Raw genomic sequence first — 56,422 nt, forward strand, 5'->3', positions numbered from 1 at the left:
CTGACCGGCGGGGTGTACGTCAACCAGACGGCCGCCTTCTCCGACTTCCACGGCTCGGGCGGCAACCCGGCGGCCAACGCGACCCTGTGCGACGGCGCCGCCGGCACCACCTGCGCCGGTTCCCGGCCCTGCGTCAGGACTCATCCGTAGACGAGGTACTCCCCGCGGACCCGCCGGAAGGCGCGCAGCTCCTCCTGCCACGCGGCCACGACCTCGTCGGCCGTCGCGCCCGCGTCGATCATCGTGCGCACCCGCGCGGACCCGGTGAGCTTGTCGATCCAGTTGTCGGGGCGCCAGGCGAAGCCGCTCCACACCGTCCTGGCGGTCACGAGCAGCGCGATCCCGGTGCGTACGGGGTCGTAGGCGGCCCAGTCGTGCACATGGATCTGCACGCCCCCGACGGTCTTCCCCTGGAACTTGGAGAACGCGGGCGCGAAGTACGCCTCCCTGAAGTGCGCCCCGGGCAGGCGCAGTCGCTCCACCTCGGCCGCCCACCGCCCGTCGATGCCCTCGGCGCCGAGCAGTTCGAAGGGTCGGGTGGTGCCGCGCCCCTCCGAGAGGTCGGTGCCCTCGAACAGACAGGTTCCCGAGTAGACCAGCGCGGTGTCGGGTGTCGGCATGTTGGGGCTCGGCGGCACCCAGGGCAGGCCGGCGGCGTCGTAGAAGTCCGACCGCTGCCAGCCCGTCATCAGGACGGTCTCCAGCGGGACCGGCGTGCTCAGGAACTCCCCGTTGAACAGCCGCGCCAGCTCCGCCACCGTCATACCGTGCGCCTGGGCGACCGGCTGCCGTCCCACGAAGCTCGCGAACTCCCGGTGCAGCACCGGTCCCTGGGCGTCCCGCCCGGTCACGGGATTGGGCCGGTCCAGGACCAGGAACCGCTTGCCCGCGCGCTGCGCCGCCTCCATGCAGTCGTACAGCGTCCAGATGTAGGTGTAGAAGCGGGCCCCGACATCCTGGATGTCGAAGACGACCGTGTCGACGCCGGACGCCGTGAAGACGTCCGCGAGCGCCTGTCCGCTCTTGCCGTAGGTGTCGTACACGGGCAGTCCGGTCGCCGGATCGTCGTAGCGGCCCTCCGAGCCGCCCGCCTGGGCGGTGCCGCGGAAACCGTGCTCGGGGCCGAAGACCGCGACCAGGTTCACCCGGCGGTCCGCGTGCATCACGTCGACGATGTGGCGCAGGTCCCGGGTCACACCGGTCGGATTGGTGACCACCCCGGCCCGTCGGCCGTCCAGCAACGCGTAGCCGTCCGCCGCCAGCCGTTCGAAACCGGTACGCAGGTGTCCGCCGCGCGCGTCGGCGGGCGCTGCGGACGCGGTGGGTGCCGAGAGCGACACGGCTGTCGCCGTGGTCGCGGTGAGCAGCCCCCGTCGGGACAGTGTCATGCGGTGACCTCCGTGATCGACGGAACTGTCATGCGCACGCGCCATCGGAAGAGGCCCTTCCCTCGTTACATACCGACTAGTTAGTCTGATGCTCGCAGCAGAGCCGAAGAGCCGGGCCGACTGCAGCAGGGCCGACTGCAGCAGAGCCCAGTCGCGTCGCGTCGAAGGAGACCGATGGTGGAAGCCGTGCAGGATGCGGGAGTGGTCGTCACCGGGGCGGGCGGCGGGATCGGGGCCGCCCTGGCCCGCCGCTTCGCTGCCGAGGGGGCGCGGGTCGTCGTCAACGATCTGGACGCCGGACGGGCGAAGGCCGTGGCCGACGAGATCGGCGGCATCGCGGTCCCGGGCGACGCCTCCGCGATCGTGGCCGAGGCGCGGGACGCCCTCGGCGGCACCGTCGACGTCTACTGCGCCAACGCGGGCGTCGGCTCCGGCGGCACCGAGGCCGCCGACGAGGAGGTGTGGGCGCAGGCCTGGGACGTCAACGTCATGGCGCACGTCCGCGCCGCCCGGGCCCTGCTGCCCGCCTGGCTGGAGCGCGGCGAGGGCCGGTTCGTCTCCACCGTCTCGGCCGCCGGACTGCTCACCATGATCGGCGCCGCCCCGTACAGCGTCACCAAGCACGGCGCCTACGCCTTCGCCGAGTGGCTCTCGCTGACCTACCGGCACCGTGGCCTCAAGGTCCACGCGATCTGCCCCCAGGGTGTGCGCACCGACATGCTGACCGCCTCCGGCAGCGCCGGCGAACTGGTGCTCGCCCCGACCGCGATCGACCCGGCGGACGTCGCCGACGCGCTCATCGAGGGCATCGCCAAGGACCGGTTCCTGATCCTGCCGCACCCCGAGGTCGCCGCGTACTACCAGGCGCGCGCCACCGAACCGGACCGCTGGCTGACGCAGATGAACCACCTCCAGCAGAAGTGGGAGTCCGCCCGGTGAGCACCTCCCGTTACGCCGCCAAGCCCTGGCTCGCCCTGCTCGACGACATCCAGCGCGCCCCCGTCCGCCCCGCCGACTCCCTGGTGCACGCCCTGCGCACGGTCCCCGGGGACCGTACCGCCCTCGCCTACTTCGACGGGCGCATCAGCTACGCGGAACTGAACGACCTCAGCGACTCGGTCGCCGGGCACCTCGCCGCCCGCGGCCTGGAGCCCGGGGACCGGGTCGCGATCATGCTCCAGAACTCCCCGCACTTCGTGATCGCCCTGCTGGGAGCCTGGAAGGCGGGCGCGACCGTCGTGCCCGTCAACCCGATGTACAAGTCGGGCGAGGTCACCCACGTCCTGAAGGACGCCGAGGTGAGCGCCCTGGTGTGCGCCGACCGCGCGTGGGAGGCGTATCTGCGTGACACGGCCGTGGGCTCGCCGGTCCGCATCGTCCTCACCGCCTGCGAGCTGGACCTCCAGACCCGGGGCGACGCGCGCGTGCTCACCTTCGAGCGGGCGGAGCCGGCCGCCGACGCGGACGACCTCGTGGCCGTCGCCCGGCAGGGCCACCCGGCGCCCGAGGGCCGCGACCCGGCCCCCACCGGCATCGCGCTGATCAGCTACACCTCCGGCACCAGCGGAACCCCCAAGGGCGCCACCAACACGCACGGCAACGTCATGTACAACGCCGAGCGGCAGCGGACCGGACTGGGACTGCCCGAGGTGCCGGTCTACTTCGCGCTGGCGCCCCTGTTCCACATCACCGGCATGGTGTGCGAACTGGCGGCCTGCCTCACCAGCGGGGGCACGCTCGTCCTCGCCTACCGGTTCGACCCGGGCGTCGTCCTCGACGCGTTCACCGAGCACCGGCCCCACTACACCGTGGGCCCGTCGACGGCCTTCATGGCGCTGGCCGCCCACCCGTCCGCCACCCCGGACCACTTCTCCTCCTTCACGGTCATCTCCTCCGGCGGAGCCCCGCTGCCGCCCGCCCTGGTGGAGACGTTCCGGGCCGGTTTCGGGCCGTACATCCGCAACGGCTACGGCCTCACCGAGTGCACCGCGCCCTGCGCCTCCGTGCCACCGGGCCGGGAGGCCCCCGTGGACCCCGTCTCCGGGACGCTGGCCGTCGGCGCACCGGGCCCCGACACGGTCGTCCGCATCGTCGACGACCAGGGGCGGGAGGTGCCGTTCGGCGAGCAGGGCGAGATCGTCGTCCGGGGGCCGCAGGTCGTGCCCGGCTACTGGGGGCGGCCCGACGCCACCGCCGAGACCTTCCCGGACGGGGAACTGCGCACCGGGGACATCGGCTTCATGGACGAGCGGGGCTGGCTGTACGTCGTCGACCGCAAGAAGGACATGATCAACGCGTCCGGCTTCAAGGTGTGGCCGCGCGAGGTCGAGGACGTCCTCTACACCCATCCGGCGGTGCGCGAGGCCGCCGTCGTCGGGGTGCAGGACGGCTACCGGGGGGAGACCGTGAAGGCGTACATCAGCCTCCGTCCGGGCGCCGAGACGGACCCGGACGCGCTCGCCGCGTACTGCCGGGAAAGACTGGCCGCCTACAAGTACCCGCGCCAGGTGGAGATCCTGCCGGACCTGCCGAAAACGACGAGTGGCAAGATCCTCCGTCGGGAACTGCGTTCCCGATCACAGACGATCCGGTAGACACCCGGTAGACATCGAGGAAAGGCAGGTGGCGGCAGTGCCCAGAACGACGGACGGGGACGGTATGCCCGTCCCGCAACGGCTGCTGGCCGCCGCCACCCGGCTCTTCGCCGACCAGGGGTACGACCGCACGTCCGTGCAGGAGATCGTCGAGGCGGCCGGCGTCACCAAGGGGGCGCTGTACCACTACTTCGGCTCCAAGGACGATCTGCTGCACGAGGTGTACGCGCGCGTGCTGCGCGTCCAGCAGGAGCGCCTCGACGCCTTCGCGAACGCCGACGCGCCGGTCGAGAAGCGGCTGCGGGACGCCGCCGCGGACGTCGTCGTCACCACGATCGAGAACCTCGACGACGCGATGATCTTCTTCCGGTCCATGCACCACCTGAGCCCGGAGAAGAACAAGCAGGTACGCGCCGAGCGGCGCCGCTACCACGAGCGGTTCCGCGCGCTGATCGAGGAGGGCCAGAAGGAGGGTGTGTTCTCCACCGCCACGCCCGCCGACCTCGTGGTCGACTACCACTTCGGCTCGGTGCACCACCTGTCGACCTGGTACCGCCCCGGCGGACCGCTCAGCCCCCAGCAGGTCGCCGACCACCTCGCGGACCTGCTGCTGCGGGCGCTGCGGCCCTGAGTCTGCGTGCGTGCGCGAGGGGCGGCCCTCTCCACGGCCGCCCCTCACGCGTGTCTCACACGTACTTCTTCAGCTCCCGGCGCGCCAGGGACCGCTGGTGCACCTCGTCCGGGCCGTCCGCGAGCCGCAGGGTGCGGGCCGCCGCCCACAGTTCCGCCAGCGGGAAGTCCTGGCTCACCCCGCCCGCGCCGTGCAACTGGACCGCCTTGTCGATGATGTCGACGACCGTGCGCGGGGTGGCGATCTTGATGGCCTGGATCTCGGTGTGGGCGCCCCGGTTGCCGACCGTGTCCATCATCCACGCGGTCTTCAGCACCAGCAGCCGCAGCTGCTCCACGGCCACGCGCGCGTCGGCGATCCAGTTGTGCACGACACCCTGCTGGGCCAGCGCCTTGCCGAACGCGGTACGGGAGACGGCCCGCCGGCACATCAGCTCGATCGCCCGCTCGGCCATGCCGATCAGCCGCATGCAGTGGTGGATACGGCCCGGACCGAGCCGCGCCTGCGCGATGGCGAAGCCGCCGCCCTCCTCGCCGATCAGGTGGGACACCGGCACGCGCGCGTGGTCGAAGACGACCTCGGCGTGGCCGCCGTGGGAGTGGTCCTCGTAGCCGTAGACCTGCATCGCGCGCTTGACGTGCACACCGGGGGTGTCGCGCGGGACCAGCACCATCGACTGCTGACGGCGGATGTCGGGTCCGTCCGGGTCCGTCTTGCCCATCACGATGAAGATCCTGCAGTCCGGGTTCATCGCCCCGGAGATGTACCACTTGCGGCCGGTGACGACGTACTGGTCGCCGTCCCGTTCGATGTGCGTGGTGATGTTGGTGGCGTCCGAGGAGGCCACCTCCGGCTCCGTCATCGCGAACGCCGACCGGATCTCCCCGGCGAGCAACGGCTCCAGCCACTGCTTCTTCTGCCGCTCGTCGCCGAACTGGGCGAGCACCTCCATGTTGCCCGTGTCGGGCGCCGCGCAGTTCAGCGCGGTGGGTGCGAGGTGCGGGGAACGGCCGGTGATCTCGGCGAGCGGGGCGTACTGGAGGTTGGTGAGCCCGGCGCCGTACTCGGCGTCCGGCAGGAACAGGTTCCACAGACCCTGCCGACGGGCCTCGGCCTTGAGCTCCTCGACGATCGCGGGGGTGTCCCAGGGCGAGGCGAGCTGTGCGCGCTGTTCCTCGGCGAGGGCCTCCGCCGGGTAGACGTGCTCGTCCATGAAGGTGAGCAGTTTGGCGCGCAGTTCCTCGGTGCGCGCGTCGAACGCGAAGTCCATGGCGGATCAGCCTTCCTGGAGGGTGGTCAGGCCGTGCTCGATGAAGACGGGCACCAGCTCGCCGATGCGGTCGAAGCCCCGTCCGACCGTCTGGCCGAGGGTGTAGCGGTAGTGGATGCCTTCGAGGATCACGGCGAGCTTGAACCAGGCGAAGGCCGTGTACCAGGAGACGGCGGTGAGGTCGCGCCCCGAGCGGGCGGCGTACCGCTCGATCAGCTCGGCCGGGTCCGGGTGTCCCGGGGCCGTGGCGGTCGTGGAGATGGGGGAGTCCGGCAGCCGCAGGGGCACGCTGTACATCACCAGCAGGCCGACGTCGGTGAGCGGGTCGCCGAGCGTGGACATCTCCCAGTCGAGGATGGCGGTGATCCGGTCGTCGTCGCCGAGCAGCACGTTGTCCAGGCGGTAGTCGCCGTGGATCACGGTGGGTGCGGGCGAGGCGGGCAGCGCGCGGCCGAGCGCCGCGTGCAGTTCGTCGATGCCGGGCAGCTCGCGGTTGCGGGAGGCGTCGAGCTGCTTGCCCCAGCGGCGCAGCTGCCGGTCCAGGAAGCCGTCGGGGCGGCCGAAGCCGGCGAGTCCCACCTCGCCGGGGTCCACCGCGTGCAGTTCCACCAGGGTGTCCACCAGGCCGAGGATCGCGTCCCGGGTCCGCTGGGGGCCGAGCGGGGCCAGTTGCTCCGCGGTGCGGTAGGGCGTGCCCTCGACGAAGTCCATCACATAGAACGGCGCGCCCAGGACCGAGTCGTCCTCGCACAGCAGCACCGGGCGCGGCACCGGGACCGCCGTCGGGTGCAGCGCGCTGATCACCCGGTGCTCGCGCTTCATGTCGTGCGCGGTGGCCAGGACATGTCCGAGCGGGGGGCGGCGGACGACCCACCGGGCGTTACCGTCCGTGACGGCGTACGTGAGGTTCGACCGCCCGCCCTCGATCAGCCGGCCGGTCAGGGGGCCGCTCACCAGGCCGGGCCGCTCGGCGTCGAGCAGGCCGCGCAACCGGTCGAGATCGAGACCTGGCGGGTGGTCTGGGCTCATGATGGCTCCTACGCGCGCGAGAACGGGACCTGCATCATGATGCCGACCGGTCGGTATGCCGTCCAGTATGCGGCGTGAACGTGATCGGCGCCACGCACGCGTCGTGGCGCCGACGGGCCGGGAGACGGCCCCCGGCGGCGATGCGCCGCCGCGCTCTCCAGCGTGGCGGGCCACCGTCTGTCCGCCGTTCACGACGGCCATGTCATGGAAGGCGGACAGACGGTCCAGGGGCCCTCAGGTCGGTGTCAGCCTGCCAGTCGGCAACGGGCTCGCGGTGGCCGGGGTGCCCCGTTCCGCCACGGAATTCCGCCCGCGGGCGTTCTTCGCGCGCGCTCAGAACACCAGTGCGGCCGCGCACAGCGCGAGGGCGGCCGTGCAGAGGGTCGCGGCGGTGGCGAGCCGGGGTGGGAGGCGGGGCGGGTCGCCGGCTTCCGCGGTGGACAGGGCATGGATGCGCCGATGGGCGACGACCAGGAAGCCGAGCCAGAGCAGCCCGCACAGGGTGACCACGGCCAAGCCGGCCGCCGTCCGGTCGTGCAGCGCCGTCTTCGCGGCCAGAACGGCGGCCACCGTGCACGACAGGGTGGTGCGGCGCCAGGCGAGGCGGGTGCGTTCCGGCTGGAGTCCCGGGTCGCGCTCCGGGGCCGGGACGCTCATCCTGCCCAGCCGAAGAGGACGATCACGACCATCGCGACCGCCACCACCGCGATGGCGATGCTCAGCAGTGCCGGGAACCGGGACGGGGGAAGGTCCTCGCCGCGCCGCATCGCCCGTTCGCAGCGCACCCAGTGGTTGACGGCACGCAGCGCGCTTAGGACTCCGGCGGCGAGCAGCCCCAGGGCGAGCCCGGCCCGCCAGGCCCAGCGCAGGCCCGGCAGGAACTGGTCCACGGCGAAGCCCCCGCCGATCAGCGCCAGCGCGGTGCGCAGCCAGGCCAGGAAGGTGCGCTCGTTGGCCAGTGAGAAGCGGTAGTCGGGTGTACGGCCTTCCTGCCGGATCTCCTGGGGCGCGAACCACAGCCGGACGTTCCGCACGAATTCGCTCACGTGCAGGACCCTACCGGTCCGCCCCCGGAGGATTCGGAGCGGCGGTGACGGGCACGGCCCGGGCCGCCCGCCGACGCGGGCGGGCGGGTCAGGCCATCGACCGGCGGTGCTCCTTGAGCCGGGCGTAGGCGGCCAGGCCGTCCGGGACCCACTCCCAGCCGGACAGCCGGCGCTCCACCTCCTCCTCCGGCAGGAAGGCGTGCCAGGCGACCTCCTCGGCCTGGGGGCTGACGGGCAGATCGCAGCGGACCTGGTAGACCGCGGACCACCAGGACCGTCCGGCGCCGTCGTCGTACAGGAACCTGAACAGCGGCTCGGGCCGGGGCAGCCCGCTGACGCCGAGTTCCTCCTCCGCCTCCCGCAGGGCGGCGTCGTCGTAGCTCTCGCCGGCGCCGACCACTCCGCCGACGAACATGTCGTACAGGGAGGGGAACACCAGCTTGGTGGGGGTGCGGCGATGGACGAAGACCCGCCCCTCGCCGTCCCGTGCCTGGATGAACACGCACCGGTGGCGCAGCCCGCGCGCGTACGCCTCACCGCGCGGCGACTGCCCGATGACCCTGTCGTTCTCGTCCACGATGTCGAGGAGTTCGTCAGCGGCACTCATGGGCCCATCCAAACAGCCGGAACCGCCGGCCGCCCGGCCGGGCCCGGCACCCGGCGCCGTCCCACCCCGGGCGCGCGGCCGAAGCACCGCCGGGGCCTCACCCCGGCTGAAGGTCTCTCTCCCGTTCCGGCTCCGCCGTCCCCCGGGGCATCGCCGGGTGCAGGCCGAGCAGCACGATGCCGAAGACGATCCCCGCGAGCCCCGCCGCCTCCCAGGCCAGCGCGCCGGTGTCGGTGTGCAGCCGGTCGCCGAGAAAGCCCACCCCGCACACGATCCCGGCCAGCGGCTGGGCGGCGGTCAACGCCGGCAGGGACATCCGCAGCGGAGCCGTCTCGAACGCGCTCTGCACCAGGATCAGCCCCGTCACCCCGAGCACCAGCACACCGTAGGGCTGCCAGCCCGTGATGAACTCCGTCCAGCCGCCCGCCGTGAGCCGCTGTCCGCTGACCCGGGTCAGCGCGTCCTGCACGCCGTACAGCAGTCCCGCCGCCAGGCCGAGCAGCACCGGCCCGATGATCAGCCGCGACTTCTTCGCATACGTCGTCAGCAGCAGCGCCAGGCCCACCATGACACCGATGATCAGCCAGTGCCGCAGGGGATCCGTGACCGCGACGCCCGCGCCGGGGCGGCCCGCCACGATGAACGCCGTGACACCACCGGCGAGCAGCCCGAGCCCCGCCCATCCCTGGCGGCCCAGCGGCTGCCTGGTCTGCCGGCGGGACTCGGCCAGCGCGAACAGCAGGTTCGTGGCGACGAGCGGCTCGACCAGGGAGATCTCGCCGTGCGCCAGCGCGACGGCGCTGAGGGCCATGCCGACCACCATCAGGCCGATACCGCCGAGCCAGCGGGGCATCTTCATCAGGTCCAGCAGCAGCCGGGGGGAGAGGAAGTCGCTCAACGGCGCCCGCTGTGCGGCGTTCTGCTGCAGCACGAACCCGGTGCCGAGGCAGAAGGCCGCGCTCACGGCGAGGGCGAGAACCAGTACCGACACGCTGTACCTCGATGATTCAGCGGGGCCACGGGATGCGTATCACGCCGACTGTAACGCCCCGGGCGGGGGCCCGCCCCTGCTTGGCCGCATCCGGGCAGGGCCCGCCCGTGGGTGACGGCCCGCGCGGAAGCGTGCGGACGGCGCCGCGTACCCGGAAACGGGCGGTTGACGCCGTCACTCCTCCTGCCGAAGGATCTGACCCGTCGGTAACCCCAAACCGACTGGTCGTCACGGCGAGAGGAACGGGCCCATGGCCTACGACGCTGATGTCATCGTGATCGGGGCGGGCCTCGCCGGGCTCACCGCGACCGCGGAACTGGTGGACGCGGGGCGGAAGGTGATCCTGCTGGACCAGGAGCCCGAGCAGTCGATGGGCGGCCAGGCGTTCTGGTCCTTCGGCGGCCTCTTCCTCGTCGACTCGCCGGAGCAGCGCCGGCTGCGGATCAAGGACAGCCACGCCCTGGCCCTGCAGGACTGGATGGGCACTGCCGCCTTCGACCGCCCCGAGGACCACTGGCCGCGCAAGTGGGCGCACGCGTACGTCGACTTCGCGGCCGGTGAGAAGCGGGCCTGGCTGCACCGGCAGGGCGTCCGTTTCTTCCCCGTGGTCGGCTGGGCCGAGCGCGGCGGGTACGACGCCACCGGCCACGGCAACTCCGTCCCCCGCTTCCACATCACCTGGGGGACCGGCCCCGGGGTGATCGCACCGTTCGTACGGCGGGTGCGGGCCGGCGTCGCGCGCGGACTCGTCCAGCTGAGGTTCCGTCACCGGGTCACCGGCCTCTCGCGCAGCGCGGGCGCGGTCGACACCGTCACCGGGGAGGTCCTGGAACCCTCGGACGCGGCGCGGGGCAAGGCCAGCAGCCGCACGGTCACCGGGGCCTTCGAGTTCCGGGCGCAGGCGGTGGTCATCACCTCGGGCGGCATCGGCGGCAACCACGACCTGGTCCGCGCCAACTGGCCGAAGCGGCTCGGGGGCCCGCCGGAGCGGATGGTCTCCGGCGTGCCCGCGCACGTCGACGGAAAGATGCTCGGCGTCGCCGAGGGGGCGGGCGCCCGCCTGATCAACCGCGACCGCATGTGGCACTACACCGAGGGCCTGAACAACTGGAACCCCGTCTGGGAGAACCACGGCATCCGCATCCTGCCGGGCCCGTCCTCCCTCTGGCTCGACGCCCGCGGCCGGCGCCTGCCCGTCCCGCTCTTCCCCGGCTTCGACACCCTCGGCACCCTCGAACACATCATGCGGACCGGGTACGACCACACGTGGTTCGTGCTCGACCAGAAGATCATCGGTAAGGAGTTCGCGCTGTCCGGCTCCGAGCAGAACCCCGACCTGACCGGCAAGTCGGTCCGGGACGTGCTCGGACGGGCCCGCGCGGATGTGCCCGGGCCGGTCAGGGCGTTCATGGAGCACGGTGCCGACTTCGTCGTGGAGAAGGACCTGGGGGCGCTGGTGCGCGGCATGAACGCGCTCACCGAGGAGCCGCTCATCGACGAGGCCGAACTGCGCCACGAGATCGTCGCGCGCGACCGGGAGATCCTGAACCCCTTCACCAAGGACCTCCAGGTGACGGCGATCCGCGGGGCGCGCCGCTTCCTCGGCGACCGGCTGATCCGCACGGCCGCCCCGCACCGCATCCTCGACCCCGCGGCGGGCCCGCTGATCGCGGTGCGGCTGAACATCCTCACCCGCAAGACGCTCGGCGGTCTGGAGACCGATCTCTCCTCCCGGGTGCTGACGGAGGGCGGCGACCCGCTCGCGGGGGTGTACGCGGCCGGGGAGGCGGCGGGCTTCGGCGGGGGCGGGGTGCACGGTTACCGCTCCCTCGAGGGCACCTTCCTCGGCGGCTGCCTGTTCTCGGGGCGCACGGCCGGACGCGCGGCGGCCAGGGCGATCGGGTAGGGGGCGTTTTCCGAGAACGGGGTGAGAAGAGATGACGGAATCGTGACGTGCACCCGTCCCCCCTGGCCCCGAGGGGGTGCGGGGTGCTCGAATCAGTGTGTGAACCCTGAACGACCCGAAGAGCGGGACACACCGGAGCCCGCGGACCGGGAGCCACCCGAGCCCCCCGCGACCGGCACCCCGATCGGCCGCCGGGTCCTCCTCGCGACCCTGGGACTCGGCGCGCTCGGTGTCGTCGCCGCGCCCACGCTCCAGCGCGGCCTGGAAGGCTTCCTCGGCAGTGTCTCCGGCAAGGACCCGACGGGCCTGACCGGCCTGCTGCCCAACGGGGGCGGCTTCCGCTACTACTCCGTGACGGCGTCCGTGCCCGACCGGAACGAGACCGACTACCGCCTCACCGTCGACGGCCTGGTCGACCGCCCGAAGACCTACACGCTCGCCGACCTGCGGGCCCTGCCCCAGACCCGACTGGTGCACGACGTCCAGTGCGTCACGGGCTGGCGGGTGCCGAAGACACCGTTCGAAGGAGTGCGGCTCGCCACCCTCCTCGAGGCCGCGGGCGTCCGCTCCGTGGCCGGCGCCGTCCGCTTCACCTGCTTCGACGGGGCCTACACCGAGAGCCTCACCCTCGACCAAGCACGCCGCGACGACGTCCTGGTCGCCCTGCGGATGCAGGACAAGCCGGTCACTCACGACCATGGCGGCCCGGTGCGGCTGTATGTGGCGCCCATGTACTTCTACAAGTCCGCCAAATGGCTCTCCGGCATCACCCTCACCCAGGACGTGCGTCCCGGGTACTGGGAGGACCGGGGGTACGACGTCGACGCCTGGGTCGGCCGGTCGAACGGACGGGACGATGCCCCCACGAGTTGACGCCGCACATCCCCCTGTCTCCGCCCCGGCCCGGGTACGGCGTTTCACCCGCGCGGCGCGCTGGGTGCACCGGATGACGGCCGCGCTGATGGGCGTCTGCGTGGTCACCGCGGCCTGTCTGTACCTCCCCGCGTTCGCGGAGCTGGTGGGCCGCCGCGAACTGGTGGTCCGTGTCCACGAGTGGGCCGGGCTGATGCTTCCGGTCCCCGTCCTGGCGGGCCTGGTCTCCCGTGCCTTCCGCGCGGACCTCGGTCACCTCAACCGCTGGGGGCCGCACGACCGGGTCTGGCTGCGCGCGGCCCTGCGCCGGGACCGGCGCCGCGCGTCCCGCCCCGCGGGCAAGTTCAACGCGGGCCAGAAGACGTACGCGGCCTGGATCGCGGGCGCCACACTGGTGATGCTCGGCACGGGACTGCTGATGTGGTTCACCCACCTCGCCCCGCTGGTGTGGCGCACCTCGGCGACGTTCGTCCACGACTGGCTCGCCCTGACGATCGGTGTGGTCCTCGCCGGCCACATCGGCATGGCACTCGGGGACCCGGAGGCACGCAGGGGCCTGCGGACGGGGCTGGTCAGCCGGGCGTGGGCGGAACGGGAGCATCCGCTGTGGCGGCGATAGCCGCCACCAGACGGGCCAGCCCGTCCTGACCGTGCCCGTCCACGACGGCCCGCTCGGCGGCCCGCCGGGCCGCCGTCAGCGCCCCGACGTTCAGGCCGTGCGCCGCCGAGGCCTCCACCAGCCGGGTGAGCGTCGTCGCCGCCGAGGCGATCGTGGAGCGCTCTCCGGGGAAGCGGCCGGTGCGCAGTTGCTCGGCCCACCGCGGCAGCATCTCGGTCAGCAGACCGCTGATGCCGACGGCGAGCGGCGCCAGGTCCCCGGGCGCGATGCCCTCGGCGGAGGCGAGGGCGAAGGCGTGCGCGGCACCGTGCACGGAGAGGGCGAACAGATCGAGCAGCGCCAGCTCGTAGGCCGCGGCACGCCCCGGGTCGGCACCGAGGTACCTCCCGGTTCCGCCCAGGGCCGCCAGCGTCCTTGCCACCGCCTCGTACGCCTGTCCCGTCCCGCTGTAGAGGACCACCGCGGCCGGGGTGCCGATCGCCGGAGTCGGGGTGAGGATCGCGCCGTTCAGGTAGCGGATGCCATGGCCCTGGGCCCAGTCGGCGAGGGCGCGGGCCTGCGCGGGCTCCGCACTGGTGAGGTTGACCAGCGTGCGGCCCGCCCAGCCGGTGGCCGGCAGCACGGCCCGTACGGCGTCGTAGTCCATCTCCGAGATCGTGCCCTGCGTCGAGGACGACACGGTCGTCCTCGCGGGCAAGTGCCCCGAGCTCCTCGGCGGACTCGCGCAGGAGCGCGCCCGGATCACGGCGGCGATCGACGACCTGACCGCCGCCCGTGACATCCTGGGCTCCCTGGTGGGGCGCCCGCTGTAGCGGGCCGCCGGCTCCGTCGGTCCCGGGGCGTCAGATCACGAGGGACAGCAGGAGCACCAGTGCGCCGGCGATCACCGAGATGATCGTCTCCATGACGGACCAGGACTTGACGGTCTGTCCGACGCTCAGCCCGAAGTACTCCTTCACCAGCCAGAAGCCGGCGTCGTTGACATGGCTGAAGAACAGCGAGCCGGCGCCGATGGCCAGAACCAGCAGGGCGGTGTGGGTGGTCGACATGTCGGCCGCCAGCGGCGCGACCAGACCGGCCGCCGAGACGGTCGCCACGGTCGCGGAACCGGTCGCGAGCCGGATCGCCACCGCGATCAGCCAGGCCAGCAGCAGGGCGGGGATCGACCAGTTCTTGGATATGTCCAGGACCATCTGGCCCACGCCGCAGTCGATCAGCGTCTGCTTGAAGCCGCCGCCCGCGCCCACGATGAGCAGGATGCCGGCGATCGGGGCGAGCCCCGTGTCGACGGTCCGCGCGATCCGCTCCTTGCTGAAACCGGCCGGGCGGCCCAGCGTGAAGATGCCGACGATCACGGCGGCGAGCAGGGCGACCAGCGGGGAGCCGATCACGTCGAAGACGCGCTGCACCATCTTCGTCGGGTCGTCCACCACGATGTCGACCAGCGCCTTGGACAGCATCAGGACGACCGGGAGCAGCATGGTGGCCAGCGTGGCGCCGAAGCCGGGACGATTCTCGAGCTCCTCGGAGGCCCGGGGCGGGAGCATCCGCTCCGGGACCGGGGCGTCCACCCAGCGGGCCGCGACCTTCGAGAACAGCGGGCCCGCGATGATCACCGTCGGGACGGCGACCAGCACACCGAGCGCCAGCGTCACGCCGAGGTTGGCCTTGACGGCGTCGATCGCGACCAGCGGCCCCGGGTGCGGCGGGATCAGACCGTGCATCACGGACAGGCCCGCGAGTGCCGGGATGCCGATCCGCATCAGGGAGTAGTTGCCGCGCTTGGCGACCATCAGGACGACGGGGATCAGCAGCACGATGCCGACCTCGAAGAACAGCGGCAGACCGATCATCGCGGCGATCAGCACCATCGCCCACGGCATCGCGCGGCCCTTCGCCCGGGCGAGGATCGTGTCCACGATCTGGTCCGCGCCGCCGGAGTCGGCGAGCAGCTTGCCGAGGATCGCGCCCAGGGCGATCAGGACGCCCACACCGGCGACGGTCGAGCCGAGCCCGGTGGTGAAGCTGGTGATGGCCTTGTCGAGCGGTGCCCCGGCGAACGCGCCGAGCGCGAGCGAGCCGATGGTCAGCGCCAGGAAGGCGTGAAGCTTGAACTTGGTGATGAGCAGGACGATGACGGCGATGCCCGCCACCGCCGCGATGCCGAGTTGAGCGTGGTCCGCCGACGTGATGGGCGCGACGGTGTCCGCTGCCAGCATCTCGACACTGAGTCTGGTCACGGGGGTCCCTTGGGTGAGGAGAGGAGCTTTCGGTTTCTGGTGGGGGAGGGCCTGTGAGGCCGCGCCCTGGTGCGAGCGGCGTCCGGGGGCCGGGGGTTACCGCGAGGGCTGGGCGGAGGACCGTTCGAGGCCGCGCAGCGCGTCCATGGCGCGGGCGGTGATCTCCTCGGGACTGCCCGAGACGTCCACCGCCACTCCCGGCTCGTCCGGCTCCAGCGGCTGGAGCGTGGCGAACTGGGAGTCCAGCAGCGCGGTGGGCATGAAGTGCCCGTGCCGGTGCGCCATCCGGTCCTCGATGAGCTTCCGGTCGCCGGTGAGGTGCACGAAGACGACGCCGGGAGCGGCGGCCCGCAGCCGGTCGCGGTAGGCCCGCTTCAGCGCCGAGCTGCTGACCACCCCGCCGAGCCCCGCCCGCCCGTGCGCCCAGGCGCCGATGGCGTCCAGCCAGGGCCACCGGTCCTCGTCCGTGAGCGGAACACCGGCCGACATCTTGGCGATGTTGGCCGGGGGGTGGAAGTCGTCGCCCTCGGCGTACGGAACGCCGAGCCGGGCCGCAAGCAGGGGGCCGATCGTGGTCTTGCCCGTGCCCGCGACGCCCATGACCACGACCACGTGGGGGGTGCGCACTTGCTGCATCGTGCTCTCGCTGTCTTCGTCGACATCTGATGTCGAGGTCACTGAAACCGATTAGGTACGACTAATTCAAGAGTGTGTGACAAATAAATCTGACCTTTTCTTCCCGTGAGCCGCCCCGTACGCTGAGTACATGACCACTCCGGGCCGGGGGCTGCACGGCCGTGTACTGGACACCCTCGGCCCCGCGATCACCGCGGGCGAGTACCCGCCGGGCAGCGTGCTGCGTACCGACGAACTCGCCCAGCACTACGAGGTCTCCAGGTCCGTGATGCGCGAGGCGGTCCGGGTCCTGGAGTCGATGCACCTGGTGGAGTCCCGCCGAAGGGTGGGCGTGACGGTCCAGCCCAAGGCCGCGTGGAACGTCTACGATCCCCAGGTCATCCGGTGGCGCCTGGCCGGCGCCGACCGCCCGCACCAGCTGCGCTCGCTGACCGTGCTGCGGTCGGCGATCGAACCGGTGGCCGCGGGACTGGTCGCCCGCAACGCCACGTCCGAGCAGTGCGCCGAGCTGACCGAGTGCGCCCTGGGCATGGTCGCGAACTCACGCGGCCACCAGCTGGCGGGATACCTGTTCCACGATGTGGCCTTCCACCGGACGATCCTGACCGCGTCCGGCAACGAGATGTTCGCCCGCCTCGGCGATGTCGTCGCGGAGGTCCTCTCGGGCCGCACCCACCACGACGTGATGTTCGAGGACCCCGACCCGGCCGCGGTCACCCTGCATGTGCAGGTCGCGGAGGCGGTCCGGGAGGGCGACGCGGCCCGCGCGGAGCTGCTGACCCGCGAGATCACCGTCGGCGCCCTGCACGAGCTGGACATCCTCGCGCCCTAGGCGCCCGCCTCGATCGTCCGGTGCTCCGGGCCGCCGCCCGCTCAGCCGTCCGGCGCCTGCCTCAGTCGAGGACGTCCCCGTCGACGTACACCCAGGCCCCGTCCACCCGTTCGAACCGGCTGCGTTCGTGCAGGGTGCCGCCCCGGTAGGAGGCGCGGAAGGTCACCGTTCCCGTGGAGTGGAACGCGGACCCGCCCGTCGTCCGAAGGACCTCCAGTCCCGTCCAGCGCATCCCGCGGTCGAGGCCGAGCCGCTCGGGCCGGGTGCGCGGATGCCAGGTCCGCAGCAGATACCCCGGGTCCCCCTGGACGAACGCGCTGTACCGCGACCGCATGAGCGCCTCGGCGGTCGGCGCCGCCGCGGTACCCGCGTGGAAACGGCCGCAGCACTTCTCGTACGCCTCGGGCAGCCCGCACGGGCAGGAACGCGTGGTCATGACCGCCATTGTGCCCGGTCGGGCGCGGCGCCCCGCGGGGCGGGCGGACCGGCAGGGCGAGGCGGCCGGGCGGCCGGGGTTTCGGTTCCGCTTGCGTGCGCGCCCGCCCCATCGGAGTCACAGTGGAAGAAGGTCGTGTGCGCCCTGTGCGGCGCCGCACCGCACCGGTGTGAGGAGGTACGGAAGATGACGTCGACCCGAGCCGCCCGCAGCCGCCCTCCGACCGCCAAGGAGTGGAGCCTGCGCCTCTACCTCTCCGAACACGACCCCGCCACCACGGCCCGGGTCGTCCTGGACACCGGTGACAACCTGCTGGAGAGCTGTGCCGCGGCGCACCGCAACCCCTACGACCTGGCGGTGCCCGAGATCGGGGACGAACTCGCCGCCGGACGCGCGCTGATCGCGCTGGGCCGGAAACTGCTGCGTGCCGCCGCGGGAGACATCGAGGAAGCCGGAGCGCCGGAGGAAGCCCCACCGGCCCCGCTGTGGCTGCCCCGGGAGTGAGGAGGCCGAGCCGTGCTCTTCATGGATCGCCAGGAAGCGGGCCGGCAACTGGGCGCACGCCTTGCGTATCTCAGGGGCCGGAACGCGGTCGTACTGGGTCTGCCCAGAGGAGGGGTTCCCGTCGCCTTCGAGGTCGCACAGGCGATCGGCGCGCCGCTCGACGTCTGCCTGGTCCGCAAGCTCGGCGTGCCGTTCCAGCCCGAGCTGGGGATGGGGGCGATCGGCGAGGACGGCGTGCGCGTGATCAACGACGCGGTGGTGCGCGAGGCACGCGTCACCCGGGAGGAACTCGCCCAGGTCGAGGAACACGAACGGGAGGTCCTCGAACAGCGGGGCCGGCGCTACCGCGGCACGTACGAGCCCGTCTCCGTCGAGGGCCGGACCGTGGTCGTGGTCGACGACGGCGTGGCCACCGGGTCGACCGCCCGCGCGGCCTGCCGGATCGCCCGGGTCCGGGGCGCCGAGCGGATCGTGCTGGCGGTCCCCGTCGCTCCGAGCGACTGGACCGAACGGCTGGGCGGGGAGGCCGACGAACTGGTGTCCGTGGCGACGCCACGGGACTTCTACGCGATCGGCCAGTTCTACGCCGACTTCGCCCAGACCGACGACGAGGAGGTCGCCGACTGCCTGAGGCGGGCGGCCGGCCTCCCCGCGCCGACCGCCGGCGAAGAGGGGCCCCCGGGGACGGAGGTCGAGATCACCGCCGGTGCCGTGCGGCTCAAGGGGCGGCTGACCGTGCCCGAGGGAGCGCCCGGGATCGTCGTGTTCGCGCACGGCAGCGGCAGCAGCCGGCACAGCCCGCGCAACCAGTTCGTGGCCGCGGGCCTGAACCGGGCCGGACTCGGCACCCTGCTGTTCGACCTGCTCACCGAGGAGGAGGAGCAGGACCGGGCCAATGTGTTCGACACCGGCCTGCTGGCCGGACGGCTGACCGACGCCACCGGCTGGCTGCGCACCCGGCCCGGGTACGAGGCCCCGGCCGTCGGCTACTTCGGCGCCAGCACCGGCGCCGCCGCCGCCCTGTGGGCCGCCGCGGAGCCGGAGGCACGGATCGCCGCGGTGGTCTCCCGCGGCGGCCGCCCCGACCTCGCCGGGCCCCGCCTTGCGGCGGTGACCGCCCCCACGCTGCTCATCGTCGGCGGCGCCGACCCCATCGTGCTCGACCTCAACCGACAGGCACAGGTCCGGCTGCGCTGCGAGAACCACCTCTCCATCGTCCCCGGCGCCACCCACCTGTTCGAGGAGCCCGGCACCCTGGAGGTGGTGACCGACCTGGCCCGCGACTGGTTCACCGACCACATGGCTCCGGCCCACGTGTAGCGGCCTCGCCCGCCCGCCAAGGGGTCGCCCCGGGCGGCCCCTCGACCCCCGCCCGCGACCGCCTTAGCGTGGGAGGGTGGACGAGGGCGAGGGCGTGGTCACGCTGTTCCTCGGCGGTGATGTCATGCTCGGCCGGGGCGTCGACCAGATCCTCCCGCACCCCGGTGATCCGGCGCTGCGGGAGGCGTACGTCCACGACGCCCGGGACTACGTCGCCCTGGCCGAGGCGGTGAACGGGCCGATTCCCCGGCCGTCCGGCTTCCGCCGCCCCTGGGGCGAGGCCCTGCCGGTCCTGGACGAGGCCGCACCCGACGTCCGGGTGGTCAATCTGGAGACCTCCGTCACCCGCCACGACGACTTCGCGCCGGGCAAGGGCGTCCACTACCGCATGACTCCGGCCAATCTGCCCTGTCTGGCGGCGGCCCGCCCGGACGTCTGCGCCCTGGCCAACAACCATGTACTGGACTTCGGCCGCCGAGGCCTCGCCGAGACCCTCGACGCCCTGGCGGGCGCGGGACTGCGCACGGCGGGGGCGGGCCGTGACGCGGAAGCGGCCCGCCGGCCGGCGGCCGTGCCGCTGCGCGGCGGCGGACGGGTGCTGGTCTTCTCCTTCGGCATGCCCTCCAGCGGGATCCCCGAGCACTGGGCCGCCGCCGGGGAGCGGTCCGGCGTCGACCTCCTGCCCGGTCCCTCGATGACCTCCGCCGCGGCGTTCGCCGACCGGCTGCGCCGGCACAAACGCCCGGGAGACCTCGCCGTCGCGTCCGTCCACTGGGGAACCAACTGGGGTTACGAGGTCTCCCGCGCCCAGGTGCGGTTCGCGCACGCGCTCGTCGACGCGGGCGTGGACATCGTGCACGGGCACTCCTCGCACCACCCGCGCCCCCTGGAGGCGTACCGCGACCGGCTCGTCCTGTACGGCTGCGGTGACCTCGTGGACGACTACGAGGGCATCGGCGGCTACCAGCGCTACCGGGACGACCTGAGGCTGCTGTACCTGGTCTCGGTCGAGCCGGACACCGGCAGGCTGGCCGGTGTGCGGATGGTGCCCCTGCAGTCGCGCCGGATGCGGCTGGAGCACGCCACGGCCGAGGACGCCGCATGGCTGCGGGCAGCCCTCGACGGATGCAGCCGTGCTCTGGGCACCCGCGTCGCCCTCGACTCCGACGGCACGCTCACCTTCCGCTCCCCGCCCGCCGGGACGTGAGCCCGTGCGGCGAACGCGGCACGTCTCCTCCTGACCTGCCCTTGGCGAGGAACCGGCGCAGCCGGCGCAGCGGCCACGTGTTGATGACGTCGTCCGGGGTGAGCCAGCCGCGCTGCGCGGTGCCGATGCCGAAGCGCAGCTGGGCCAGGTGCGGGACGGAGTGGGCGTCGGTGTTCACGGCGAACTTCGCGCCGTGTTCCCGGGCGCGCAGGATGTCCTCGTCGCCCAGGTCGAGCCGGTCGGGCTGGGCGTTGACCTCCAGCGCGGTGCCGGTGCGGGCGCAGACCGCGAACACCTCGTCCCAGTCGGCGTCGACCCCCGGCCGTCTGCCGATCAGGCGGGTGGTCGGATGGCCGATCACATTGACGTACGGGTTCTCGCACGCCCGGACGAGCCGCCTCGTCATCGCCTTCCGGTCCAGGTCGAAGTGGGAGTGCAGGGAGGCCACGCAGAGGTCGAAGCCCGCGAGGAAGTCGTCGGGCCAGTCCACCTCCCCCTCGGGGCCGATGTTCAGCTCGGTGCCGTGCAGCAGCCGCATTCCGTGATGGACGCCGTCCAGCGCCCGCAGCCGCTCCCGCTGGGCGAGCATCTTCTCGTCCGTCATGCGCTGCATGTACAGGCGGGGCGCGTGGTCGGTGACCGCGTAGTACGCGTAGCCGCGCTCGGCGGCGGCCTCCACCATCGTCTCCAGTGACGCGAGGCCATCGGTGAGGTCGGTGTGGGTGTGCAGATCACCGCGTACGCTCCGCTCGGTCACCACCTCGGGCAGCTCGCCGCGCACCGCCGCCTCGATCTCCCCGCGGTCCTCACGCAGCGTCGGGGGGATCCACGGCAGGCCGAGCCGGGCGTAGACCTCCTCCTCCGTACGGGAGGCGACCGACTGGCCGCTGTCCACGTCGAAGAGACCGTATTCGGACAGTTTCAGCCCCTGCCGGACGGCGATGGTGCGGGTACGGATGTTGTGCGCCTTCGACCCGGTGAAGTACTGCAGCCCGGCCCCCCACGACTCCGGCGGCAGGACCCTCAGGTCGACCTGGACACCCTTGGTGGTGCGGATCGACGTCTTCTTCGCGCCCTGGGCGATCACCTCGGCGGTGGACGGCAGCGCGCACAGGGCGTCCATGAAGGGGGCGGACCGCTTCGCCGCGACCAGGACGTCGATGTCCCCGATGGTCTCCCTCATCCGGCGCAGGGACCCGGCGTAGGCGCAGCGCTTGCAGCCGGTCACGCCGGACAGCTCGGCGACGATCTCCTCGGCCGTGTCGACGGCCAGGTGCAGCGGGATGCGGCCGCCCGCCTGCTGGAGCAGGGCGATGCCGTGCAGGATGTTCTCCTGCGTCTTCGCGCCGAAGCCCTTCAGATCGCGCAGCGCGTCCGCGTCGATCGCGGCGGCCAGCTCGCTCACCGACGCGATGTGCAGGTCCTCGTAGAGCCGCATCGCCTTCTTCGGGCCCAGGGTGGGGATGGTGATGAGTTCCCGCACCCCGGCGGGGATCCTCGCCCGGCGTTCCTCGACCGCGGAGACGGTGCCGGTACGCAGATACTCGAGCACCTTCTCGGCGATCGACCTGCCCACGTTCGGTATGCCGCGCAGCCCGTCGGCGTCCAGCCGGGAGATGTCGTCGGGGTATCCGCCGATGGCACGCGCGGCCTTCTCGTAGGCGCGCGCCTTGAACGCGTCGCCCGCGGTGATCGCGATGAGGTCCGCGTACTCCTGGAGGAGCGCCTCGACCTCGTCGTTCGGCCGGGCCACATCTCAGAGTCTAGGAACGGTCGTGCCGCGCGGGCCAGCCAGGGTGCGACGGCCCCGCAAACACGAACGGCGCCGACCTGATCCAGGCCGACACCGTCCTTCATGTGTCCGAGGGGGGACTTGAACCCCCACGCCCGATAAAGGGCACTAGCACCTCAAGCTAGCGCGTCTGCCATTCCGCCACCCGGACAAGGTGTCTGTCGCGCAGAGCTTCCCCCGCGGCGACGAAGGAAACATTACCAGGCTTTCGGGGGCGTTCGATCACACCCCGTCCCGGCGTGAACGGTGCGTGACGGACCGGACAGGGCCTTGGGGCGCGGCGGGGGTCGGAGAGAGGATGAGGGGACCACCAGCAGTGCAGTGACAGCGGGAGGAAACAGCGTGACCGAGACGGGCACGGTCAGGAGCGTCACCGGCGAGGACGAGGTTGTGGACCTCTGCCGTGAGCTGATCCGGATCGACACCAGCAACTACGGCGACCACTCCGGCCCCGGCGAGCGCAGGGCCGCCGAATACGTCGCCGGGAAACTGGCCGAGGTGGGGCTCGAACCGCAGATCTTCGAGTCGCACCAGGGCCGCGCCTCCACGGTGGCCCGTATCGAGGGCGAGGACCCCTCGCGGCCCGCGCTGCTGATCCACGGCCACACCGACGTCGTACCGGCCAACGCGCAGGACTGGACGCACGATCCGTTCTCCGGCGAGATCGCCGACGGGTGTGTGTGGGGGCGCGGCGCGGTCGACATGAAGGACATGGACGCCATGACGCTGGCGGTCGTCCGGGACCGGCTGCGCAGCGGGCGCCGGCCACCGCGCGACATCGTCCTCGCCTTCCTCGCGGACGAGGAGGCCGGCGGCACGTACGGCGCCCGGTACCTCGTCGACCACCACCCCGGTCTCTTCGAGGGGGTGACCGAGGCGATCAGCGAGGTGGGCGGGTTCTCGTTCACCGTGAACGAGCAGCGGCGGCTGTATCTGATCCAGACGGCCGAGAAGGGCATGCACTGGATGAAGCTGACCGTGGCCGGCACGGCCGGGCACGGATCGATGATCCACCGGGACAACGCGATCACCGAGCTCTCCGAGGCGGTCGCGCGGCTCGGGCGGCACAGGTTCCCGGTGCGGGTCACCAAGACCACCCGGGCCTTCCTCGACGAGCTCGGCGACGCGCTCGGCACCGAACTCGACCCGGAGGACATGGAGTCGACCCTCGCCAAGCTCGGGGGCATCGCCAAGCTCATCGGCGCGACCCTGAGCAACACGGCCAATCCGACGCAGCTGAACGCCGGTTACAAGGTGAACGTCATCCCCGGCGAGGCCACGGCCCATGTCGACGGGCGCTTCCTGCCGGGCCACGAGGAGGAGTTCCTCGCCGACCTCGACCGGATCCTCGGTCCCCATGTGCGACGGGAGGACGTGCACTCCGACAAGGCCGTCGAGACGACCTTCGACGGGGCGCTCGTGGAGGCGATGCAGTCCGCGCTCCAGGCCGAGGACCCGGGGGCGAAGGCGATCCCGTACATGCTCTCCGGCGGGACGGACGCCAAGTCCTTCGACGAACTGGGCATCCGTGGCTTCGGCTTCGCGCCCCTGAAGCTGCCGCCGGAGCTGGACTTCGCGGGCATGTTCCACGGCGTCGACGAGCGGGTTCCGGTGGACGCCCTGAAGTTCGGCGTGCGAGTGCTGGACCGGTTCATCGACGCGTCCTGACCACGCCCGACTCCCTTGATTCCGTCCCGGTTTGCGTGCTGAAACGAGACTGCGGTAATCGCCAGCACGTTCGGGGGCAGACCGGGACGAGTGAATGCGACCATAAGCTCGTAGCTCCATTACTCCCTCCTCGTTACATGGGGTGCGGTCCGAGGCTTGGATCGCTTTTGCCAACAAGGAGGAAGAATGATCAAGAAGGTCGTCGCTGCTGCGGCCGCCACCGGTGGTCTGGTTCTCGCGAGCGCGGGTCTGGCTGCCGCCGACGCGGGTGCCCAGGGTGCCGCCGTGCACTCCCCGGGCATTGTGTCCGGCAATGTCATCCAGGTTCCGGTGCACGTCCCGGTGAACGTCTGCGGCAACACGATCTCGGTGATCGGGCTGCTGAACCCCGCCTTCGGCAACACCTGCGTCGGCAAGTGACGTTGTGCCTCACCCCGTGAGGGGCCTCACCCCGTGAGGGGCTGAGCCCGTCGGCCCCGGAGTGCGTGCCGTGCACTCCGGGGCCGACCGGTTCCTCCGCGTCCCCGCTCGTTGGGGCGGGCGTGCTTCAGAAGGTTCACGACAAGGTCGAAGGCAGGGAAATCAGCAATGCGACAGGTCACCCGCAAGGGCCTGATGACCGTGGCGGCGGCGACCGGCGTCCTCGCCGTCACCGGCGGCTACGCGCACGCCGACTCGGGTGCGCAGGGATCGGCCGCGGGCTCGCCCGGCGTGCTGTCCGGCAACACCGTGCAGGTGCCCGTGCACATCCCGGTGAACGTCTGCGGAAACACCGTGAACGTGATCGGGCTGCTCAACCCGGCGGCGGGCAACGCCTGCGCCCACACCGGCGGCGCGCACTCCGGCGGCGGCTCCCACGCGGGCGGTCACACCGGTGGCTCTCCCGGCGTCGGCTCCGGCAACACCGTCCAGGTGCCGGTGGACGTGCCCGTCAACGTCTGCGGCAACAGCGTGAACGTCGTCGGCATCGCCAACGGCGCGCTGGGCAACCACTGCGCCGACACCGGCGGCGGCCACCAGCCTCCTGGCGGTGGCACGACGCCTCCTGGCGGTGGTACGACGCCTCCCGGTGGCGGCACGACGCCTCCCGGTGGTGGCGGCACGCCGGGCCACCCCGGTCACCCGGGCCATCCCAGTCACCCCGCTCACCCGGGCACGCCCCAGCAGCCGGGCGGCGGTGGCTCCCAGCAGGTCCGCCACCCCGGTGGTTCGGTGTCCGTCACTCGGCCCGCGGGGAACGCACAGCTCGCCCACACCGGCAGTGACCTGCCCCTCGGCGCCCTGGCACCGGCGAGCGCGGGTGCCCTGCTCGGCGGCGCACTGCTCTACCGCAGGGCGCGCGCGAGGGCGTAAGACACCGGACACAGACGTGGGCGCAGGCCGGATGCGGGCGAGGTGCCGGCCTGACACAGGGGGGAGAGCGCGGACCGTCGTCACGCGTGCGCAAGGAGCGACCGGCTTTGCCTGCGGGCCCTATGATCAGCGAAGCGGTACACAGCGCGCTGAACCGCCGCATTCTCCCCCTCGCGGGCGTCTCTCAACGGATCAGGCCCTGCCGCCGCGGGGCCTGATCCGTTGTCCAGCCGTCGTCACCTCACCACGTGGCGCGCACCTGACGGATGATCCGGCGGCGCAACCGCACCTTGCGGCTGCCGTCCCGCAGCAGGCTCAGGCGATCCAGCTCCCAGTGTCCGTACTCGGCATGGTCCGTCAGCAGGCGTGTGGCGTCCTTGCGGGACACCCCGCGCGGTACGTACACCTCGACAAATTCGTATTCCGGCATCGCATCTATTGTGCGGGCTGGGGCCCGGTACGGATAGCGTCTGCACTATGTCTGATGCTGCGCAGCCCACCGCTGCCGAGGTACGCGCCGCCGCCGAGGCGGTCAAGACCGCGCTCGACCGCCACCTGGCCGCGGTCGAGCGCAGGACGGGTGAGGACGACCCGGCCGTCTACGAGGCGTTCAACGAGCTGGCCGCGGCGGCCGAGGAGTACGACGAACTCCTCTACGACCGCTACGACGAGGTCACACCTTTCGAGATCCCTGCTGCGGAAGACGCACTTCCGCCGTACTCGGGCCCTGAGGAACCGAACGCGCTGAGCGTGCTGATCCGCCGGGATTACGCGGTGGTGGAGCCGCAGCGGCTGTTGACGCAGGCGCGGCGCGTGGAGGACGCGGACGAGGACGGCCCGCTGGAGTCGTCGGCCGGCACCGTCCACGGCGCGCTCGGCGTGCTCTTCGGGGAGTTCGAACCGGACGAGATCGCCTCCCGGCACAAGGAGTTCGGCCTGGAGGAGGGCGACTCCACCCTGTGGGTGACGGCCGCCGACGAGCCGCCGGAGCCCGGCGAATGGCTGGAGGCGCCGTTCGAGCAGCTCGACCCGCAGCGGGTCGTCTGCCGGTTCGACGTCAGCGCGGTCTTCGACGACGAGTCGGACGAGGACGAGGTGGAGGAGGATCTCGGACTCGATCCGGAACTGCACGGCGAACTGGACGACGACGAGGACCTGGAGCCACTGGACGCCGAACGCTAGGCCGACGCGCGCGCCTGGCCTGGCTGGACGAGTCCGGGCGCGCTGGGTCGTGGACGGGTCCGGCCGGACTGGACCGGTCGCGGCGTGCGTCCGGCCGGGGCGGGGCCGGGAGCACGCCTGGCCGCGCGGAGTCGGGCGTGCTCGGCCGGGCTGGACCGGTCCCGGTGTGCGCCCGGTTGCGGACGGGTCCGGGCGCGCGTGCCGGGCCGGGTTCGGCGGATCCCGGTGCGCGTCCGGTCGTGGACGGGTCCAGCCGCGCGCTTCGGATACGGGAGGAAGCGGCGGTGCCGTGCCGCCCGAGGTCCTACGGCGCCGCCACCCGGCCCTCAGCCTTCGGTCGTCGGTACCTGAGGCCGGAGCAGTGCCGGCAGGCGGGTGGTCCGCGGCTTGGCCGGGATCTCGGCCACGGCCCGCGGCAGTGCCTGTTCCACTCCGTGCACCACGGACAGATGGCGGACCGCCCGGCCGAAGGCCGTGTAGACCCAGGGCCGGCTCAGGGACCCCGCGGCGTCTTCGGGCAGCACCACGACCACCGCGGGCCAGCGCTGTCCCACCGCCTGGTGCGCGGTCAGCGCCCAACCGTGCCGCACGGACTGCTCCACCCGCTCCCGGGGCACGACCACGGCGGCGCCCGCGCACTCCAGGTGCAGCCCCTCCGCATCCGCCGTCACCACACGGCCCGGAAGGGCACGGCCCGGGACGGGGGAGTAGACGATCCTGTCCCCGGGATCGAAGCCGCCGAAGCGGCCGGGGCCGGGGTTCAGCCGCTCCTTGAGCGCCGCGTTCAGCGCACGCGTACCCGCCGCGCCACCGTGCCCCGGCGTGATCACCTGCGTCTCGTCGGACGGGACGCCGATCGCACGCGGCACCGAGTCCGCGACCAGTTGCACGGTCCGGTGCACGGCCTCCCCGGCGTCCCGGACCGGCACGATCACCACCTCCTTGCCGGGCGCGTCGACCTGCGGAAGCTCGCCGACGCCGATCGAGGACACCAACGCGCCGAGTGGTCCGGGATCAGGGGTCCGCGAGGCGATCTGCGGGCAGACCCGGGCGGCGAGCAGATCGGCGAACACGCGTCCGGGACCGGCCGACCACAGCACCCCCGGGTCCCCGCTCAGCACCAGGCGCGCCCCGTCGGGCAGTGACTCGATGAGCAGCGCCGCCGTCTCGACGTCCAGCTGGGGGGCGTCCAGCACGATGAGCAGGTCGAGGTCCAGCGTGCCGTCCGCGTCGCGTCCGGGGCCCTCGGCACCGGACAGCAGGCCCGCCACCGTGGCGAGCGCCGCGTCCTCCTGCGCCCCGGGAGCGTCCGCCGCCGGGCCGAGCCGTGCGAGCAGCGCGGCGAACAGCTCCCGCCCGGCCGAGCCGTGCGTGGCGGCCCAGGAACGCGCACCGAGCCGACGCGTCTCGCGCAGCAGCGCGGCCGGCTCGGCCCGGGATGCCTCCCCGCCGGTGTGGAGCACCAGCCCGCGACCCGCGACCGCACGGATCAGCTCCGCCGCCGAGCCGTGCGCCGCGCGGGCCGCCCGCTCCCAGTCCTGAGCCGGACCGACCTCCTTCGGCGCCGAGTCGACCAGCCGGGCCAGGCCGTCGGCGAGGCTCTCCTCCGCGAGCGCGTACCGCTCCAGGCCGATCAGGACGCGGACCGGGCGGTCCTCGCCGTCCTCGCCGTCGCCCCGGCCCTGCCTCTCCAGGACGTCCTGGAAGACGAGGGCCTCACCCTCGGCGATCGTGCTCCGCACGGCTGCCTCCGGGTCCGGCACCGAGCGCTGCGTGAGCGCGGCCTGAAGGGCGGGGACCTCCAGTGCCGTGTGCCCGGCCAGGGCCGCCTGCTCCAGCAGCCAGACCGTCACCGCGCGCGCCCGGCGCTCGTCGTCCGGCCGGCACTCGGCGCCGAGCAGAGCCCGGGCGAACCCGTCCGCCTGCTCGGGCCGCACCCCGGGGACCCGCAGCAGCAGCCAGGGGTCCGCACGCAGCCGTGCCTCCACACCGTCGCCGAGGGCCGCGGCGGCCTGGGGCGCCAGGGCTTCGGGAGCGCCGCCCTCGGCGAGCACGGCGCCCACGGCCGCGACGGACTCCGCGGCGGGGCCCGCCGCGGCCACCGGGGGAGCAGCGGGCCGGGCACGCCGCACGGGTTCGAAGACGGGCCGGCGCGGGGCGGGCGCGGGCTCGCCGAAGGCGCTCGGCACCGGTTTCGCGCCGCTCTCCACGGCCCGCACGGCGGCGAGCAGATCGGCGGCCTTTCCGCTCAGCTTGCCGCCCGCCTCGACCGGCTCCTTCTTCTCCGACTTCCGCCGCTCGATCCGCTCCCGCTCCACCCGCTGAGCGGCCAACTCGGCCTGAGCCTCCGACACCTGAGCCGACGCGCCCTCGCCGTCACCCGAGTCGGTTGTCCCGCCGTCGCCGTCGCCGTCGCCGGTCGCGGAGGCCGGGTCGCTCCCGACATCCTGGCCGGTGGCCGATGCCTCGTCCCCCGAGCCGCCGTCGGTCGGGGACGCCTCGTCTTCCGAGCCGCTGTCGGTCGCGCCCTCTGTGTTTCCCGAGCCGCCGTCGGTCACGGACTCCGCGTCCCCCGGGCCGCCCGCGTCCGCGGCCTCCTCTTCGCGCGCCCCCCCTGCGGACACCGGGTCCGGCCCCTCGGCCGCCGCCGCGTCGCCCGGGGGCCGTCCCGTCCCGGTCGGACCCGTCCCGGTCCCGGCCTCGTCGGCCGGTTCCCCCGGGTGGGAGGCCGTCTCCGTGGTTTCCGGGTCCGTGCTCACAGCGTGCTCCAGTCGTGATCGGGATAGCGGTGCAACGGGGCCGACACATCGTCCAGCGCCCGGCAGATCTCGTCTGGAAGACTAAGCGCCTCCACTGACAACGACGCCGTGAGCTGCTGTGCGGTGCGCGCACCGACGATCGGCGCGACCACCCCCGGCCGGTCGCGGACCCAGGCCAGCGCCACCTGGAGCGGCGTCGTGGCGAGCCCGTCGGCGGCCGTCTGCACCGCGTCCACGATGCCGCGCGCCGTGTCGTCGAGGTAGGGCGCGACGAACGGGGCCAGCTGCTCCGACGCCCCGCGCGAGTCGGGCGGCGTCGCATTGCGGTACTTGCCGGTGAGCACCCCCCGGCCCAGGGGAGACGACGGCAGCAGCCCGACCCCCAGGTCCAGCGCGGCGGGCAGCACCTCGCGCTCCACGCCCCGCTGGAGCAGCGAGTACTCCATCTGGGTGCTCGCGAGCCGGGTCCGGACAGCCGGCTCCGCGAGCTGCCACGTCGCCGCTTTCGCCAGCTGCCAGCCGCAGAAGTTGGACACGCCCGCGTACCGCGCCCGGCCGCTGCTGACCGCCATGTCGAGTGCCTGAAGGGTCTCCTCCAGCGGGGTGCACGGGTCGAAGGCGTGGAGGTGCCACAGGTCGACATGGTCCGTGCCGAGGCGGGCGAGGGAGTCGTCCAGGGCGGCGAGCAGATGGCCGCGCGAGCCGTCGAAACGACGGTCCGGGTCGGGGACGCTCCCCGCCTTCGTCGAGATGACCAGGTCCCGGCGCGGCACAAGGCCTTCCATCAGCCGTCCGAGCAGATACTCGGCCTCCCCGTCCCCGTACACGTCCGCCGTGTCGACGAGGGTTCCGCCCGCCTCCCAGAACACCTTCAACTGCTCCGCGGCGTCGCGCTCGTCCGTGTCACGTCCCCACGTCAGGGTGCCGAGTCCGATGCGGGACACACGAAGGCCGGTACGTCCGAGATGCCTCTGCTCCATGAACGCGACACTACTGTCCGGAACCGGCCGCGTGGGTTGCCTGTGGACAACCGGTTTCCCCGGTGTCCACAGCGATTTTCCCTCTCCCGCCCCGGGCACGGCCGGCGCCGTCCGGCCGACTGCGAGCCCCTCCCCCCACCCTGGCCGTTCGGGCAGCCGCGCCACACCCGGGCAGCTCTCCCCTCCCGGCCCGCCCCGCGCTAAGGTCTGCGCACAAGGGACGTTACTGATGGGTAAGGGGAATCGGCCATGCAGCTCGGGATCAACCTCGGCTACTGGGGCGCCGGAATGGACGCGGACAACCTCGCCGTGGCCCAGGAGGCCGACCGGCTCGGCTATGCGGTGTGCTGGGCCGCCGAGGCGTACGGCTCCGACGCGGCCACCGTGCTCAGCTGGGTCGCCGCCCAGACCGAGCGCATCGACGTCGGCTCCGCGATCTTCCAGATCCCGGCCCGTCAGCCCGCGATGACCGCGATGACGGCCGCCACCCTCGACTCGCTCTCCGGCGGCCGCTTCCGCCTCGGCCTCGGCGTGTCCGGCCCGCAGGTCTCCGAGGGCTGGTACGGCGTCAAGTTCGACAAGCCGCTGTCCCGCACCCGGGAGTACGTGGAGATCGTACGCAAGGCGATGACGCGGGAGCGGCTGTCGTACGAGGGCGAGCACTGGACCCTCCCGCTGCCCGGCGGCCCCGGCAAGCCGATCAAGCTGACCGTGCACCCCCAGCGCGAGCACATCCCGCTCTACATCGCCGCGATCGGCCCCAAGAACCTGGAGCAGACCGGTGAGATCGCCGACGGGGCCCTGCTGATCTTCCCCTCGGCCGACCACCTCGAGGAGACCGCGATCCGGTATCTGCGCGCCGGGCGCGAGAAGGCCGGCAAGACCCTCGACGGCTTCGACGTGTGCCCCACGCTCCCGATCGCGCTCGGCGACGACAAGGACGTGGCCGCGCTCGCCGACACCTTCCGCCCCTACACCGCCCTGTACGTGGGCGGCATGGGCAGCCGTAAGCAGAACTTCTACAACCAGCTCGCCCGGCGCATGGGCTTCGAGGAGGCGGCCGCCGAGATCCAGGACAAGTACCTGTCCGGCGACAAGCAGGGCGCCGCGGCCGCCGTCCCGCACGAGCTGATCGACCGCACCACCCTGCTGGGTTCCGTGGACCGCATCGCCGACCGGATGAAGGCCTACGCCGCGGCCGGTGTCACCACCCTCACGCTGGCCCCCGCGGGCTTCACGCTGGAGGAGCGTCTCGCCTCGCTCCGGGCGGGCTCCGACGCCCTGGAGCGGGCCGGACTCGCGTAACCGGAGGTCTCCACGGCCGTGGTGGGGGCTCGGGGGTCTTCCCCGCCACGGCCGTCACCGGGAACAACGCTTCGGCGGGCCCCCGGTTACGCGGGGCCGGTGCCCGCGCGTCCATCGTTCGGCGGAGTTCTCCGGCACCCGTGTTGCCGCCGGACCGGCGTCCCACTTGACTCGTTCTTCGCGGACCCCTGCAGAGAGGCGTCAGTGATGCTTTCGGTCAAGAGCCTGTTTCAGGAGATCTTCGACAACGACGAGTCGTTCCGGCTCTTCTGCTCCATCGCCGCCAGCGGTGAGTCGCAGGGCGGCTGGGAGAACGGGCGCATCGCGGCCCTCGTGCCGGCCGGCGAGCGCCGGCTCGCGCCCAAGATCAGCAGGCATGGCGCCGACGAGGACAAACACGGGCGTATCTTCCGCGCGCTGATGAAGAAGCGCGGACTTAAACCCGTCCGCGTACCCCCCGAGACCGACTACACGATGCTCCTGGAGCGGCACGGCATCGGGCTCGCCCACGAGAGGCTGAGGGGCGACCGGCCGCTGACCGTGCAGGACATCGTCGTCTATCTCGCCCACAGCAGGGTCACCGAGCAGCGCGCCTCCGAGCAGATGGAGCTGCTGCGCAAGCACTTCGGCGACCACCCCGAGGTGGGCCGCGCGATCAGGATGATCTCGAACGACGAGGACAGCCACCTCGCCTACTGCCACGAGGAACTGCTGCGTCTCGCGCACGCCGGACACGGCCGCGCCATCCAGCGGACGCTGCGCGCGTGCGCCCTGACCGAGATCCGCGTCCACCGGGACGTCAGCCTCGCCGTGACGGCCCGCATGGGGCGGATCCTGCGCTGGCCGAGGGCCCGGTCGGCGCTGCTCGCGGCCGGCATCCACGGGGTGTACTGCTACGAGCGCGCCGGCGGCTGGCGCCGCATGGTGTCGCTGAGGATGCCGGAACGCCGCGACGCCCTGGGCGGACCCGCGACCACGGCACCCGAGTACGTGTGAGCCGTCCGCCGCCGCGCGGTGCGCCGCGAGCCGGGCCGGCCCTAGAGCCAGCCCCGCCGCTTGAACATCCGGTACAGCAGCACCTCCAGTGCCGCCATCGCCAGGATCACCGCCGGGTACGACGCCACCCAGTGCAGCTCCGGCATGTGCCGGAAGTTCATGCCGTAGATGCCCGCGATCATCGTCGGGACCGCGGCCATCGCCGCCCACGCGGAGATCTTCCGCATGTCGTCGTTCTGCCGGACACTCATCTGCGCCAGATGCGCGGACAGCACATCGGACACCAGCCGGTCCAGGGCCTCCACGGACTCGTTCACCCGGGCCAGATGGTCGCTCACGTCCCGGAAGAAGAGACGCGACTTCTCCTGCACGAACGGCACCGCCGCTCCGAACACCCCCTGCCCCGCCAGCCGGGCCACCGGGGGCGCCAGCGGGACCGTCGCCCGCCGGAACTCCAGGACCTGCCGTTTGAAGGTGTAGACCCGCGACGCGGTGTGCCGGGAGCCCCCGCCCGACGGTGAGAAGACCTCCGCCTCCAGCTCCTCCAGGTCGGTCCCCAGTTCGGTCGCCACCTCCAGGTAGTGGTCGACGATGGAGTCCGCGATGAAGTACAGCACCCCCGTCGGTCCGTGCCGCAGCATCTCCGGCTGCTCCTCCAGGTGCTTCCGGATGGATCCGAGCGGCATGTCCGCACCGTGGCGCACGGTGACCACGAAGGAGTCGCCGAGGAAGACCATCAGCTCCCCGGTGCTGACCGTGTCGCTGCGCGGCTCGTACGACACCGGTTTGAACACCATGAACAGCGAGTCCTCGTACACGTCCAGTTTGGGCCGCTGGTGCGCCTTCAGGGCGTCCTCCACGGCCAGCGGATGCAGCCGGAACTCCTCCGTCACCAGGTCGAACTCGTTCTCCGTCGGCTCATACAGACCGATCCACAAGAAGGCGTCCCCCGAGGCGCGTGCCTCCTGAAGCGCGTCGGAAAGGTCACCGGGCCCCTCGGTCCGGCGCCCGTCGCGGTAGATGGCGCAGTCGACGATCACGGAGCGCATTCTCCCGTCCGCCGGTCCCAGCCGCACACGGGGGGCCCGTTCGCCGGGGCGCCGCGCCCCCGCGCCGGGCGGCAGCCGTTCCCTCGGCTCCGGCGCGGGGGCGTCCCCGTACGCTGGACGGCATGCCCACGTTGATCCTCGTCCGGCACGGACGCTCCACCGCCAACACCGCGGGACTCCTCGCCGGCTGGACACCCGGCGTCGCCCTCGACGAGCGCGGCACCGCGCAGGCCGCGGCCCTGCCGGGCCGGCTCGCCGAGGTGCCGATCGCCGAGGTCGTCACGAGCCCCCTGCAACGCTGCCAGGAGACCCTCCAGCCGCTGCTCGACGCCCGCCCCGGGCTGAGCGCGCACACCGACGAGCGCATCGGCGAGTGCCACTACGGCGACTGGTCCGGCCGCAAGCTCGCCGAGCTGAAGGACGAGCCGCTGATGGAGGTGGTGCAGGTCCACCCGTCGGCGGCCGCCTTCCCCGGCGGCGAGTCGATGCGGGCCATGCAGACCAGGGCCGCGGAGGCGGTACGGGAGTGGAACGCGCGCGTGGAGCGCGACCACGGCACCGACGCCGTCTACCTCATGTGCTCGCACGGTGACGTCATCAAATCGCTCGTCGCGGACGCACTCGGGCTTCATCTCGATCTCTTCCAGCGGATCTCCGTGGAGCCGTGTTCCATCACCGCGATCCGTTACACGCGACTGCGGCCATTTCTCGTTCGCCTCGGGGACACCGGGGATTTCGCCTCCCTCGTACCGCGTGCGGAACCCTCCGGTCCGGACGCCACGGTCGGGGGCGGTGCGGGCGCACCGTGATCGTCGGCCGCAGTAGGGTGAAGCGGTCACACCAGCGCAGTAGTTGTCAGCAACCGGAACGGGCCGACGCGGTCAGCCGGTCCCGGTCCCGATCCAATGGAGACAGGACGTGTCCCGTCAGGTGTTCTTCTACGACCCCCCGGACCGTTTCGTGGCCGGCACGGTCGGGCTGCCCGGGCGCCGTACCTTCTTCCTGCAGGCCACTGCCGGACCCCGGGTGACCAGCGTGGCCCTGGAGAAGACCCAGGTCGCGGCACTCGCCGAACGCATGGACGAGCTGCTCGACGAGGTCGTGCGGCGCAGCGGCGGCAGTGCCGCCGTCCCCGCCATGGCCCCCGCAGAGATCTCCGACACGGCTCCGCTGGACACCCCGATCGAGGAGGAGTTCCGCGTCGGCACCATGGCCCTCGCCTGGGACGGCGAGGGCCAGCGCATGATCGTCGAGGCCCAGGCCCTCGTCGAACTGGACGCCGATTCCGAGGAGGACCTCGCCGAGGCCGAGGAGCGGCTGCTCCAGGATGAGGAGAACGGTCCGCCGATGCTCCGGGTCCGGCTCACCGGCGCGCAGGCCAGAGCCTTCGCCAAGCGTGCCCTCGACGTCGTCAACGCCGGGCGGCCGCCGTGCCCGCTGTGCAGTCTCCCGCTCGACCCGGAAGGACATGTATGTCCGCGCCAGAACGGATACCGCCGCGGAGCGTGACCACGGCCGACCTGCTCGCCACGGGCGAGCTGACCGTGCGCGGACGCATCCGCGACGCGTCCAACGCGGCGCTGTACTGCACGGTCTCCCACGACGGCCGCGAGGCCGCCTGCATCTACAAACCCGTCGCCGGGGAGCGCCCCCTGTGGGACTTCCCCGACGGCACGCTGGCCCAGCGCGAGGTCGCCGCCTACGAGGTGTCCGCGGCGACCGGATGGGGGCTCGTGCCGCCCACCGTGCTGCGTGAGGGCCCCTACGGCGAGGGCATGTGCCAGTTGTGGATCGAGCCCGTGCCCGACGGCGAGCTGCTCGCGCTGGTGGACGCGGAGGAGCCGGAGCCCGGCTGGAAGGCGATCGGGCCGGCGGACGTCGGCGAGGGGAGGACGGCGCTGCTGGTGCACGCCGACGACGACCGGCTGCGGCGCCTGGCCGTCCTCGACGCGGTCATCAACAACGCCGACCGCAAGGGCGGCCATCTGCTGCCCGCGGCAGGCGGGCGCCTGTACGGCATCGACCACGGCGTGACCTTCAACACCGAGAACAAGCTGCGCACCCTGCTGTGGGGGTGGGCGGGGGAGCCGCTGACCGGGGAGGCGGTCGAGGCGCTCAAAGGGCTGAAGGAAGCCCTGGAGGAGGGCGCCGCCCTGGCCGTGACACTGGCCGCGCTGATCACCCCGGCGGAGGTCGAGGCCACCCGCGCCCGAGTGGAGTCGCTGCTGGTGTCGGGCAGGCATCCGGAGCCCACGGGGGAGTGGCCGGCGATTCCCTGGCCGCCGGTGTGAGGCGGCGGCCGCGGGGCCGCTGGTAGGCCGGTGGGAGGGTGAGTGGCGGCCGGGCGGGCCGACGTGCCCTGCACATCGCCGGGATGAGCGCAAGAGTGCCTTCCCGGTCATCCGGCCCGGTCCGGTTCGTGGACAGAACTCCCGGCCGGTTACGCTCATGACATGCATGCCTGGCCCGCTTCCGAGGTCCCCGCCCTGCCTGGTCAGGGCCGCGACCTGAGGATCCACGACACCGCGACCGGCGGCCCGATCACCCTCGACCCCGGTCCTGTCGCCCGTATCTACGTCTGCGGCATCACCCCGTACGACGCGACCCACATGGGTCACGCGGCGACCTACAACGCGTTCGACCTCGTCCAGCGTGTATGGCTGGACACCAAGCGGCAGGTGCACTACGTCCAGAACGTCACCGACGTCGACGACCCCCTCCTGGAGCGCGCCCAGCGCGACGGCGTCGACTGGGTGGCCCTCGCCGAGCGGGAGACCGCCCTGTTCCGGGAGGACATGACCGCGCTGCGGATGCTTCCCCCGCGGCACTACATAGGCGCGGTCGAGGCGATACCCGGGATCGTGCCGCTCGTCGAGCGGCTGCGCGAGCTGGGCGCCGCCTACGACCTCGAAGGGGACGTCTACTTCTCCGTCGAGTCCGACCCCGACTTCGGCAAGGTGTCCCGCCTGGACGCCGCCGCCATGCGCCTGCTGAGCGCGGAGCGCGGCGGCGACCCGGACCGTCCGGGGAAGAAGAACCCGCTCGACCCGATGCTCTGGATGGCAGCCCGCGACGGCGAGCCCAGCTGGGACGGCGGCTCGCTGGGCCCTGGCCGGCCCGGCTGGCACATCGAGTGCGTGGCCATCGCCCTGGATCACCTCGGCATGGGCTTCGACGTACAGGGCGGCGGCTCCGACCTCGCCTTCCCGCACCACGAGATGGGCGCCTCGCACGCCCAGGTGCTGACCGGCGAGTTCCCGATGGCCAAGGCGTACGTCCACGCCGGCATGGTGGCGCTGGACGGCGAGAAGATGTCCAAGTCCAGGGGCAACCTGGTCTTCGTCTCCCGGCTCCGGCGGGACGGCGTGGATCCGGCCGCCATCCGGCTCGCGCTGCACGCCCACCACTACCGGTCCGACTGGGAGTGGACCGACCAGGTGCTCCAGGACGCCGTGGCACGGCTCGGCCGCTGGCGCGCCGCCGTCTCCCGGCCCGACGGCCCGCCCGCCGACGCGCTCGTCGAGGAGATCCGCGAGGCCCTCGCGAACGACCTGGACGCCCCGGCCGCGCTCGCCGCGGTCGACCGCTGGGCGGCCCTCCAGCAGGAGACCGGCGGCACGGACACGGGCGCACCCGGTGTGGTCTCGCGCGCCGTGGACGCGCTGCTCGGCGTGGCCCTCTGACCACACGGCCGCCGGAAACGTGGAGCGGCGCCGGGCGGGTCATCACGACCCGTCCGGCGCCGCTCGGCGTCCGTCCACGGAAGACCATCGGTCCCGAACCGGCCCTACGCCCGCTCCGCCCCGTCACGGCCGCCCGGGCCGGAACGCCCGACGTGATCGTCGGACCGGCCGACGGCCCGTCACCATGGGACCGGCGCGCCGCCGCTCGGACCGGCAGACGGCCCGTCAGTCCTCCGAGGAGTCCTCAGTCCTCCGACGAGTCCTCAGTCCTCCGAGGAATTCTCAGTCCTCCGAGGAGTCCTCGTCCTCGCCGCCCGTCCGCGGTGGCTTCGGCGGACGCGGGCGGCCACCGGGGGTGTCCCGCCGGTAGGAGCCGCCGTCGCCGCCGTCCGAAGTGGCGTGCCCGCCCGGCGGGCTGACATCCCGTCGGCGCAGATACCGCTCGAACTCCCGAGCGATCGCCTCACCCGACGCCTCCGGCAACTCGGCGGTGTCCCGGGCCTCCTCCAGCGTCTGGACGTACTCGGCGACCTCGCTGTCCTCCGCCGCCAACTGGTCCACGCCGAGCTGCCAGGCGCGCGCGTCCTCCGGCAGCTCGCCCAGCGGGATACGCAGGTCGAGCAGGTCCTCCAGACGGTTGAGCAGGGCCAGCGTGGCCTTCGGGTTCGGCGGCTGCGAGACGTAGTGCGGGACCGCCGCCCACAGCGAGACGGCCGGGACGCCCGCGTGCGTGCAGGCCTCCTGCAGGACGCCCACGATGCCCGTGGGGCCCTCGTACTTGGTCTCCTCCAGGTCCATCCGGCGGGCCAGGTCCGAGTCGGACGTCGTCCCGCTGATGGGCACCGGACGGGTGTGCGGGGTGTCGCCGAGCAGCGCGCCCAGGATGACGACCAGCTCCACACCCAGCTCGTGGGCGAAGCCCAGCAGCTCGTTGCAGAACGAGCGCCAGCGCATCGACGGTTCGATGCCGCGGACCAGAACCAGGTCGCGCGGTTTCTCGCCGCCGACGCGGACCACCGAGAGACGGGTCGTGGGCCAGGTGATCTTGCGGATCCCGGCCTCCATGAACACGGTGGGGCGGTTCACCTGGAAGTCGTAGTAGTCCTCGGCGTCCAGCGCCGCGAACACCTCGCCCTTCCATTCCCTGTCCAGATGCGCGACCGCGGTGGAAGCGGCGTCGCCGGCATCGTTCCAGCCTTCGAACGCGGCCACCATGACCGGGTCGATCAGCTCGGGAACCCCCTCGAGCTCGATCACCCAGTGCCTCCTTCCGACGTGCCCTCGCGTACGTCCCAACCTTACGGCGTGCGGCCGGGAACGCCCGCAGCCCCCTTGCACAGGGGAGTGAACGGATCACTGCCCCGTACGGAGCCCTCGAACACCCATGATCGTCAACCCGGTCCGAGCCCCCGGGGGTGCTCCACCCCTCCGAGCGGTCAGAGCGTCGAGCGCAGAGCGACGCGCATCGGCGGTTTCACTCCTCCTGATCACGAACGAGACGAGCACAGGAGCCTACGGGGCACGAGACCGAAGACAGCATGGAGCGGATCCATCGCGCCGATCGCGCCCCCGGACGAACTGCCGCCCACCGCACGACCGTTGGCCTACGAGCACTACACCAGTTCCCAGCGACACGGCCCGTCGTCCGCGGCTCGGTCACGTTTGCCGCTGGTTCTGCCCCGGCCGGCCTCAGCCCACCGCCTTCTTGACCAGCGCGCTGATGCGCTGTTCGTCGGCTGCGGTCAGCTCCTTCAGGGCGTAGGCGGTCGGCCACATGGCGCCGTCGTCGAGTGCCGCCTGGTCACTGAAGCCGAGGGTGGCATACCTCGACTTGAACTTCTGCGCGCTCTGGAAGTGGCAGAGGACCTTGCCGTCTCTGGCGTAGGCGGGCATCCCGTACCAGAGCTTGGGCGTGAGGTCCGGAGCTGCGGTCTTGATGATGTCGTGGATCCGCTCGGCGAGGACCCGGTCCGCTTCCGGCATCTCGGCGATCTTCGCGAGCACGTCTCGCTCCGCTGCCGCCTCCTTCTCCACGCGGGACGAACCGCGCCGCGCCGCCGCCTTCTTCTGCTCCTGCGCGTGCTCCTTCATCGCGGCCCTCTCCTCGGCGGTGAATCCGTTGTACTGCTCGGCGGCCGGGTCGGAGTTCTGGGCGGACGACTTCGTGTGCTGCATGGCAGGCTTCCTCTCGTACGGGGATGAGGCAGGTCGGGGCGGGAGTTCAGGGCCGGGAGTCAGGACCGGGCGGACGCCGTGGACGGCGCGGGGGCGAGCGACGTGGCGGCCTCCCAGGCGAATCCGTCCGGGTCGGTGTAGGGGCCGGCGGTGCCGCCGAGGACGATGCGGTGCGAGCCGGTGCCGTCGGCGGGGACACCGAGGTCCTTGGCCAGACCGCGGCGCTTGTACAGCGCCAGCTTGACGGGGGTGGACTCGTCGGAGGTGAACTCGGCGTACTTGCCGCCGAAGCTCCTGGCCACGGTCAGGCCCCGGCCGACGTAGAACTGCTTGCTCGCCTTCACGTCCTCGACGCCGAGCAGGAGGACGACCTCGTCGATCTCGCGGGTGGCCGGGCCGGTGTCCTTCTTCGCCGAGGTCGCGACCTTCCAGATCGTCCCGTCCGGGGCCTGGACGATGCCGCCGTAGCCCCACAGCGACTTCGCGGCGGGCTTCAGCATCGTGGCGCCGGCGTCCATGGCGGCGTCGAGGAAGCTGTCGACGGTGGCAGGCCGGGACACCGTGAGAGCCAGGGTGAAGCCGCGGAATCCGGTGGAGTGTGCCTCGGACGCCCGCAGGCGTATGCGCGTGTCCACTCCGAAGGCGGTGTAGAAGCGGTGGGCGGCCTCGGGGTCGACCACCTCAAGGGTGACGGATGCGAGGGATGTGTGGGAAGCGGTGGAAGCGGTGATTGCCATGGCCACCACGCTAGGGGCTGTTCGGCGACCGGGGCTTCTCGATTCCTGACCGGTCTTGTCACTTGCTTCGCCACACCCGTCGGCATCCCCTCCGCCGTGATCGCATGGCGCATCGTGGGCTGCACCCACAGCATCGGCAGGGTCGGCCTGGAGGTGCGGCAGGCCGGCGTACGCGAAAGGGGCGGCTCCGTGCGGGAAGCCGCCCCTCGTCGTGGGGGACCTACTTCTGGTCGAGCAGGTCCTGCACTTTGCCGCGCACCTCGTCCGTGTCCAGGCCGCGGATCGTCAGGGTGGTACGGCGGCGCAGCACGTCGTCCACCGTCTCGGCCCACTCGTGGTCACGGGCGAAGACGACCTGCGCCCAGATCTCCGGCGCGTCCGGGTGGACGCGCTCGCCCAGTTCGGGGTTCTCGTTGGCGAGCCGGGCGATGTCGAAGGCCAGCGAGCCGTAGTGGGTGGCCAGGTGCCTGGCGGTGTCGGGCGCCATGCGGGGGCCGGGCGCCGGACCGTCGACGATCAGCCGGTGGGCGACGGCGCGCGGGTTGGCGACGCCCGGCAGCGGCAGCCGCCTCGGCAGCGCGGAGATCGGCTCGAAGTCGTCGCCGAGCGGGCGGCCCGGCAGGGTCTCCAGCTTCTGCATGACCGTACGGCCGATGTGCCGGAAGGTGGTCCACTTGCCGCCCGCCACGGAGAGCATGCCGCCCCGGCCCTCGGTGACGACGGTCTCGCGCTTGGCCTTGGCGGTGTCTCCGGGGCCGCCGGGCAGCACCCGCAGACCGGCGAAGGAGTAGGTGATCAGCTCACGCCGCAGCTGCTGGTCGCGGACGGAGAGGGACGCCTCGTCGAGGATCTGCGCGATGTCCTTCTCGTTCACCCCGACCTCGGCCGGGTCGCCCTCGTACTCCTCGTCCGTGGTGCCGAGCAGCAGCATGTCCTCCCAGGGGAGGGCGAAGGTGATGCGGTACTTGTCGATCGGGGTCGCGAGCGCCGCCCGCCAGGGGGAGGTGCGCTTGAGGACCAGGTGCGCACCCTTGGACAGGCGTATGGAGGGGGCCGCGTTCGGGTCCTCCAGCCGGCGCAGGTGGTCGACCCAGGGGCCGGTCGCGTTCAGCACCAGCCGCGCGTCGACACCGAACTCGTCCCCGGAGAGCCGGTCCCTCAGCTCGGCACCGGTGACCCGGCCCCTGGTGAAGCGCAGGCCGCTGACCTCCGCGTGGTTCAGGACGACGGCGCCCGCCTCGACGGCCGCACGGACCGTCATCACCGCCATGCGCGCGTCGTTCATCTGGTCGTCGCCGTACACGGCCACGGCCTTGAGGTTCTCGGTGCGCAGCTCCGGCACTTCCTGCTGCGCCTTGGCCGGCGACAGCAGGTGCCCCACGCCGTCACCGAACGCCGACAGCGCGGAGTAGGCGAAGACGCCCGCCCCGAGCTTCGCCGCGCCGTGCGGTCCGCCCTTGTACACGGGGAGGTAGAACGTGAGCGGGTTCGCCAGGTGGGGGGCCACCTGACGGGACACCGCACGGCGCTCGAAGTGGTTCTCCGCCACCAGCTTCACCGCACCGGTCTGCAGATAGCGCAGTCCGCCGTGGAGCAGCTTGGAGGAGGCGGAGGAGGTGGCGCCGGCGAAGTCGCCGGCGTCCACCAGCGCCACCCGCAGGCCCGACTGCGCGGCATGCCAGGCCGTGGAGAGGCCCAGGATTCCGCCGCCGATCACCAGGAGGTCGTAGGTCGCCTTGGACAACTGCTCCCGGGTCTCAGCGCGGCTCGGGTCGGAGCCGTAGGCCGGGTGAGTCCCCAGAGCCGGGACACTCTGCAGGGTGGTCATCGCGAATTACTCCTCGTCTTCGATCCAGCCCATGGTCCGCTCGACGGCCTTGAGCCAGTTCTTGTACTCACGGTCGCGGGTCTCCGCGTCCATGTGGGGCGTCCACTCGGCGGCCCGGCGCCAGTTGGCGCGCAGGTCGTCGGTGCTGGTCCAGAAGCCGACGGCGAGACCGGCGGCGTAGGCGGCGCCGAGGCAGGTGGTCTCGGCGACCATCGGGCGCACCACCGGTGCGTCCAGGACGTCCGAGAGCGTCTGCATCAGCAGGTTGTTGGAGGTCATGCCGCCGTCGACCTTGAGGGCCGTGAGCTCGACGCCGGAGTCCTTGGTCATGGCGTCGGTGATCTCCCGGGTCTGCCAGGCCGTGGCCTCCAGGACGGCGCGAGCGAGGTGCGCCTTGGTGACGTAGCGGGTCAGGCCGGCGATCACACCGCGGGCGTCGGAGCGCCAGTACGGGGCGAACAGGCCGGAGAAGGCCGGCACGAAGTAGGCGCCGCCGTTGTCCTCGACCGAGAGCGCCAGCGTCTCGATCTCGGCGGCGGTCTTGATCAGGCCCATCTGGTCGCGCATCCACTGCACCAGGGAGCCGGTGACGGCGATCGAGCCCTCCAGGGCGTAGACCGGATCCTGGTCGCCGATCCGGTAGCCGACCGTGGTCAGCAGGCCCGAGTAGGAGTTGATGATCTTCTCACCGGTGTTCATCAGCATGAACGTGCCGGTGCCGTAGGTGGACTTGGCCTCGCCCTCGGAGAAGCAGGTCTGGCCGAACAGGGCCGCCTGCTGGTCGCCGAGCGCGGAGGCGACCGGGATGCCGCCGAGCAGGTCGCCCAGCTTGCCGCCCTTGATCTCGCCGTAGACCTCCGCGGACGAACGGATCTCGGGCAGGATCTGCTTCGGGACGCCGATCGACTCGCAGATCCTGTCGTCCCATTCCAGGGTGTGCAGGTTCATCAGCAGGGTGCGGGAGGCGTTGGTGACGTCGGTGACGTGGCGGCCGCCGTTCACACCGCCGGTCAGGTTCCAGACGACCCAGGAGTCCATGGTGCCGAAGAGGAGGTCGCCCGCCTCGGCGCGCTCCTTGAGGCCGTCGACGTTGTCGAGCAGCCAGCGGGCCTTGGGGCCGGAGAAGTAGGAGGCCAGCGGCAGACCGGTCTCGCGGCGGAAGCGGTCCTGGCCGACGTTGCGGCCCAGCTCCTTGCAGAGCGCGTCGGTGCGGGTGTCCTGCCAGACGATGGCGTTGTGGACGGGCTCACCGGTGTTCTTGTCCCACAACAGGGTGGTCTCGCGCTGGTTGGTGATACCGATGGCCTTGATGTCGTCACGGGTGATGCCGGCCTTCTCGATGGCTCCGGCGACGACTTCCTGGACGTTGGTCCAGATCTCGTTGGCGTTGTGTTCGACCCAGCCCGGCTTGGGGAAGATCTGCTCGTGTTCCTTCTGGTCGACGGAGACGATACGGCCGTCCCGGTCGAAGACGATGCAGCGCGACGAGGTCGTGCCCTGGTCGATGGCGGCGATGAACGGGCCGGCGGTGTGTGCGTCGGTCACGGTGTGCTCCTGGGATTCCGTGGATATGAGGGGCGGTCTGTACGGCGCGGTGCCGAGAGCGAGAGGTCCGGAAGGGTGCTCGGTCTTCTCAGGCGAAGGCGACGTTGTATAGGCCTGCGGCGATCGCGCCGCCGATCAGCGGACCGACGACCGGGATCCAGGCGTAGCCCCAGTCGGAGCCGCCCTTGTTGGGCAGGGGGAGGAGTGCGTGCACGATACGCGGACCGAGGTCACGGGCCGGGTTGATCGCGTAGCCGGTGGGGCCGCCCAGGGAGAGGCCGACCGAGACCACCACGAGCGCGGTGATCAGCGCGCCCAGGGTGCCCAGGCCGTTGCCCTTGTCGTTCAGGCCCTGGGTGAGGATCGCGAGCACCAGCACGAGCGTGCCGATGATCTCCGTGGCCAGGTTCATCACCGTGTTCCGGATCTCGGGACCGGTGGAGAAGATGCCGAGCACGGGGCCGGCCTGGGTCTCCTCGGCCTCCACGGCCTTGGTGTCCTGCGCCCCCGGACCGCCGACGATCTCTTTGTCGGTGAGGTGGGCCTGGAACTGCCCGTAGTAGGCGACCCAGACCAGGGCGGCACCGATCATGGCGCCGAGCAACTGGCCGGCCCAGTAGACCGGCACGTTGCTCCAGTCGCCGTCCTTGATGGCGAGCGCGAGCGTCACGGCCGGGTTGAGTTGGGCACCGGAGAGCGGTGCCGAGGTGTACACCGCTGTCAGTACGGCGAAACCCCACCCGAAGGTGATGGCGAGCCAGCCGGCGTTGCGGGCCTTGGAGGCCTTCAGCGAGACGGCGGCGACCACGCCGCCACCGAGCAGGATGAGTATGGCGGTACCGATGGTCTCGCCGATGAAGATGTCGGAGCTGGACACCCGCGACTCCTTTGTCCTTCGTCCAGGGGAAGGCGGACCCCGGGTCCCTCCGGTGGTCCGCGCCCTCGGGGGTGAGAGCGATGCCGGCCCGTGGCACTGTCACACCCTAACGCGTATTGCCGGAAGGTGTTCGACAATGTCGACCGATGGACGGGAGTCTCGCTTCCGGTTCGTTGGATCGTCAAGGGTTCGGTAATCGAATACAGGATCGTTATTTATCGCAGTAAGTTATCGCTCATGGCGTGAGCGCGCATGGCGTGCGCGTGCGTACGTTTCGTGGCTGCCCGGGGTGAAGGCGGGTGGGGGGTAAGGGTTTCGCGCCGGATTGTGACCTTTTGTACCGCTTGTCAGTGGGTCGGTGAAGCGGCGCGGGGTGTTGGGGGCACGGGGGCGCGCGGGGGCGCGTAAAGGGGCGCGGGCGTGCGCAACGTCCGCGCGCAACGTCCCCCGGCGGATACGCGAAAGGTCGCGGGCGCGTACAGGGCCGCGGATGCGCGCGAGTCCACGCGAACAGGGGCGGCACGTCCCACGTGTACCGGCCTACGTGTACCGGCCCCGTGCTCCTCGGCTCCGGTTCGAGCGCGAGGGGCTCGGAGGGCTCAGAACCGCCCGGCGCCCAGGTCCCGGGACACCGCGCGGGCGCAGTCGCGGACCGCCGCGATCAGCTCGGGGCGCAGCTCGCCGTCCCGGCACACCCGTTCCACGGCGCCGGTGATGCCCACCGCGCCCACCGGCATCCGCCGCCGGTCGTGGATCGGTGCCGCCACCGAGGCCACCCCGGTCCATGTCTCCTCTATATCGGCCGCGTACCCCCGCGCCCGGGTCAGGTCGAGGAGGTGCTCGAAGTCGTCCAGCTCGCACACGGTCCGGTCGGTGAACGCCTTCCGGTCATTCTCCAGCGCCTCGCTGTGCGCCACCGGGTCGTACGCCGACAGCACCTTGCCGAGGGCCGTGGAGTGCAGTGGCTGCATGGCCCCGATCTCCAGGACCTGCCGGCTGTCGTCGGGCCGGAAGACGTGGTGCACGATCAACACGCCGTGCTGGTGCAGCACCCCCAGGTAGACGCTCTCACCGCTCGCGCGGGCCAGGTCGTCCGTCCACACCAGGGCACGCGCCCGCAGTTCGTGCACATCGAGATAGGTGGTTCCGAGGCGCAGCAGTTCGGCCCCCAGCTGATAGCGGCCCGAGGCGGTGTCCTGTTCGACGAACCCCTCCTGCTGGAGCGTGCGGAGTATGCCGTGGGCCGTGCCCTTGGCGAGGCCCAGCGACGAGGCGATGTCCGACAGGCCGAGCCGTCGCTCGCCGCCCGCGAGCAGCCGCAGCATCGCGGCCGCCCGTTCGAGCGACTGGATGTTCCGTGCCATCGCCGTCCCCGCCTCCGTCCGTCGTCCGACCGCCGACCGTTGCATCCCACCGTTCGGCAATGCCGAACACTACCGGTCGCCGCCGACCTCCTGCCAATAGGCGGTCGTCATCCGTTCCGTGGGAAATCCCGTGCGGGTCACACGAGGCACGCGCGTCCGCCCCGTGGACGCCTCTGACCCTAGGGCCCCCCGGGGGCTACCCTGACCGCGTGCGCCTTCCGCGGGAAGCGCAAAGCCGACAGCCGTCGCACTCCAGGGAGCATCTTCCATGGCCTCGTTGCCGAACCCGTCCCCTTCGTCCGCCGCCACCGACAGCAGGACCCGGACCGACGCCCTCCGGGAAGCCCTCGCCACCCGTGTCGTGGTGGCCGACGGCGCGATGGGCACGATGCTCCAGGCGCAGGATCCGACCCTGGAGGACTTCCAGGGCCTCGAAGGCTGCAACGAGATCCTCAACCTCACCCGCCCCGACATCGTCCGCTCCGTCCACGAGGCGTACTTCGCCGTGGGCGTCGACTGCGTGGAGACCAACACCTTCGGGGCCAACCACGCGGCCATGGCCGAGTACGAGATCGCCGACCGGGTGTACGAACTGTCCGAGGCGGGCGCCCGGATCGCCCGCGAGGTCGCCGACACGTTCGCCGCCGATGACGCCCGCCAGCGCTGGGTGCTGGGCTCCATCGGCCCCGGCACCAAGCTGCCCACCCTCGGCCACGTCGCCTACACCACCATCCGCGACGGCTTCCAGGCCAACGCCGAGGGCCTGCTCGCCGGCGGCGCCGACGCCCTCATCGTCGAGACCACCCAGGACCTGCTGCAGACGAAGGCATCGGTCCTGGGCGCCCGCCGCGCCATGGAGGCCACCGGCATCGAGGTGCCCCTGCTGTGCTCGATGGCCTTCGAGACCACCGGCACCATGCTGCTCGGTTCCGAGATCGGCGCGGCGCTGACCGCGCTGGAGCCCCTCGGCATCGACATGATCGGCCTGAACTGCTCCACCGGCCCGGCGGAGATGAGCGAGCACCTGCGCTATCTCACGCGTCACGCGCGCATCCCGCTGCTGTGCATGCCGAACGCCGGACTGCCGGTGCTCACCAAGGACGGCGCGCACTTCCCGCTCGGTCCGAAGGGCCTCGCCGACGCCCAGGAGAACTTCGTCCGCGACTACGGTCTCTCCCTGGTCGGCGGCTGCTGCGGCACCACCCCCGAGCATCTGCGCCAGGTCGTCGAGCGAGTCCGCGACCTCGCCCCGGTCGAGCGCAGCCCCCGGCCCGAGCCGGGCGCCGCCTCCCTCTACCAGAGCGTGCCGTTCCGTCAGGACACCGCCTACCTGGCGATCGGCGAGCGCACCAACGCCAACGGTTCCAAGAAGTTCCGCGAGGCCATGCTGGAGGGCCGCTGGGACGACTGCGTGGAGATGGCCCGGGAGCAGATCCGCGAGGGCGCCCACATGCTCGATCTGTGCGTGGACTACGTGGGCCGCGACGGCGTCGCCGACATGGAGGAACTGGCCGGCCGGTTCGCCACCGCCTCCACCCTGCCGATCGTCCTCGACTCCACCGAGGTCGACGTCCTCCGCGCGGGCCTGGAGAAGCTCGGCGGACGAGCCGTCATCAACTCGGTCAACTACGAGGACGGCGACGGACCGGAGTCGCGGTTCGCGAAGGTGACCCGGCTCGCGCGCGAGCACGGTGCCGCGCTCATCGCACTGACCATCGACGAGCAGGGCCAGGCCCGTACGCCCGAGACGAAGGTCGAGATCGCCGAGCGGCTGATCGCCGACCTGACCGGCACCTGGGGCATCCGTGAGGAGGACATCCTCGTCGACACCCTGACCTTCACCATCTGCACCGGCCAGGAGGAGTCCCGCAAGGACGGCATCGCCACCATCGAGGCGATCCGCGAGCTGAAGCGGCGCCACCCCGACGTACAGACCACGCTGGGGCTGTCGAACATCTCCTTCGGCCTCAACCCGGCCGCCCGCATCCTGCTCAACTCCGTCTTCCTCGACGAGTGCGTCAAGGCAGGACTCGACTCCGCGATCGTCCACGCCTCGAAGATCCTGCCGATCGCGCGCTTCGACGAGGAGCAGGTCGCGACGGCCCTCGACCTGATCTACGACCGCCGTGCCGAGGGCTACGACCCACTGCAGAAGCTGATGGCGCTGTTCGAGGGCGCCACCGCCATGTCGCTGAAGGCGGGCAAGGCCGAGGAACTGGCCGCGCTGCCGCTGGACGAACGCCTCAAGCGGCGCATCATCGACGGCGAGAAGAACGGCCTGGAAGCCGACCTCGAAGAGGCCCTGCAGACCCGCCCGGCCCTCGACATCGTCAACGAGACGCTCCTGGACGGCATGAAGGTCGTCGGTGAGCTGTTCGGCTCCGGCCAGATGCAACTGCCGTTCGTGCTCCAGTCCGCGGAGGTCATGAAGTCCGCCGTGGCCTACCTCGAGCCGTACATGGAGAAGACCGACGAGGCCGGCAAGGGCACCATCGTGCTCGCCACCGTGCGCGGCGACGTCCACGACATCGGCAAGAACCTCGTCGACATCATCCTGTCCAACAACGGGTACAACGTCGTCAACCTCGGCATCAAGCAGCCGGTTTCCGCGATTCTGGAGGCCGCCGAGGAACACCGGGCCGACGTCATCGGCATGTCCGGGCTCCTGGTCAAGTCCACGGTGATCATGAAGGAGAACCTGGAGGAGCTGAACCAGCGGGGCCTCGCGGCCGGCTACCCGGTCATCCTCGGCGGCGCGGCGCTCACCCGCGCGTATGTCGAACAGGACCTGCACGAGCTGTACGAGGGCGAGGTCCGCTACGCCCGCGACGCGTTCGAGGGGCTGCGGCTGATGGACGCGCTCATCGGGGTCAAGCGGGGCGTGCCCGGAGCCAAGCTGCCCGAACTGCGGCAGCGCCGGGTGCGGGCGGCCACCGTCGAGATCGAGGAGCGGCCCGAGGAGGGGCACGTCCGCTCCGACGTCGCCACCGACAACCCCCTGCCCACCCCGCCCTTCTGGGGCACCCGCGTCATCAAGGGCATCCCGCTCAAGGAGTACGCCTCCTGGCTGGACGAGGGCGCGCTCTTCAAGGGCCAGTGGGGCCTGAAGCAGGCCCGCACGGGCGAGGGACCGACGTACGAGGAACTCGTCGAGACCGAGGGACGGCCCCGGCTGCGCGGCCTGCTCGACCGGCTCCAGACGGAGAACCTCCTCGAAGCGGCCGTCGTCTACGGCTACTTCCCGTGCGTGTCCAAGGACGACGACCTGATCGTCCTCGACGAGGCGGGCAACGAGCGCACCCGGTTCACCTTCCCGCGCCAGCGCCGCGGCCGGCGGCTGTGCCTGGCCGACTTCTTCCGCCCCGAGGAGTCCGGCGAACAGGACGTCGTGGGCTTCCAGGTCGTCACCGTCGGCTCCCGGATCGGGGAGGAGACCGGCCGCCTCTTCGCGTCGAACTCCTACCGCGACTACCTGGAACTCCACGGCCTGTCCGTGCAGTTGGCGGAGGCGCTCGCGGAGTACTGGCACGCGCGGGTGCGCGCCGAACTCGGCTTCGGCGGCGAGGACCCGGCCGACATCGAGGACATGTTCGCCCTCAAGTACCGCGGCGCCCGCTTCTCGCTCGGCTACGGCGCCTGCCCCGACCTGGAGGACCGCGCCAAGATCGCCCGGCTTCTGGAGCCGGAGCGGATCGGCGTCCGTCTCTCGGAGGAGTTCCAGCTCCACCCGGAGCAGTCCACGGACGCGATCGTGATCCACCACCCGGAGGCCAAGTACTTCAACGCCCGATAGCACCCTCGCGCCGGACCGGCGCCGCGGGCACGCCCGGCCCGGGACCCGCACCGGGCGTGCCCGGCCGGCGCGGCCGGCCTGGGACCGGCACCGAGTGTGCGGCGCGGGCACGCGCCTGGCCTGGGACCGTACCGTTCAAGCCGCCGGGGGCCGGGCCGCCCCCGGCGGACGGGTGCGCCGTCCGGCCCCACCACGCACTTTCCCCGCGACCGTCGTACACTGGTCGGTCCACCGCAGGCCGGTTCCTCTCCGGGAACCGGCCTGGTCGTCCCTTGAAGGAGGTACGCCGGATGACCACCACGGTTCCCGCGCTCGGCACCCGTACGGCCGAAGGCTTCGCCCTGCAGGCCGTGCTCCTCGACATGGACGGCACCCTGGTGGACACCGAGGGATTCTGGTGGGACGTCGAGGTCGAGGTGTTCGCCTCCCTCGGCCACACCCTCGACGAGTCCTGGCGCCATGTCGTGGTGGGCGGTCCCATGACGCGCAGCGCGGGCTTCCTGATCGAGGCCACCGGCGCCGACATCTCCCTCGCGGACCTCAGTGTGCTGCTCAACGACGGGTTCGAGGCCCGCATCGACCACAACCTGCCCCTGATGCCCGGCGCCGCCCGGCTGCTGGCCGAACTGGCGGCGCAGGAGATCCCCACCGCCCTGGTCTCCGCCTCGCACCGGCGCATCATCGACCGGGTCCTGGCCGCGATCGGCCCTCAGCACTTCGCGCTCACCGTCGCCGGGGACGAGGTGCAGCGCACCAAGCCGTTCCCGGACCCCTACCTGCTGGCGGCCTCGGGCCTCGGCGTGGACCCCGCCCGGTGCGCGGTCATCGAGGACACCGCCACCGGCGTCGCGGCCGCCGAGGCGGCCGGCTGCCGGGTGGTCGCGGTGCCGTCCGTCGCTCCCATCGCTCCTGCCGCCGGCCGCACCGTGGTGACCTCTCTCGAGGAGGTCGACGTGCCATTTCTGCGCGGTTTGATGACGGAAATGCCCTGAGCGTTCACCCAGCGTGCATCCCGAATGGACGCAATACCGCCGGGCGTCCCACCGAATGAAATAATGCCCGGCCGCCTGGCCGAATTCAGGTACAGTTCATGGGACTTGGGTTCGTGACGTTCGTCACGTTCACGAGGGTCGACAGTGAGGGTGAAGTGTGCCGATCCCCCCTGTTCGGGTGACCGCGCCGTGCCCTTGTGTCCCGATTGGTGAGACGCTGCACGAATCCTTCCCCGAGCGGTCTTTCGGTGTGTCCACGAGCGGTTTCGCAGCGTGATGGGAACTCAACTCCGGTGGCGGTGAGCCCTCGTACGGGCGCGCACTAATCTCATCGCGAGAACCATCGCCACAATCCCGTGATCCCTCGCACCACCCCTGCTTGACGGGTACACGGATCCAACAGCCCTGGAGAAACTCGAGCATGAACCGCAAGACTTTGGTGCTGCCGGCCGTCGTCGGTCTGCTCACCCCCGTCCTCGCTGCCTGTGGCGGGTCCGACAGCGGGGGCAAGAGTGGTGACGCCATCGTCGTCGGAACCACCGACCGGTTCACCGCCACCGGCGACATGCCCGCGCCCGTCGACCCGGCGTACGCGTACGACGTCGGTAGCTGGAACATCCTCCGGCAGACCGTGCAGACGCTGATGGTCCAGCCCCGCGGCGAGGGCGAGCCCGAGCCCGAGGCCGCCGAGAACTGCGGCTTCACCGACACCGGCAACGAGCGCTACGCCTGCAAGCTGCGCAGCGGCCTGAAGTTCGCCAACGGCGACCCGGTGACCGCGGCCGACGTGAAGTTCTCCATCGACCGTGCCCTCTCGCTCAAGGCCGACAGCGGTGTCTTCGCGCTGCTGTCCACGATCGACACCGTCGAGACGCAGGGCGACAACCAGGTCATCTTCCACCTGAAGACCGCGGACGCCACCTTCCCGTTCAAGCTGTCGACGCCGGTCGCCGGCATCGTCAACCCCAAGGACTACGAGAAGGGCAAGCTGCGCGACGGCTTCCAGGTCGACGGCTCCGGCCCGTACACCATGCAGGCCGAGGTGTCGAACAATGAGCTGGTCAAGGCGACCTTCACCAAGAACCCCAGCTACAAGGGCCTGCTGAAGCCCAAGAACAACAAGGTGGTTCTGGAGTCCTTCAAGGACGCCGACACCATGGGCACCGCCCTCGACAAGGGCGACATCGACGTCATGACCCGCACGATGTCCCCGGATCAGATCCGCAAGCTCCAGAACGACACGACCGGCACCATCAACCTCGTGGAGATGCCCGGCCTCGAAATCCGCTACCTGGGCTTCAACACCGACGCCGCAACGGTCAAGAACAAGGCCGTCCGCCAGGCCATGGCCCAGGTCATCGACCGCAGCGCCCTGGTCTCCAAGGTGTACGGCTCCCAGGCCCAGGCGCTGTACTCGCTGGTCCCGGCCACCATCACCGGCCACTCCAACGCCTTCTTCAACAAGTACAGCGACCCGAGCGCGGCCAAGGCCCGCACGCTGCTGAACAGTGCGAACATCACCACCCCGGTGAAGCTGACCCTGCACTACACGACCGACCACTACGGTCCGGCCACCGCCAAGGAGTTCGAGGTGCTCAAGGAGCAGCTCAACGGCAGCGGGCTGTTCGACGTCGACATCGAGGGCACGCCCTGGGACAAGTTCCGCCCGGCCGAGAAGAAGGGCGCGTACGACGTCTACGGCATGGGCTGGTTCCCCGACTTCCCGGATGCCGACAACTACCTCGCGCCGTTCCTCGACAAGGACAACACCCTCGGCTCGCCGTACGACAACGCCGAGATCCGCAACACCCTGATCCCGCAGTCCCGGCGCGAGGCCGACCGCCTCACCGCGTCGAAGAGCCTCACCGACATCCAGGACATCGTCGCCGAAGACGTGCCGATCCTCCCGCTGTGGCAGGGCAAGCAGTACGTCGCCACCCGGGACGACATCACGGGCAGTGAGTACGCGATGAACTCCTCCTCCACGCTGCAGCTGTGGGAGCTCGGCCGCGGTGTGAGCGGCTGACCCGACCCGCTCGAGCAAGACCCCCGGGCCGCCCGGCCCGGGGGTCTTGGCCTGCCTGTGCGGACCATCGCGCAACAGCCCACCGCCGGCGGACTGTTCGCGGCCACACCGTGAAGTCCCCGCGCTGCCGACCGGGGGAGCAACTACTGCGCGCCGGGGCGCACCAGCCCGCTCTCGTACGCGTACACCGCCGCCTGCACCCGGTCCCGCAGCCCCAGCTTCGTCAGCACATGACCCACGTGCGTCTTGACCGTGGTCTCGCTGACGAACAGGTCCGCGGCGATCTCCGCGTTGGACAGGCCGCGCGCCACCAGCTTCAACACCTCCACCTCGCGGTCGGTGAGGGTGTGCAGGGTGTCCGGAACCGGTTCGTCCCCGGACGGCAGATGCTCCGCGTACTTGTCGAGCAGACGGCGCGTGATGCTCGGAGCGAGCATCGCCTCGCCCGCCGCGACCACGCGGATCGCCTGCACCAGCTCGTCGGCCGGCGCGTCTTTGAGGAGGAAGCCGCTGGCACCGGCGCGCAGCGCCTCCACCACGTACTCGTCGAGATCGAAGGTCGTCAGCACCAGCACCTTCGCCGGGCCGTCCCGCCCCGGCCCGGTGATCTGCCGGGTCGCCTCCACCCCGTCCATCCGCGGCATACGGATGTCCATCAACACCACATCGGGCTGCAGGGCACGCACCTGGTCGAGGGCCTGGAGGCCGTCTCCGGCCTCGCCGACGACCGCGATGTCCTGCTCGGCCTCCAGGATCATCCGGAAGCCCGTGCGCAGCAGCGGCTGGTCGTCGACCAGTAGGACGCGGACGGCCACGTAAGTCTCCTTCGCCAGTGCCCCAACAGGCAACGTTTGCCCCGTCGCGACGCCCGGCACGCTCCCCCAAGCTCTTCGAGCAGGGGGTACCCCCACTCGCCGCACCGCCCGAAAGCCCAAGTACATCCAGTACGAGGGCTTCCGGCCGGCACGCGGAGAGCACGCACCGGACGCCGCTCCTTGACGGGCAAACGTTGCCTGCCGGGGCACTAGTCCGGCCCCATTCTGCCCTGCTCGGCGCCTTCCGGTTCGGGCACCCCGACCCCCACCGAGAACGCCTCCCCAGGGGCGCCCGCCGGGCCCGTGGCGGTGTCTTTGCCGGGGGCTTGCGCCGGAACGGGCTGAGCCTCCTCGGGGGCGCCCCCCGACCCCCCGGCCCTGCCCCCGTCGGAGGCCCGCACCGGCAGCGGATACGGCGGGGGAGTACCGCCGAACTCCGGGCAGACGGCCTGATGGTCGCACCAGCCGCACAGCTTCGTGGGGCGCGGCCGCCAGACGCCCGTCTCCGTCGCCAGCCGGATCGCCTCCCACAGCGCGAGCAGCTTGCGCTCGACGCGCTCCAGATCCGCGGGCACCGGGTCGTACGTCAGCACGTCACCACTGCCGAGATAGACGAGCTGCAGCCGCCGCGGGACGACCCCCTTCAGCCGCCACACCACCAGCGCGTAGAACTTCATCTGGAACAGCGCGCCCTCGGCGTACTCGGGCCGGGGCGCCTTGCCCGTCTTGTAGTCGACGATCCGCACCTCGCCCGTGGGCGCGACGTCGACCCGGTCGATGATCCCCCGCAGCTTCAGCCCGGAATCCAGCTCCGTCTCGACGAACAGCTCGCGCTCGGCCGGCTCCAGGCGCGTCGGGTCCTCCAGCGTGAACCAGCGCTCCACGAGCTGCTCCGCCTCGCCCAGCCAGCGCGCCAGCCGCTCGCCCTCCGGATCGTCCGCGAACAGCTCCGTGACCTCCGGCCTCGTCTCCCGCAACCGGTCCCACTGGCCCGGGATGAGGGACTTGGCCCGGGGCGCGGTCCGCTCGACCGCGGGCGCGTCGAACAACCGCTCCAGCACCGCGTGCACCAGCGTGCCCCGGGTCGCCGCCTCGCTCGGTTTCTCGGGCAGTCTGTCGATCACCCGGAAGCGGTAGAGAAGCGGACACTGCATGAAGTCGCCGGCGCGCGAGGGCGACAGCGACTTCGGAGGCGCGGCGGCCACGGCGGACCGCTCGGCGGAGCCGACGGTGCTGGTATCCATGCCCACAGACCATACGGCCCGCCACTGACAGTGACACAGTCGAGCCCGGCCCGGCCCGGCCCGGCGGGTGCCGGGCCGGCCGAGCGGTCCCTGCGACGGCGGGGAGAGCGGGACAGCCGAGCGGTCCCTGCGACGGCGGGGAGAACAGAGGGGGTGCCGGGGCGGAACACGACGCGACGGCCGAATACCATCGACCCAGACCCTCCCACCCGGCACCCCGGGCCGGGGAGACGCTTCGATCGAGGGGACATCGTGGACGAGAGCGGCGGGAGCGGACGGCCGCGCCCCGGCAACGACGAGGCGACCGACCGCGAGACGGCCCCCACGGCACGGCCCGCCGACGCCGCGCGTCCCGAGCAGGACCGGGTCCACCCGACGACCGAGCCCACCGGGCCGACCGCGCCGGAGGAACCGGCGCGCGCGGTGCCCGAGGAGCGACAGGCGCAGACCCCCGCCGACGGCCGGCCGTCGGCGGCCACCGACGACGGGGGCACCCGGCCGGTCCAGGACGACGGACACGACGCCGAGCCCGACCCCGAAGGACGCCCCGCGCCGCGGCCGGCCCCGGCTCACCCCGACAGCCGAACGGCCCCCGAGCCGCACGACCCCCCAACCCCACCGACCGGCCCCGAGCCCGGCTCCCCGCACGCCGACGACTCCGCGGCCACCCCGCCGCCCGCCTCCGGCTTCGCCACCCCGCCCCCCGGCGACGACCCGCACACCCGCTCGGCCCGCAGCCACGCCCACGCCGGAACCTCCGGCCAGGGGCGTCCCCCACAGCGCCCCAGGGAACCCGGCGGCGGCATCCTCATGGGCCGGCCGTTCGGCGTCCCCGTCTACGTCGCTCCCAGCTGGTTCCTCGTCGCCGCCCTGATCACCTGGGTGTTCGGCGGCCAGCTCGACCGCGTACTGCCCCAGCTCGGCGCCGCCCGCTACCTCGTCTCCCTCTTCTTCGCGGTCGCCTTCTACGCCTCCGTCCTCGTCCACGAGCTGGCCCACACCGTCGCCGCCCTCCGCTTCAAGCTCCCGGTGCGCCGCATCCAGCTCCAGTTCTTCGGCGGCGTCTCCGAGATCGAGAAGGAGGCCGAGACCCCGGGCCGGGAGTTCGTCCTGGCGTTCGTGGGCCCCCTGCTCTCCCTCGTCCTCGCCGGGATCTTCTACCTCGCCATGCGGCCCGTCGAACCCGGCACCGTCCCGGGCGTGCTGCTGGCAGGCCTGATGATCTCCAACCTCTTCGTGGCCGCCTTCAACCTGCTCCCCGGCCTCCCCCTCGACGGCGGCCGCATGCTGCGCGCCGTCGTCTGGAAGATCACCGGCCGGCCGATGAGCGGCACCGTCGCCGCCGCCTGGGTCGGCCGCGCCCTCGCCATCGCGGTCCTGATCGGCCTGCCGCTGCTCACCCAGTCGGGCGCCCTCGGCTCCACCGCCGAGGACAACGTGGGCATGGACACCGTCACCGACGCCCTGCTCGCCGCCATCCTCGCCGCCATCATCTGGACCGGCGCCGGAAGCAGCCTCCGCATGGCGCGGCTGCGCGAACACCTGCCCGAGCTGCGCGCCCGCACCCTCACCCGCCGCGCGGTCCCGGTCGAGACCGACACCTCCCTGTCCGAGGCGCTGCGCCGGGCCAACGCCGCCGGTGCCCGCGCCCTCGTAGTCGTCGACGGCGACGGCCGGCCCGTCTCGCTCGTCCGCGAGTCCGCCATCGTCGGCGTACCCGAGCACCGCCGGCCCTGGGTCAACGCCAGCGCACTCGCCCAGGAGCTGACCGACGGCATGCGCGTCTCCGCGGAACTCGCCGGTGAGGACCTCCTCGACGCCCTGCGCGCCACCCCCGCGACCGAGTACCTCGTCGTCGAGGAGAACGGCGAGATCTACGGCGTGCTGTCCGCCTCGGACGTCGAGCGCGCCTTCGTGAAGGCCATGGCCCGCCCCAGCTGAGGCCCCGGCCCCTTCCCATGGTCGGCGGCCCCTTCGGCGACGGGTAGGCTGGTCACATGTCCGAACCGACCGGTGCCGCCCGCCGTCGCGGGCCCTTCAAGGTCGGGGACCAGGTTCAGCTGACCGACCCCAAGGGCCGCCACTACACGTTCACGCTCGAAGCCGGGAAGAACTTCCACACCCACAAGG

At 71.8% G+C, this 56,422-nt stretch carries 51 protein-coding genes and 1 tRNA gene (1 of these 52 cut by a window edge); 26 read left to right on the plus strand and 26 right to left on the minus strand.

The window, feature by feature from the left end; translation table 11 throughout:
* Positions 1–140 precede the first annotated feature (140 nt).
* Complete coding sequence (locus ACWD5Q_RS16815) at positions 141–1,388, minus strand: exo-beta-N-acetylmuramidase NamZ family protein (protein ID WP_451427751.1); 1,248 nt, start codon at positions 1,386–1,388, stop codon at positions 141–143.
* Positions 1,389–1,562: 174 nt separating this feature from the next.
* Between ACWD5Q_RS16815 and ACWD5Q_RS16820 the strand changes: the two genes are divergently transcribed.
* The 3 genes from ACWD5Q_RS16820 to ACWD5Q_RS16830 are packed head-to-tail and all read left to right on the plus strand — an operon-like array spanning position 1,563 to position 4,613.
* Entirely contained in the window at positions 1,563–2,327 is a 765-nt protein-coding gene (locus ACWD5Q_RS16820; RefSeq protein WP_451427752.1) for an SDR family oxidoreductase, read from the plus strand.
* Entirely contained in the window at positions 2,324–3,982 is a 1,659-nt protein-coding gene (locus tag ACWD5Q_RS16825; RefSeq protein WP_451427753.1) for a class I adenylate-forming enzyme family protein, read from the plus strand. Before ACWD5Q_RS16820 ends, ACWD5Q_RS16825 begins: the two co-directional genes overlap by 4 nt.
* A 37-nt stretch (positions 3,983–4,019) precedes the next feature.
* The gene (locus tag ACWD5Q_RS16830) at positions 4,020–4,613 is read left to right on the plus strand and encodes a TetR/AcrR family transcriptional regulator (protein WP_451427754.1); all 594 of its coding nucleotides are present in this window, start codon (positions 4,020–4,022) and stop codon (positions 4,611–4,613) included.
* Positions 4,614–4,668: 55 nt separating this feature from the next.
* On the opposite strand, the gene ACWD5Q_RS16835 is transcribed toward ACWD5Q_RS16830, so the two are convergent.
* From ACWD5Q_RS16835 to ACWD5Q_RS16860, 6 genes are all read right to left on the minus strand, one after another.
* On the minus strand, positions 4,669–5,883 hold the full coding sequence (locus tag ACWD5Q_RS16835; protein ID WP_451427755.1) for an acyl-CoA dehydrogenase family protein: 1,215 nt from the start codon (positions 5,881–5,883) through the stop codon (positions 4,669–4,671).
* Between the two features lie 6 nt (positions 5,884–5,889).
* A complete protein-coding gene (locus ACWD5Q_RS16840; protein WP_451427756.1) occupies positions 5,890–6,912 on the minus strand; it encodes a phosphotransferase family protein in 1,023 nt (340 codons plus the stop codon).
* Between the two features lie 333 nt (positions 6,913–7,245).
* Positions 7,246–7,569: a DUF202 domain-containing protein gene (locus ACWD5Q_RS16845; RefSeq protein WP_451427757.1), complete on the minus strand. Its 324-nt coding sequence runs from the start codon at positions 7,567–7,569 to the stop codon at positions 7,246–7,248.
* Complete coding sequence (locus tag ACWD5Q_RS16850; RefSeq protein ID WP_451427758.1) at positions 7,566–7,958, minus strand: YidH family protein; 393 nt, start codon at positions 7,956–7,958, stop codon at positions 7,566–7,568. The genes ACWD5Q_RS16845 and ACWD5Q_RS16850 overlap by 4 nt, the downstream gene beginning before the upstream one ends.
* Positions 7,959–8,046: 88 nt before the next feature.
* A complete protein-coding gene (locus ACWD5Q_RS16855) occupies positions 8,047–8,565 on the minus strand; it encodes an NUDIX hydrolase (RefSeq protein ID WP_451427759.1) in 519 nt (172 codons plus the stop codon).
* Positions 8,566–8,662: 97 nt separating this feature from the next.
* Positions 8,663–9,556 (minus strand): DMT family transporter, encoded by an 894-nt coding sequence (locus ACWD5Q_RS16860; protein ID WP_451427760.1) that lies wholly within the window; start codon positions 9,554–9,556, stop codon positions 8,663–8,665.
* A 250-nt stretch (positions 9,557–9,806) separates the two neighbouring features.
* Between ACWD5Q_RS16860 and ACWD5Q_RS16865 the strand changes: the two genes are divergently transcribed.
* From ACWD5Q_RS16865 to ACWD5Q_RS16875, 3 genes are all read left to right on the plus strand, one after another.
* A complete protein-coding gene (locus ACWD5Q_RS16865) occupies positions 9,807–11,462 on the plus strand; it encodes an FAD-binding dehydrogenase (protein ID WP_451427761.1) in 1,656 nt (551 codons plus the stop codon).
* 99 nt (positions 11,463–11,561) lie between these two features.
* Positions 11,562–12,335: a molybdopterin-dependent oxidoreductase gene (locus tag ACWD5Q_RS16870; RefSeq protein WP_451427762.1), complete on the plus strand. Its 774-nt coding sequence runs from the start codon at positions 11,562–11,564 to the stop codon at positions 12,333–12,335.
* Positions 12,319–12,954, plus strand: coding sequence for a cytochrome b/b6 domain-containing protein (locus ACWD5Q_RS16875; protein ID WP_451427763.1), 636 nt, complete (start codon positions 12,319–12,321; stop codon positions 12,952–12,954). Before ACWD5Q_RS16870 ends, ACWD5Q_RS16875 begins: the two co-directional genes overlap by 17 nt.
* On the opposite strand, the gene ACWD5Q_RS16880 is transcribed toward ACWD5Q_RS16875, so the two are convergent.
* Positions 12,908–13,600, minus strand: a complete 693-nt coding sequence (locus ACWD5Q_RS16880) for an imine reductase family protein (RefSeq protein WP_451427764.1) — start codon at positions 13,598–13,600, stop codon at positions 12,908–12,910. The two genes, ACWD5Q_RS16875 and ACWD5Q_RS16880, sit on opposite strands and share 47 nt — an antisense overlap.
* A 10-nt stretch (positions 13,601–13,610) precedes the next feature.
* On the opposite strand from ACWD5Q_RS16880, the gene ACWD5Q_RS16885 reads away from it, so the two are divergent.
* On the plus strand, positions 13,611–13,766 hold the full coding sequence (locus tag ACWD5Q_RS16885; protein WP_451427765.1) for a hypothetical protein: 156 nt from the start codon (positions 13,611–13,613) through the stop codon (positions 13,764–13,766).
* A gap of 30 nt (positions 13,767–13,796) precedes the next feature.
* Here the strand turns inward: ACWD5Q_RS16885 and ACWD5Q_RS16890 are convergent, their stop codons facing one another.
* Together ACWD5Q_RS16890 and ACWD5Q_RS16895 are read right to left on the minus strand one after the other, a co-directional pair.
* A complete protein-coding gene (locus ACWD5Q_RS16890) occupies positions 13,797–15,194 on the minus strand; it encodes a GntP family permease (RefSeq protein ID WP_451427766.1) in 1,398 nt (465 codons plus the stop codon).
* 96 nt (positions 15,195–15,290) lie between these two features.
* Positions 15,291–15,830 (minus strand): gluconokinase, encoded by a 540-nt coding sequence (locus tag ACWD5Q_RS16895; protein ID WP_451427843.1) that lies wholly within the window; start codon positions 15,828–15,830, stop codon positions 15,291–15,293.
* Between the two features lie 130 nt (positions 15,831–15,960).
* On the opposite strand from ACWD5Q_RS16895, the gene ACWD5Q_RS16900 reads away from it, so the two are divergent.
* Positions 15,961–16,662: a FadR/GntR family transcriptional regulator gene (locus ACWD5Q_RS16900; protein ID WP_451427767.1), complete on the plus strand. Its 702-nt coding sequence runs from the start codon at positions 15,961–15,963 to the stop codon at positions 16,660–16,662.
* 61 nt (positions 16,663–16,723) lie between these two features.
* On the opposite strand, the gene ACWD5Q_RS16905 is transcribed toward ACWD5Q_RS16900, so the two are convergent.
* Complete coding sequence (locus tag ACWD5Q_RS16905; protein ID WP_451427768.1) at positions 16,724–17,098, minus strand: YchJ family protein; 375 nt, start codon at positions 17,096–17,098, stop codon at positions 16,724–16,726.
* 186 nt (positions 17,099–17,284) lie between these two features.
* On the opposite strand from ACWD5Q_RS16905, the gene ACWD5Q_RS16910 reads away from it, so the two are divergent.
* From ACWD5Q_RS16910 to ACWD5Q_RS16920, 3 genes are all read left to right on the plus strand, one after another.
* The gene (locus tag ACWD5Q_RS16910) at positions 17,285–17,602 is read left to right on the plus strand and encodes a dsRBD fold-containing protein (RefSeq protein ID WP_451427769.1); all 318 of its coding nucleotides are present in this window, start codon (positions 17,285–17,287) and stop codon (positions 17,600–17,602) included.
* 12 nt (positions 17,603–17,614) lie between these two features.
* Positions 17,615–18,922 (plus strand): phosphoribosyltransferase family protein, encoded by a 1,308-nt coding sequence (locus ACWD5Q_RS16915; protein ID WP_451427770.1) that lies wholly within the window; start codon positions 17,615–17,617, stop codon positions 18,920–18,922.
* A 76-nt stretch (positions 18,923–18,998) separates the two neighbouring features.
* A complete protein-coding gene (locus tag ACWD5Q_RS16920; RefSeq protein WP_451427771.1) occupies positions 18,999–20,129 on the plus strand; it encodes a CapA family protein in 1,131 nt (376 codons plus the stop codon).
* On the opposite strand, the gene polX is transcribed toward ACWD5Q_RS16920, so the two are convergent.
* On the minus strand, positions 20,098–21,882 hold the full coding sequence (gene polX, locus ACWD5Q_RS16925; protein WP_451427772.1) for a DNA polymerase/3'-5' exonuclease PolX: 1,785 nt from the start codon (positions 21,880–21,882) through the stop codon (positions 20,098–20,100). The genes ACWD5Q_RS16920 and polX overlap by 32 nt on opposite strands.
* Before the next feature lie 105 nt (positions 21,883–21,987).
* Positions 21,988–22,072: transfer RNA gene (locus ACWD5Q_RS16930), tRNA-Leu, on the minus strand.
* 191 nt (positions 22,073–22,263) lie between these two features.
* Between ACWD5Q_RS16930 and ACWD5Q_RS16935 the strand changes: the two genes are divergently transcribed.
* The 3 genes from ACWD5Q_RS16935 to ACWD5Q_RS16945 all read left to right on the plus strand — a co-directional run bounded on the left by ACWD5Q_RS16935 (position 22,264) and on the right by ACWD5Q_RS16945 (position 24,942).
* On the plus strand, positions 22,264–23,589 hold the full coding sequence (locus tag ACWD5Q_RS16935) for a M20/M25/M40 family metallo-hydrolase (RefSeq protein WP_451427773.1): 1,326 nt from the start codon (positions 22,264–22,266) through the stop codon (positions 23,587–23,589).
* A gap of 186 nt (positions 23,590–23,775) precedes the next feature.
* Positions 23,776–24,009, plus strand: coding sequence for a chaplin ChpH (chpH, locus tag ACWD5Q_RS16940; RefSeq protein ID WP_451427774.1), 234 nt, complete (start codon positions 23,776–23,778; stop codon positions 24,007–24,009).
* Positions 24,010–24,177: 168 nt separating this feature from the next.
* The gene (locus tag ACWD5Q_RS16945) at positions 24,178–24,942 is read left to right on the plus strand and encodes a chaplin (RefSeq protein ID WP_451427775.1); all 765 of its coding nucleotides are present in this window, start codon (positions 24,178–24,180) and stop codon (positions 24,940–24,942) included.
* 241 nt (positions 24,943–25,183) lie between these two features.
* Here the strand turns inward: ACWD5Q_RS16945 and ACWD5Q_RS16950 are convergent, their stop codons facing one another.
* Positions 25,184–25,372: a DUF5703 family protein gene (locus ACWD5Q_RS16950; RefSeq protein WP_451427776.1), complete on the minus strand. Its 189-nt coding sequence runs from the start codon at positions 25,370–25,372 to the stop codon at positions 25,184–25,186.
* Between the two features lie 47 nt (positions 25,373–25,419).
* On the opposite strand from ACWD5Q_RS16950, the gene ACWD5Q_RS16955 reads away from it, so the two are divergent.
* Entirely contained in the window at positions 25,420–26,124 is a 705-nt protein-coding gene (locus ACWD5Q_RS16955; RefSeq protein ID WP_451427777.1) for a hypothetical protein, read from the plus strand.
* Between the two features lie 326 nt (positions 26,125–26,450).
* On the opposite strand, the gene ACWD5Q_RS16960 is transcribed toward ACWD5Q_RS16955, so the two are convergent.
* Both ACWD5Q_RS16960 and ACWD5Q_RS16965 read right to left on the minus strand, forming a co-directional pair.
* Entirely contained in the window at positions 26,451–28,883 is a 2,433-nt protein-coding gene (locus ACWD5Q_RS16960) for a helix-hairpin-helix domain-containing protein (RefSeq protein WP_451427778.1), read from the minus strand.
* Positions 28,880–29,863: an aldo/keto reductase gene (locus ACWD5Q_RS16965; RefSeq protein ID WP_451427779.1), complete on the minus strand. Its 984-nt coding sequence runs from the start codon at positions 29,861–29,863 to the stop codon at positions 28,880–28,882. The genes ACWD5Q_RS16960 and ACWD5Q_RS16965 overlap by 4 nt, the downstream gene beginning before the upstream one ends.
* A gap of 249 nt (positions 29,864–30,112) precedes the next feature.
* Here ACWD5Q_RS16965 and ACWD5Q_RS16970 point away from each other — a divergent pair, with 249 nt between their 5' ends.
* Together ACWD5Q_RS16970 and ACWD5Q_RS16975 are read left to right on the plus strand one after the other, a co-directional pair.
* Positions 30,113–31,168, plus strand: a complete 1,056-nt coding sequence (locus ACWD5Q_RS16970) for an LLM class F420-dependent oxidoreductase (protein WP_451427780.1) — start codon at positions 30,113–30,115, stop codon at positions 31,166–31,168.
* A gap of 207 nt (positions 31,169–31,375) precedes the next feature.
* A complete protein-coding gene (locus ACWD5Q_RS16975) occupies positions 31,376–32,164 on the plus strand; it encodes a ferritin-like domain-containing protein (RefSeq protein ID WP_451427781.1) in 789 nt (262 codons plus the stop codon).
* Positions 32,165–32,205: 41 nt separating this feature from the next.
* Here ACWD5Q_RS16975 and corA read toward each other — a convergent pair whose 3' ends face one another.
* A complete protein-coding gene (gene corA / locus ACWD5Q_RS16980) occupies positions 32,206–33,204 on the minus strand; it encodes a magnesium/cobalt transporter CorA (RefSeq protein ID WP_451427782.1) in 999 nt (332 codons plus the stop codon).
* Positions 33,205–33,335: 131 nt separating this feature from the next.
* On the opposite strand from corA, the gene ACWD5Q_RS16985 reads away from it, so the two are divergent.
* The 4 genes from ACWD5Q_RS16985 (at position 33,336) to mshC (ending at position 36,896) form a co-directional block, all read left to right on the plus strand.
* A complete protein-coding gene (locus tag ACWD5Q_RS16985; protein WP_451427783.1) occupies positions 33,336–34,022 on the plus strand; it encodes a histidine phosphatase family protein in 687 nt (228 codons plus the stop codon).
* A 109-nt stretch (positions 34,023–34,131) separates the two neighbouring features.
* Complete coding sequence (locus tag ACWD5Q_RS16990; RefSeq protein ID WP_451427784.1) at positions 34,132–34,722, plus strand: DUF3090 domain-containing protein; 591 nt, start codon at positions 34,132–34,134, stop codon at positions 34,720–34,722.
* Positions 34,686–35,504, plus strand: a complete 819-nt coding sequence (locus tag ACWD5Q_RS16995) for an SCO1664 family protein (RefSeq protein ID WP_451427785.1) — start codon at positions 34,686–34,688, stop codon at positions 35,502–35,504. Before ACWD5Q_RS16990 ends, ACWD5Q_RS16995 begins: the two co-directional genes overlap by 37 nt.
* A 162-nt stretch (positions 35,505–35,666) precedes the next feature.
* Entirely contained in the window at positions 35,667–36,896 is a 1,230-nt protein-coding gene (gene mshC, locus ACWD5Q_RS17000) for a cysteine--1-D-myo-inosityl 2-amino-2-deoxy-alpha-D-glucopyranoside ligase (RefSeq protein ID WP_451427786.1), read from the plus strand.
* Between the two features lie 282 nt (positions 36,897–37,178).
* Here mshC and ACWD5Q_RS17005 read toward each other — a convergent pair whose 3' ends face one another.
* The 7 genes from ACWD5Q_RS17005 to ACWD5Q_RS17035 all read right to left on the minus strand — a co-directional run bounded on the left by ACWD5Q_RS17005 (position 37,179) and on the right by ACWD5Q_RS17035 (position 45,422).
* The gene (locus tag ACWD5Q_RS17005) at positions 37,179–38,153 is read right to left on the minus strand and encodes a PAC2 family protein (protein ID WP_451427787.1); all 975 of its coding nucleotides are present in this window, start codon (positions 38,151–38,153) and stop codon (positions 37,179–37,181) included.
* A gap of 432 nt (positions 38,154–38,585) precedes the next feature.
* Positions 38,586–39,071: an iron chaperone gene (locus ACWD5Q_RS17010; protein ID WP_451427788.1), complete on the minus strand. Its 486-nt coding sequence runs from the start codon at positions 39,069–39,071 to the stop codon at positions 38,586–38,588.
* Between the two features lie 59 nt (positions 39,072–39,130).
* Positions 39,131–39,808, minus strand: coding sequence for a glyoxalase (locus tag ACWD5Q_RS17015; protein ID WP_451427789.1), 678 nt, complete (start codon positions 39,806–39,808; stop codon positions 39,131–39,133).
* A 220-nt stretch (positions 39,809–40,028) separates the two neighbouring features.
* Positions 40,029–41,636 carry an FAD-dependent oxidoreductase gene (locus ACWD5Q_RS17020; RefSeq protein WP_451427790.1) on the minus strand — a complete coding sequence of 536 codons (1,608 nt, stop codon included), beginning with the start codon at positions 41,634–41,636 and terminating at the stop codon, positions 40,029–40,031.
* A 6-nt stretch (positions 41,637–41,642) separates the two neighbouring features.
* A complete protein-coding gene (gene glpK, locus ACWD5Q_RS17025; protein ID WP_451427791.1) occupies positions 41,643–43,181 on the minus strand; it encodes a glycerol kinase GlpK in 1,539 nt (512 codons plus the stop codon).
* A gap of 88 nt (positions 43,182–43,269) precedes the next feature.
* Positions 43,270–44,058 (minus strand): MIP/aquaporin family protein, encoded by a 789-nt coding sequence (locus ACWD5Q_RS17030; protein WP_451427792.1) that lies wholly within the window; start codon positions 44,056–44,058, stop codon positions 43,270–43,272.
* A gap of 599 nt (positions 44,059–44,657) precedes the next feature.
* Positions 44,658–45,422: an IclR family transcriptional regulator gene (locus ACWD5Q_RS17035; protein WP_451427793.1), complete on the minus strand. Its 765-nt coding sequence runs from the start codon at positions 45,420–45,422 to the stop codon at positions 44,658–44,660.
* Between the two features lie 268 nt (positions 45,423–45,690).
* Here ACWD5Q_RS17035 and metH point away from each other — a divergent pair, with 268 nt between their 5' ends.
* From metH to ACWD5Q_RS17050, 3 genes are all read left to right on the plus strand, one after another.
* Complete coding sequence (metH, locus tag ACWD5Q_RS17040) at positions 45,691–49,215, plus strand: methionine synthase (protein ID WP_451427794.1); 3,525 nt, start codon at positions 45,691–45,693, stop codon at positions 49,213–49,215.
* A 290-nt stretch (positions 49,216–49,505) separates the two neighbouring features.
* Positions 49,506–50,207 carry an HAD family hydrolase gene (locus ACWD5Q_RS17045; protein ID WP_451427795.1) on the plus strand — a complete coding sequence of 234 codons (702 nt, stop codon included), beginning with the start codon at positions 49,506–49,508 and terminating at the stop codon, positions 50,205–50,207.
* 421 nt (positions 50,208–50,628) lie between these two features.
* Positions 50,629–52,233: an ABC transporter substrate-binding protein gene (locus tag ACWD5Q_RS17050; RefSeq protein ID WP_451427796.1), complete on the plus strand. Its 1,605-nt coding sequence runs from the start codon at positions 50,629–50,631 to the stop codon at positions 52,231–52,233.
* 143 nt (positions 52,234–52,376) lie between these two features.
* Here the strand turns inward: ACWD5Q_RS17050 and ACWD5Q_RS17055 are convergent, their stop codons facing one another.
* Entirely contained in the window at positions 52,377–53,048 is a 672-nt protein-coding gene (locus ACWD5Q_RS17055) for a response regulator (RefSeq protein WP_451427797.1), read from the minus strand.
* A 209-nt stretch (positions 53,049–53,257) separates the two neighbouring features.
* Entirely contained in the window at positions 53,258–54,292 is a 1,035-nt protein-coding gene (locus tag ACWD5Q_RS17060; RefSeq protein ID WP_451427798.1) for a RecB family exonuclease, read from the minus strand.
* A 252-nt stretch (positions 54,293–54,544) separates the two neighbouring features.
* Between ACWD5Q_RS17060 and ACWD5Q_RS17065 the strand changes: the two genes are divergently transcribed.
* Complete coding sequence (locus ACWD5Q_RS17065) at positions 54,545–56,233, plus strand: site-2 protease family protein (protein WP_451427799.1); 1,689 nt, start codon at positions 54,545–54,547, stop codon at positions 56,231–56,233.
* Between the two features lie 56 nt (positions 56,234–56,289).
* Positions 56,290–56,422: the 5' end (the start) of a tRNA (adenine-N1)-methyltransferase gene (locus tag ACWD5Q_RS17070; RefSeq protein ID WP_451427800.1), read on the plus strand. The gene runs 770 nt beyond the window's last position; 133 of the gene's 903 nt are visible here — the first part of the coding sequence; its start codon is at positions 56,290–56,292; its stop codon lies off the right edge, out of view.

The organism is Streptomyces sp. NPDC002513, assembly GCF_053595355.1.

What these genes read in the sequence shown, in the direction of transcription:
- ACWD5Q_RS16855 (WP_451427759.1), bottom strand. Translation starts at nt 8,565, where the DNA reads ATGAGTGCCGCTGACGAACTCCTCGACATCGTGGACGAGAACGACAGG.
- ACWD5Q_RS16875 (WP_451427763.1), top strand. Translation starts at nt 12,319, where the DNA reads ATGCCCCCACGAGTTGACGCCGCACATCCCCCTGTCTCCGCCCCGGCC.
- ACWD5Q_RS16970 (WP_451427780.1), top strand. Translation starts at nt 30,113, where the DNA reads ATGCAGCTCGGGATCAACCTCGGCTACTGGGGCGCCGGAATGGACGCG.
- ACWD5Q_RS17060 (WP_451427798.1), bottom strand. Translation starts at nt 54,292, where the DNA reads ATGGATACCAGCACCGTCGGCTCCGCCGAGCGGTCCGCCGTGGCCGCC.
- ACWD5Q_RS17010 (WP_451427788.1), bottom strand. Translation starts at nt 39,071, where the DNA reads ATGCAGCACACGAAGTCGTCCGCCCAGAACTCCGACCCGGCCGCCGAG.
- ACWD5Q_RS16835 (WP_451427755.1), bottom strand. Translation starts at nt 5,883, where the DNA reads ATGGACTTCGCGTTCGACGCGCGCACCGAGGAACTGCGCGCCAAACTG.
- ACWD5Q_RS16950 (WP_451427776.1), bottom strand. Translation starts at nt 25,372, where the DNA reads ATGCCGGAATACGAATTTGTCGAGGTGTACGTACCGCGCGGGGTGTCC.
- ACWD5Q_RS16895 (WP_451427843.1), bottom strand. Translation starts at nt 15,830, where the DNA reads ATGCAGCAAGTGCGCACCCCCCACGTGGTCGTGGTCATGGGCGTCGCG.
- ACWD5Q_RS17020 (WP_451427790.1), bottom strand. Translation starts at nt 41,636, where the DNA reads ATGACCACCCTGCAGAGTGTCCCGGCTCTGGGGACTCACCCGGCCTAC.
- ACWD5Q_RS16865 (WP_451427761.1), top strand. Translation starts at nt 9,807, where the DNA reads ATGGCCTACGACGCTGATGTCATCGTGATCGGGGCGGGCCTCGCCGGG.
- ACWD5Q_RS16985 (WP_451427783.1), top strand. Translation starts at nt 33,336, where the DNA reads ATGCCCACGTTGATCCTCGTCCGGCACGGACGCTCCACCGCCAACACC.
- ACWD5Q_RS16965 (WP_451427779.1), bottom strand. Translation starts at nt 29,863, where the DNA reads ATGGAGCAGAGGCATCTCGGACGTACCGGCCTTCGTGTGTCCCGCATC.
- chpH (WP_451427774.1), top strand. Translation starts at nt 23,776, where the DNA reads ATGATCAAGAAGGTCGTCGCTGCTGCGGCCGCCACCGGTGGTCTGGTT.
- ACWD5Q_RS17035 (WP_451427793.1), bottom strand. Translation starts at nt 45,422, where the DNA reads ATGGCACGGAACATCCAGTCGCTCGAACGGGCGGCCGCGATGCTGCGG.
- ACWD5Q_RS16910 (WP_451427769.1), top strand. Translation starts at nt 17,285, where the DNA reads ATGACGTCGACCCGAGCCGCCCGCAGCCGCCCTCCGACCGCCAAGGAG.
- ACWD5Q_RS16945 (WP_451427775.1), top strand. Translation starts at nt 24,178, where the DNA reads ATGCGACAGGTCACCCGCAAGGGCCTGATGACCGTGGCGGCGGCGACC.
- ACWD5Q_RS16955 (WP_451427777.1), top strand. Translation starts at nt 25,420, where the DNA reads ATGTCTGATGCTGCGCAGCCCACCGCTGCCGAGGTACGCGCCGCCGCC.
- ACWD5Q_RS16900 (WP_451427767.1), top strand. Translation starts at nt 15,961, where the DNA reads ATGACCACTCCGGGCCGGGGGCTGCACGGCCGTGTACTGGACACCCTC.
- ACWD5Q_RS16820 (WP_451427752.1), top strand. Translation starts at nt 1,563, where the DNA reads ATGGTGGAAGCCGTGCAGGATGCGGGAGTGGTCGTCACCGGGGCGGGC.
- ACWD5Q_RS16995 (WP_451427785.1), top strand. Translation starts at nt 34,686, where the DNA reads ATGTCCGCGCCAGAACGGATACCGCCGCGGAGCGTGACCACGGCCGAC.
- ACWD5Q_RS16975 (WP_451427781.1), top strand. Translation starts at nt 31,376, where the DNA reads ATGCTTTCGGTCAAGAGCCTGTTTCAGGAGATCTTCGACAACGACGAG.
- ACWD5Q_RS16840 (WP_451427756.1), bottom strand. Translation starts at nt 6,912, where the DNA reads ATGAGCCCAGACCACCCGCCAGGTCTCGATCTCGACCGGTTGCGCGGC.
- ACWD5Q_RS17045 (WP_451427795.1), top strand. Translation starts at nt 49,506, where the DNA reads ATGACCACCACGGTTCCCGCGCTCGGCACCCGTACGGCCGAAGGCTTC.
- metH (WP_451427794.1), top strand. Translation starts at nt 45,691, where the DNA reads ATGGCCTCGTTGCCGAACCCGTCCCCTTCGTCCGCCGCCACCGACAGC.
- ACWD5Q_RS16880 (WP_451427764.1), bottom strand. Translation starts at nt 13,600, where the DNA reads ATGGACTACGACGCCGTACGGGCCGTGCTGCCGGCCACCGGCTGGGCG.
- ACWD5Q_RS17015 (WP_451427789.1), bottom strand. Translation starts at nt 39,808, where the DNA reads ATGGCAATCACCGCTTCCACCGCTTCCCACACATCCCTCGCATCCGTC.
- ACWD5Q_RS16905 (WP_451427768.1), bottom strand. Translation starts at nt 17,098, where the DNA reads ATGACCACGCGTTCCTGCCCGTGCGGGCTGCCCGAGGCGTACGAGAAG.
- ACWD5Q_RS16815 (WP_451427751.1), bottom strand. Translation starts at nt 1,388, where the DNA reads ATGACACTGTCCCGACGGGGGCTGCTCACCGCGACCACGGCGACAGCC.
- mshC (WP_451427786.1), top strand. Translation starts at nt 35,667, where the DNA reads ATGCATGCCTGGCCCGCTTCCGAGGTCCCCGCCCTGCCTGGTCAGGGC.
- ACWD5Q_RS17050 (WP_451427796.1), top strand. Translation starts at nt 50,629, where the DNA reads ATGAACCGCAAGACTTTGGTGCTGCCGGCCGTCGTCGGTCTGCTCACC.
- ACWD5Q_RS16845 (WP_451427757.1), bottom strand. Translation starts at nt 7,569, where the DNA reads ATGAGCGTCCCGGCCCCGGAGCGCGACCCGGGACTCCAGCCGGAACGC.